The sequence below is a fragment of the Myxococcus dinghuensis genome (genome assembly GCF_024198235.1).
GTDB lineage: Bacteria > Myxococcota > Myxococcia > Myxococcales > Myxococcaceae > Myxococcus > Myxococcus dinghuensis.
Window position 1 is genome coordinate 1 of sequence record NZ_JAKCFB010000002.1, and the last position, 57,671, is coordinate 57,671.

The window sequence follows — 57,671 nt, forward strand, 5'->3', positions numbered from 1 at the left end:
GCCTCGAACAGCTCGTGCAGCCCTCCCTCCACCTGCGGCGCCGGCAACAACCCGTTCCACTCCTCCACCACCCGCCGCCGCTCCTCCTCCCCCAACAGCTCCAACCCCGAGACGTGCGTGTCGGGCTGGGCCACCGCCGACTCCAGCAACCGCTGGTAGTGGCCCGCCAGCCTCTCCACCGTCTCCTCCTCGTACAGCTCCGTGCTGTACTCCAGCCACCCCGTGAGGCCCTCCGCTCCCTCCCTCAGCGACAGCGACAGGTCGACCGGCACCGCGGTGGGCACGTCCTGCAGCACGAGCGCCACCTGGAAGAGCGGCTCCTGCGACAGCTCCCGCGCGGGGTCGAGCGCCCGCACCAGCGCCTGGAAGGGAAAGTCCTGGTGCCTGTGCGCCGCCAGCGTCGTCTCCTTCGCTCGGGCCAGCAGCTCGCGGAACGTGGGGTCTCCCCCCAGCCGCGTGCGCAGCACCAGCGTGTTGACGAAGGAGTCAGCCCGACCCTCCTGCCCCGGCTGGGCACGCACCACCACCGGCGCGCCCACGGTGATGTCGTCCTGACCGCTGTAACGGTGCAGCAGCGCCTGGAAAGCGCCCAGCAGCACCACGGAGAGGGTGGCGTCTTCCTCGCGCGCCAGCGCCCTCAGGCCCTCGGCCAGGGGACCGGGCAGCGAGAAGGTCCAGCGGGCGACCTGGGAGCCGCGCACCGCCGTGCGAGACCTGTCCGTGGGCAGCTCCAGCGGGGTCACCCCCGCCAACGCCTGCCGCCAATAGCCGAGCTGCTGCTCCAGCGCCGACCCCGCCAGCCGCTGGCGCTGCCAGTCGCCGAGACCCTCCAGCACCTGGCGGCGCTCCGCCTCCGTCATCAGCGAGAGCGCGGAGAGGCGCTGGCGGGGGTTGCGCAACACGCTGGTGAACAGCGCGCGAAGCTGCGCGGCGAAGCGCGCCATGGTCTCCGGGGTGAAGAGGTCCGTGTTGTACTTCAGCGCCCCGGCCACCTCCCCCGCCACGTCCACCAGCATGATGTTGATGGCGTACTGCCCCTCCTGCTGCCGCAGGAAGGGCTTGAGCTCCATCTGCACGTCGTCGCGTGCCACGTCCAGGCCGGGCATGCTGTTGAACTGGTCGAAGGAGAACTCCACCTCCACCAGACGTGGCCGGCTCGGGTCCTGCTTGATGCCCAGCCGCTCGCTCAGCACATGGAAGGGGTAGTCCTGGTGCTCGATGGCGCCGAGCACCCGCCGGTACAGCCGCTCCACCAGCTCGGTGAAGGACGGATCGCCGGAGAGGTCCCCGCGCAGCGCGACGAAGTTGACGAAATAGCCGGCCAGCCGCTGCAGGTCCGGGTGCGTGCGTCCCCACAGGGGCGTGCCACAGAGCAGGTCGCTCTGCCCGGTGTAGCGATGCAGGAGCGTGAGGAAGCCGGCCAGCAGCACCGTGAAGAGCGTCTTGCCCTCGGTGAGCGCCAGTGACTTGAGGCCGGCGCTCAGCTCGGGCCCCAGCCGCATCGGGAGGGTGGCGCCCCGGAAGCTCCAGCGCGCCGGACGCGGCTTGTCCGTGGGCAGCTCCAGCGGCCCCGGCAGCTCGCGCATCTGCTCCTGCCAATACGCCCAGAGCCGCTCCTCTCGGGCGGGCGTCATCTGCTCGCGCCGCAGCTGCAGCGCGTCCACGTAGTCGAGCTTCAGCGGCGGCAGCCGCAGCGGCTCGCCCCGCAGCTCGCCGCGGTAGAGGTGCTGCAGCTCCTCCATCATCATGCCCATGGACCAGAGGTCCGTGGCGATGTGGTGGATGACGAGCAGCAACACGTGCTCGGTGGGGGCGCGACTGAAGAGGTCCGCCCGCCACACGGGGCCACGCTCCAGGTCGAACGGCTGCACGTAGCTGGCGCGCAGCGCCTCGTCGAGCTGGTCCTCCGTCAGTCCGGGGACGTCGTGCCGGGTGAGCGCCAGCGGCAGGCGTTCGTGCACGCGCTGCACCGGCTTGTGCTCCTGGGTCTCGTAGGTGGTGCGGAGGATGGCGTGGCGCTCCGCCAGCAGGTCCAGGCAGCGCTGCAGCGCCGCCAGGTCCGCGCGGCCTCGCACGCGCAGCGCCAGCGCCACGTTGTAGGAGGAGCTGGCCGGCGCCATCTGGTGGAGAAACCACAGGCCCCACTGGTTCTCGCCCAACGGGAACACGCCCTCCTTGCGGCGCTCCGGCTGCGCGGGCTTCTGCGCCGGGGCGCTCTGCTGCTTGAGGCGCTGTGCCAGCTCACGCCGCTGCTCCGGCGTGAGCGCTGCGAGACGATCCTTGAGCGACGACATTGAAGACCTATTCCCTACGAACCGTTACGCCATCCACCACGGACAGACCGCCCCACCCCACCCCTGCCGACGCGCGAAGCTCAGGCCGACTGCAGCTCCAGCTCCGCGCTCTCCGTCTCCTCCAGCAGCGCCGCGGCCTCCGCCTCGGACATCTCCGCGAGCTGCGCCGCGAGCGAGTCGAGCTCGGCCGCCTCGGGGGTCGCCTCCGGCTTGGGCAACCTCGGCAGCAGGGCGTCCGTCAGCCCGTTCACGCTGGTGCCCTGCAGCAGCTCCATCAACGTCGGGCTGGCGCCCAGCCCGCTGGAGATGTGGTGCCGCAGCTCCACGGCGATGATGGAGTCCAGCCCGAAGCCCTGCAGCGGCGTGTTCAGGTCCACCTGCTCCGCCGCCAGCTTCAGCGTGCGCGCCACCGTCCGGCGCAGGAAGTCCCGCACCAGCTCGCCGCGCGCCGCCTCGTCGGCCACCTCCAGCAGCTTCGCGCGCACGTCGTCGCGGGCCTCGTTGCCCGGCCCCCCGCCCGCGGCGGCCGCCTTGGCCAGCGCGTCGATGATGGGCTGCAGCATGGGCGGCGTGCTGGTCGTGGCGAAGTTGGTGGTCAGCATCCGCTGCCAGTCCGCCGCCAGCACCAGCACCTGCCTCAGGTCGTGCTCCAGGCTGCGCTCCAGCGCCGCCAGGCCCTGCTCGGGCGGAATGGGGATGATGCCGCGCAGCTCGAAGTCGCGCGCCACCTGCTCGATGCTGGCCATGCCTACCTCGCCCCAGGCGCCCCAGTTGACGGCCAGCGCGTGCTGGCCCTGGTTGCGGCGCAGGTGCGCCAGGCCGTCCAGGAAGGCGTTGGCCGCCGCGTAGTCCACCACGCCCGTGGAGAAGCCCAGGGCGTTGGCCGACGAGCACAGGACGAAGAAATCCAGCGGCTCGTCCGCCAGCACCTGGTGCAGGTTCCAGCCACCGGCCAGCTTCGCGTCCAGCGTGCCGCGCATGCGGGACTCCGTCTGGTCCGCGAAGCGCGTGGGCTGCACCACGCCCGCGGCGTGGATGACGCCGCGCAACGCCGGCCACCCCTCGCGACGGAAGGACGCGTGGAAGGCCCGCATCTGCGCCTCGTCCGACACGTCCAGCGCCACCGGGTGGATGCTGGCGCCCAGCGCCTCCAGTTCGCGGATGGCGGCGATCTGCCGGCCCACCGACGAGTCCGGCGCCACCGCGTGCCAGTCACGGCGCTCGGGCAGCGGCGTGCGGCCCGCCAGCACCAGCCGGCGCGCCCCCCGCTCCACCATCCACCGGGCGAACAGCAGGCCCAGCCCGCCGCGGCCGCCGGTGATGAGGTACGTGCCGTCCGGGCGCATGCGCGCCGGCAGCGAGCCGTCCGCCAACTGCGGCGCCAGCTCCAGCCGGTCGCTCCACAGCCGCCCCTGGCGCAGCGCCATCTGCGTGTCCTCCGGCGGCGCGGCGATCAACCCGAGCACGGCCTCCGCCTCGCTGGCGGCCGCCACCGGGTCCAGGTCCACCAGGCCACCGGACAACGCGGGGAACTCCTGCTGGAACATCGACGCGCCGAAGCCCCACAGCGGGCTCTGCGCCGCCGCCACCCGGTGCGTGTCGCCGATGACGGCGCGCGCCCCGCGGGTGAGGATCCACAACTGCGGCGGCTTGGGCCACGCGGCCTTCTCCAGCGCCTGTCCCAGGTGCAGCAGCGACACCACGCCCGGGCCCTGCGCGTCCATCAGGCTCTCCGCCGTGAGCACGTCCACGGCCGGCGCGTCCAGGCCCCACAGGTGGAGGATCTGCCCCGGCCGCTCGCCCTCGGCCACGGCCGCCAGCAGTTGGCTGAAGTCCTCCACGCGGTGGGGGTTCACCACGAAGCCGCTCGCGTCCCTCGCGAAGGCCGCGCCCGGGCGGACATGGAGGGCCTTGCCGCCGCCCGCCTCGATGCGGGAGGCCAGCGCCTGGGCCACGCCCGTGCCGTCCGACAGCAGCAGCCACGGCCCCTGCACCTCGCGCTTCTCCTTGCGCGTGCCCGGCTGCACCTCCGCCCAGGTGAGCGCCTGGAACATGCCGCGCAGGCCCTTGCCGTCGCCGTCGGCGGCCAGCGACTTGACGCGCAGGCCCTCCAGCGCCACCAGCAGCCGCCCGTCCGCGGAGTAGATGTCCAGGTCGCCCACCATGGCGCGCTTGTCCACCTGCCGCATGCGACCGTGCGCCCACAGCTCGCCCACCAGCGGCCCGTGCACCGCCAGCGAGTCGATGCCCACCGGGAGGAACACGTCCTTCGCGTCACCCTTCGCCTTCGTCCCGGCGATGAGCACCTGGAAGCACGCGTCCAGCAGCGGCGGGGTGACCTCGTAGCCCACCAGCGCCTGCTGGTGCTCGGCGCCCACCTCGATGCGGGCCAGCGCCTCGCCATCCTTCAGCGTCAGTTGGCGGATGCCCTGGAAGGCCGGGCCGTACTCGAACTGCAGCGCGCGCAGCCGCGTGTAGCACTCGGCCGACTCCAGCGTCTGCGCGCCACGGAAGGCGTCCTGGAGCCGCGCCAGCGCCCCCGGCCTCGGCTCACGCGGGGCCGCCGAGCGCATGCTGCCCGACGCGTGCCGCGGCCACGCCGCCTCGGTGACGCCGGTGCGGCTGAACACGGTGAAGCGCAGGCCGTCCGGCTGCACCTCCGTGCGCAGGTCCGTGGGCTCCTCTCGCAGGAAGAGCGCGTTGTGGAAGCGGATGTCGCACAGCTCCACCGGTCCGGACAGGCGGCCCGTGGCCCGGCGCAGCGCCTGCAAGCCCAGCTCGATGTAGCCGGCGCCGGGGAACACCACCGCGCCCTGGATGGCGTGGTCCACCAGGTACGCCGGGTGGTTGCGGTCCACCTGGCCGTGCCAGATGGGCTCGGGCGTCACCTGTTTGCGGCCGAGCAGCACGTGCGTGGCGCGGTCCAGGCGGTCGGCGCGCGCCTCGGCGGACTCGTCCCAGTTGATCTGCCGGTCCCACGGGTACGTGGGCAGCGTCACCGGGCGCGAGGGCACCGGCGCCAGCTCCTCCCAACGCGGCTCCACGCCCGCGGTGAAGAGCGCGCCCACGGAGGTCAGCAGGTTCAGGGAATCGTCACCGCCACGGCGCAGCGTGGGCAGCGAACGCACCGTCACGTTGCGCTGCTGCGAGCACTCATTGATGGAGTTGCCCAGCACCGGGTGCGGGCCGATCTCCAGGAAGACGCGGTAGCCGTCCTCCAGCATCTTGTACGTGGCCGCGGCGAAGTACACCGGGTCGCGCACGTTGAGCCACCAGTAGCCGCCGTCCAGCTCCGGCCCGTCCGCGCGCTGGCCCGTCACCGTGGAGTACAGCGGCAGCGTGGCCTTCGCCGGCCTCAGCGGCCGCAGCGACTCCACCAGCTCATCGCGCAGCGGCTCCATGTAGTGGCTGTGGAAGGGCACGTCCACCTTGAGCGCCTTGCAGAAGGTGCCCTGCTCCAGGAGCGGCGCGGTGATGCGCTCGAGCACGACCGGGTCGCCCGCCAGCGTCACCGCGCTGGGGCTGTTGATGGCGGCGATGGACACGCCCGAGTGGCCTTCGATGGCGGCCAGCGCTTGGTCGTACGTGAGGCCGACGGCGAACATCTTCCCCTGGCCGGCGGTGCGGTGCTGCAGGCGGCTGCGGGTGTGGATGACGAGGCACGCCTCCTCCAGCGTGTACACGCCCGCGGCCCAGAAGGCCGCCGCCTCGCCGGCGCTGTGACCGACGATGGCCGTCGGCCGCACGCCCCACGAGCGCAGCAGCTCCGTCAGCGCCACCTGGATGCCCAGGTTGGCGGGCTGCGAGAGGGTCGTCTCGTTCATCTTCGAGCGCGACTCCTCCACCAGCAGCTCCTCCACCAGCGAGTAGCCCGTCCACGGGCGGAGGATGGCGTCCACGCGCTCCATGGCCTCGCGGAAGACGGGCTCGGTCTCCAGCAGGGCGCGGCCCATGGCCCACCACTGCGGGCCCATGCCCGTGTAGACGAACGCCACGTCCACCTTGGCGCGCGCGCCCGCCTGACCCGCCACCATGCCCGCCCGCTCCGTGTTCTCCACGAAGGCGCGCAGCGAGTCCGCCAGCTCCCGGTGGGAGCGGGCCACGACGGCCAGCCGGTGCGGGTGGTGGCTGCGCTTGTGCGCCAGGGCCCCGGCCAGCTCGTGCAGCCGCGGCGAGCCGTCGGGCTGGGCCGCGGACTGCTCGGCCAGCTCGCGGTACGACGTGGCCAGACGCTTGAGCGACTCGGCGCTGCGCGCCGACAGGGGCACCAGCGCCGGGCGGGCGCTCTCCCCCGTGGCCGGCCGCGCCACCGCCGCGGGAGCCTCCTCCAGCACCGCGTGCGCGTTGGTGCCGCCGAAGCCGAACGAGTTCACCGCCGCGAAGGCCGGGCCGTCGCCCTGGGGCAGCGGCTCCACCTGCTTCGCCACGCGCAGCCGCAACGCCGCGAAGTCGATGTTGGGGTTGGGGGTGATGAGGTGCAGGTGCGGCGGCACCTGCTTGTTCTTGAGCACCAGCGCCGCCTTGATGAGGCCCGCCACGCCGGCGGCCGCCTCCAGGTGGCCGATGTTCGTCTTCACCGAGCCGACCAGGCACTGCTGGCCGTCGGTGCGAGCCTGGCCGAACACCTCGCCCAGCGCCTTGGCCTCGATGGGGTCACCCACCGGCGTGCCCGTGCCGTGCGCCTCCACGTAGCGCACCTGGTCCGCGACGACGCCCGCCATCTGCAGCGCCTCGCGCGCCAGCTGCTTCTGCGCCTCGCCGCTGGGCACGGTGATGCCCGGGGTGCGGCCGTCCTGGTTGGAGGCCGTGGCGCGGATGACGGCGTACACGGCGTCGCCGTCGCGCAGCGCGTCCGACAGCTTCTTGAGCACCACCATGCCGGCGCCCTCGCCGCGCACGTAGCCGTTGGCGCGCGAGTCCCACGTCTTGCAGCGCCCGTCCGGCGAGAGCATGCCCGCGCGTGACTCGGCGATGGTGAACTCGGGCTGGAACATGGCGTTGGCCCCGCCCGCCAGCGCCAGCGTGGACTCACCGCTCCACAAGCTCTGGCACGCCAGGTGGACGCAGACCATGGACGAGGAGCACGCGGTGTCCAGCGCCAGGCTGGGGCCGCGCAGGTCGTACCAGTACGACAGGCGGTTGGCCGCCATCGTCATGGAGGTACCGGTGCCGGTGTGCGCGCCGATGAGGTCGCGGTTGCTACCGCGCAGGTAGGAGATCTTCGCGTCCTCCGTGAAGAGGCCCACGAAGACACCCGTGCGGCTGCCAGCGAGCTGCTCCGGCCGGATGCCCGCGTCCTCGAAGGCCTCCCACGTGGTCTCCATGAGCCACGCCTGCATCGGGTCCAGGTGCGAGGCCTCGCGCGGGGACATGCCGAAGAACATGGCGTCGAAGGAGCCCAGCTTCTGGTCCACGAAGCCGCCCCAGCGGGTCACCATCTTCCCGGGACGGCTCGGGCGCGCGTCGTGGTAGCTGTCCGCGTCCCACCGGTCCGAGGGCACCTCCCGGATGGCGTCCACGCCATCGCAGAGCATCTTCCAGAAGGCTTCCGGGCCATTGGCGCCAGGGAAGCGACACCCAATGCCAATGATCGCGATGGGCTCGGGTGTCTGCGTACTGCTGCCAGGACCATGGCTGGAGCTGCCATGTGTCGAAGAAGGGGCTGCGCTCATTCGGTGCTCGAACTCCGAACGCTGTCGTCGGAGTGAATGGGGATGGCTCGCCCGAGCCACGCGGGGCGCGACCCAATGCGTGATAATTTGTTTACTTCAGAACGCTTCTTGTTTTCAAGGGTTTCAGGGGAGAGCCAAGAAAGTATTGAAAACACCACCCGTAGAGGAGGCCGGAGAGGCCGGGGTGGAGGCGACGGACACCGGGTGCGACATCGCGCCCGAGCACCCGCCACACCGCTTCGAACCGCACCTCACCACCAGGCCCGCGGGCGAGGACTCGGGCTGGACCTCTTCCTCTGCCACGCGCTGGTGGAGTCCTTCGGGGCCGCATCCACGTAGAGAGCCAACCGGACCAGGGCACTACCTTCCGCGTCTCGCGGCCCCATGCCTCAGCCCGTGGCGAGCCTGCCGAACACCGGCCTGTTGCCCCCCTCGTCCCGGCCACGCGGTGGCTTTGGCCTTGGCGCCGTAGCGTGCGGCACTGGACGGCCCTGGCCCTCCTCCGAGCGGGTGGGTACGGGGGCGGCGGCGCAGAGAAGAACCCGCTCCTCCACAAGGCCATGGACCGCATCGGACAGCTCTCACAGCAGCTTGGCGTGGACTCCCACCAGGCGCGGGTCGTGGCCGGCTCACAGCTCGAGCGGGCGCAGGGGAGCGGCTGGGCCTGGGCGGCCGCCCAGCATCTGGGGCAGGCCATCCCCGAGTAGACACCTGTCAGCAGGCGGCGCAGGCGCGGACCCCGCTGCCGGACTCCAGCGGCGGAGGGCTGATGGGCACGCTGAACGGGCTCCTCACCGGCCAGGGGCAGCCCCGAGCGGGGCGGGCTGATGAGCGCGCTGGGCGGCACCGAGGCCCAGGCAGGCGCGGTCGTGCTGCTGGGGCGCTTCGACGTCGACGCGGACAAGGCCACCCTGGCGGCGCCACGCATACGCCTCGATGAGATGTAGCGGCGGGACCCCATCCAGGTAGGTAGTCCAGCAGCCCCACGACTCAGGGCGACTGGAGGCTCGCAGGCTTGCAAGCTGGGGGCGAACGAGCCGGCGCACCGCTCCTCGGATTCACGCCGTCATCTGCGTGCACGGCTGGCGGTACGCGAGGCGCTGGTGCGCGCCAGGACGCGCGACATCAGCCTCATGCGCGCACGGGTGAGGGGCGAGGGATTTCAGGTGGGCAGCGGCAGCGCGGAGTCCTTCCTCAAGCGGCTGGAGGCCATGGAGTTGGGTCGAGTCCCGAAAAGTGTGTAGCCAGTCCGGAGGAGTTCCGGGAGGTCGCTCCTCGGCGACACCAAGCAGCAGTGTCTGGGGTTGAGGTCAGCCGGGACATGTCGAGGTCGCGGCGGTCATCCCAGACGCCGGTGACTCCGAGGGCGACGGCGGTGATGAGTCACAGGGCGCTGGCGCAGTCAGCCAATGCGCCCGACCGAGCCTGGGCGTCAAACATCACGTCCGCGCCCACGGAGGAGGTCTGGCTGCGACTGGCGGTAGTCCTGGACCTCTTCAGCCGGCGTGTCATCGGCTGGGCCATGGACCCCTGCATTGGCAGACACCAGGTGCTCTCGGCCCTCGACATGGCGCTCGAGGGACGCGTGCACCACGCGGACCGCGGCGGCCAATACGCCCGCGGCCTCCGGCGCACCATGAGCCTCCAGGTCAACTGCTGGGACAATGCCGTGGTGGAGAGCTTCGTCTCCACGTTGAAGACGGAGCTGGTGCACGAGAGGGACTTTCCTACGCGTGAGTCCGCGAAGGCCGCCTTGCTCGAGTTCATCACCCAGGCAAGCGCACTGGGAATGCCGCACCTCGCGGTGGGCATCATCACTTGGTTCCACACGCACCTGCCGAGATAAGCTCCGGGATGTTGGCCCCTCATTTGCTTTGGGCTGAGGCAGTCCCCCGTCTCGTCACTGGAAGCCGAGCACCCATGCGTTCCCGCCCCTTCGTCCCTGACCTCCCGGCCACGTCCACCTCGTCTCTCCGTGCCAAGGAGGTGGCCCTGTGAGCCGCATCGCGGGATGGGGGCTGCTGGTGCTCGCGCTGGTCGTTTCGTACCGCCCGGCCGAGGCCGCGCAGGCGAAGAAGACCCAGGCGCAGAAGACCCAGGTGGCGGTGCTGCGCCCGGAGGGCCGCCAGGGAGATGCGCTGCGCAGGGTGCTGACCCAGGAGCTGGGCAAGAAGGGACGCGGGCGAGCGGTGCTGCCCGCGAAGAAGGTGGATGCCCAGGTGAAGCTCATCCGCGGCGGTCCGCAGACGGATGAGCAGCGGCAGGCGCTGGCGAAGAAGCTCGGCGCGGACGTGCTGATCCTCGCCTCGGTGAAGGGGACGAAGCGCTGGGACGTGGAGGTCCGCGCCTACTCCGGCAAGGACGGCACCCTCCTCGCGGAGGAGCGCTGGGACGTCCGCACGAACCGCGCCTTCCCCGACGTGCGGCGCGAGCTCGAGCCCAGGCTGGGCGCGGCCCTGAAGGCGGGCCCGGAGCAGAGCCTCCCGCCCGCCGCCGTGACACCTTCGACACCGACTCCGACGCCTGTCTCCGAGCCGGAGGTCGCGCCCCCGGCCCCCATCGCGGAGGCTCCGCGCCCGGAGGTGGTGAAGCCTCCTCCGCCCACCGTTTCGAAGGAGGAGCCGCCGGTGCAGCCCGAGCCGAAGGCCGCCGGGCCTCGCCACCTGGACGGCCCCATCCTGGAGGCGCTGCTGTCCGGACAGGGGCTGTTCCGCCGCTTCAACTTCTCGGGCAACAACGCCAGCGAGCTGCCCAACTACAGCCTCAACAGCGCCGCGGCGGCGAGCCTCGCGGTGAGCTACTTCCCGCTCTCCCACTTCACGGATGGGATGGTGCACAACCTGGGTCTCGTGGTGCGCGGCTCACGCGCCATCGGGCTGTCCACGCGGCTGCCGGATGGCTCCAAGTACGGCACCACCGCGCAGCTCCTGGAGGGAGGCCTGCGCTTCCGCCTGCCGCTGCGGTGGCTGGAGGTCTCGGTCAGCGGGCTGTACGGCACCCACTCCTTCTCGCTGGAACTCCCGCCGGAGAGCACCTTCAACCTGCCCGACGTGGACTACCGCTTCGCGCACGTGGAGCTGGGTCTGCGCAAGGCGCTCACCGAGCGCTGGGCCATCGCCGCGCGCGTGGGCTACCAGCACGTGCTGAGCGGCGGCGAGCTGTCCTCGGACGACTACATCCCGCAACTGAGCGGCTCCGGACTCGCTGGCGAGCTCGCCGTGGAGTTCGCCCTGACGAACATGCTGGGTCTGCGGATGGGCGGAGAGATGCGGAGCTACTCCTTCACCGCCGACGCCGCGGAGGGAGCCCCGGTCTTCGCCGGCGGCGCCACGGACCGGTACTTCAGCGGTCAGCTCGGCGTGTATCTGAGGCTGTAGCACCGGCGCATCGAGGGGGTCTGTCCCCCACGCCTGTGGCGCCTCCTCCACACTTTCCGCGAGGCCCGCACAAAGTCGGGCCTGATGAAACACGGATGCACGCGTGACACGAGTTTTTCAGTATCCGTGTCATCGGGCCATTCGACCGATGCGCGTGCGAGTCGCGGGTACATTGACAGGAACGCGCCATCCATCCGATGGGTATGTCTCCCAATGATGGAGGCGCTCGTGCCGAGGATGCGGACACAACGGTTGTCACGAGAGCCAGCGGAGCGGGGACGGTGGTGGCGCCCGGTGGTGCTCGGGCTGGTCTTGAGCGGGGCTGCTGGCTGCGAGGGAACGCTCTCCAACCCGGAGGGCCCCGGTGGAGGGCCCGGCCCCGGTACGCCCCCGCCCACCGTCATCGAGAAGCCCGCCCCGTCCGTGCGGATGGCGCGCCTGACGCACGTGCAGTGGAGCCACAGCGTGCAGGAGCTGCTCAGGCTGGACGCACCGCCCACCGCGCTGGCGGGCACCTTCCGCGCGGACCCCGCCCAGAGCGGCTTCCTCTTCGACAACGATGCGCGCGCCCTCTCCGTCGACGAGGCCCTCTGGGGCGCATACCAGCGCGCCGCCGCGGAGCTCGCCGGCCAGGTGACGACGGACGCGACGAAGCTCGCCCGCCTGCTGCCTCCGTCGTCCGCCACCGGCGAGGAGCGCGCCCGCGCCTTCGTGGAGTCCTTCGGCCTGCGGGCGCACCGGCGCCCGCTGACGTCCGACGAGGTGGAGAGCTACCTCGGGCTGTACCGCAAGGGGCCCCAGGCCTACGCGGACCTGGCTGCCTTCGAGGGTGGCATCCGGCTGGTGATCGAAGCCTTCCTCCAGTCGCCCCACTTCCTCTACCGCGTGGAGCGCAGCACCCAGGCCGTGCGGGACCGGGTGCCGCTCGACGACTACGAGGTGGCTTCGCGGCTGAGCTACGGCCTCTGGAGCGCCATGCCGGACGACGCCCTGTTCGCCGCCGCGAGCGCGGGCGCCCTGCACTCCCGCGAGGACGTCGCCACACAGGCACGGCGCATGCTCCAGGACGCGCGCTCGAACAAGGTGGTGGAGTCCTTCCACCGCACCCTCTTCGACGTGCCCCGCTACGCCGCCATCCGGCCCTCCCTCACGCGCTACCCGCAGGTGACCGCGCGCCTCGGGGAGTACGCGGCCCGGGAGACGAGCCTCTTCGTCCAGGACGTCGTCTTCTCCCGCAAGGGCGGCTACAGCGACCTGCTCACCTCGCCGGCCACCTTCGTCAACGACGAGCTGGCGCGTGTCTACGGGCTGAGTGGCACGTTCACCGCCGACTTCGTCCCCGTGACGCTGGACTCGCGCGAGCGCAAGGGCGTGCTCACCCAGGTGGGCTTCCTGGCCTCGCACGCGACGTCGGTGGACCCGGACCCCATCCACCGCGGCGTCTTCGTCTCCGAGCGCATCATCTGCCGGAAGATTGGCGCGCCGCCGGCCAACATCCCGCCGCTCCCCGCCCCCCAGGGTCGCACCAATCGCGAGGTCGTCGCCTCGCACACCGAAGCGCCGGGGACCGCGTGCGCAAGCTGCCACTCGAACCTCATCAATCCGCTCGGCTTCCCCTTCGAGAACTTCGACGCCATCGGCGGCTACCGCACCACGGACAACGGGCATCCGGTGGACGCCAGCGCGTCTCCCAACATCAACGGGGAGACGGTGCCGGTGCGCGACGCGCTCGACCTGGCGGATGCGCTCGCGGCCAATGAGGCGGTGCATGCGTGCTACGCGCGGCACTGGGTGGAGTACCTCCACGGGCGCCCGTTCGCCGACGAGGATGTGCCGCTGGTGGAGCGGCTCGGGAAGCTGTCGAAGGCGGGCAACCTGTCCATCGTCGACCTCGTCGTGGAGGTCGTCACCAGCGAGGGCTTCGTGAATCGCCACCCGGAGGAGCTGCCATGAAGCTGAGTCGCCGGATGGTGTTGAAGGGCCTGGGCGGGACGATGCTGAGCCTGCCGCTCCTCGAGGGGCTGATGCCGAGGACAGCCCGCGCGGCGGACTCGGGGGCGTTGCCGTACGCCATCTTCTTCCGACAGGCCAACGGCGTCGCCTCGGCCCAGACGACGTCGGAGCTCGGCGCGGAGCCAGAGCGCTTCTGGCCGCGAACGCTGGGCGCGCTCACCGCGGAGAGCATCGCCGGACGGGCCGTGGGCGTGCTCGACGCCCACCGCGCGCACCTGCTGCTGGTGCGCAACGTCAACATGAAGGACTACAACTACGGGGATGGCCACGCCCGCGGCGCCATGCAGGGGCTGACCGCGCGGGGCCCCGTGGTGGAGGGCGCGGGCGGCGGCTCCGAGTCCGGAGGCGAGTCCATCGACCACCGCATCGGCCGCGAGCTCAATCCGCAGCAGCGTGACTCGCTCGTCTTCTACGCGGGCCGGCGTGGCGGCTGGCTCGGGGGGCCCTGCCTCTCCTACCGGAGCAGCAACGTGCGCCGGGCCGCGCTGCATGACCCGTGGAATGCGTACCAGACGATGATTGGCGGCCCGGGAGGACTGACTCCCGAGGCTCGCGAGCAGCTCCTCCTCCGGCAGCGCAGCGTGAACGACCTGGTGAAGGCCCAGCTCCAGGCGCTCCAGCAGCGTCCCGAGCTGAGCGCGTCCGACCACGAGCGCCTGGACCTGCACCTGTCCAACGTCCGGGACCTGGAGGTCGCCCTGAGCTGCCGCATGCGCGCGGACCAGGAGCTCCTCCTCCAGCAGCAGGCGCCCGGCTATGACAGCACGGACGGCACCGAGGTGCTCGCCACCGCCAGGCTGCACATGGACATCGCCGTGATGGCGATGGCGTGCGGCACCAACCGCGCGGCCGTCATCCAGGTGGGCAACGGCAACGACGGCGACACGCGCTACCGCAACCCGGACACGGGGGAGTTGATGGAGAACTTCCATTACGTGTCCCACCGTCGCACGTCGCACGACGCCAGCGGCGGCATCATCACCGGCTCGGACCTGCTGCACCATCACGTGGACGTGCAGTTCGCGAGCGCCTTCAAGCACCTCCTGGACCGGCTGGTGGCCTACCAGATGCCGGACGGGAAGCGACTCATCGAGCACGGCGTGGCGGTCTGGTACAACGACCTGGGCAACGGGCCGGCCCACTCGGCGCGCAATGTGCCCTTCGTCCTGGCGGGGAGCTGCAATGGCTTCCTCAAGCAGGGCGTCTACGTCGAGGCGTCGGGCGGCGGCAATCCCAACCACAACCGGATGCTGAACACGATTGGCACCGCCGTGGGGCTGAGGAACGCGGCCGGCGGGAGCCTGGACGACTTCGGCGACCCGGCGCTGACCAAGGGCGTGCTCTCCGAGCTCATCGCCTGAAGGGACGACTGAGAGGTGCTCCAGGGCCCAGCGCTGGAGCAGCGCTATCCGGCAGCGTGTCCACGCGGTCCGTGGAGCTGGGACAGGCTCACCGGGAGAGCCGAGGAGCCCAGGGAGCTTCCAGGCGGGTCAGCCCAACCGCACCCCGGCCCGCTCCGCGCGTCGACGTCCTCTTGCACCCATCGCGACATCTCCTTCTTGGAGTGTTGCGACGACCGATTGAATCCGCCCAGTACGCGAGTGCTGACGACCGGCCACGTCTCGATGAGCGAGGCCTCGCGTGCAATATGTCGCGCAAGGGCAATCATTGGGACAACGCGGGGGTGGAGAGCATCTTCTCGACCCTGAACCTGGAGCGCGTCTACACCACGCACTTCACGACACGCGAGCAGGCCAGACGGGCGCTGTTCGAGTTCATAGAAGGCACTCAGCCCCTGCGAGTTCAAGCAAGTAGCCACGACGAGCAGACTGGCCACCCCCCTGATGTCTACGAAACTGGCTCTCCCGCACTTCGTGTGGTTCCCAGCGGGAGAGCAGGCAGACGCGGCAAGCTGACGGCGGGGCGAAACTGCCTGGGTGTCAGGTGGACCTGGTGGCGCGCGGTAGCGCGGCGGCCAGGTCACGCGCCCGCGCAACACGAAGCTGACTCTGCTTGGGGGAGCGGAATCCTCGGCACAGGTCGCAGCCGCGACTCACTGGACTTCGGTGATGGGCCCCTCGCCCTTGTCGAGCACGAAGGCCGATACGTGCGCGTCGCACCAGGCTTGGAAGGTGTCCCACGTAATCTCGGGCCAGTGCTTCGTGTAGTAGTCCCCGAGCATCCGGTGGAAGAGCGGCTCCCAGTGTGCACGGACGAGCGCCGCTTCCTTATCGCCGGTGAAGCTGTCGTCCATGTCGACAAGGTAGACGGCGGCGGCGCGACCATCCTCGAGGCCGACATGTTTCTCGATCCACTTCGCGAAAGGGGGCTTGGTCACGAGGACGATGGCGTGACGGTTGATGGTCTTCATAGGGCCTTTCTTGATGCGCCTTCTCGACAGGTCGTGCGTGGCACCATTGCACGAAACCAACCGCGGCAGTGATAGGCCTGACGCCAGTCACTGCGTCAAGGCTGCCATTCCTGGCGCCACCCTTGAAGGAAACTTCCTCCCAACCATGTCTACCCTTGCACCAGACCCGAACGCCCGCCAATGTTGCTTGCCATCCATCGCAGAACCCTGAAGAGTGGCAAGCGCCTCGAACCCACCACCCAAGATGCACCACCCGATGAATAGACAAGCAATGATCGCACCCTCGCGGGTCTCTGCCTCACGGCCTGTGGCGGTGCCATGAATGAGCAGACGGACCTGTCGACCCAGGAGGCTGCCGTCCTCTCCTCGACGGACCCGTTGGTGGGGAAGTGGTGCCACACGAGCTGGGCTGGCTGCTTCACCATCAGCAGCGATGGCACCGGAATCATGTGGAACGACGGCGATGGCTGCTGGCTGACGGGGGATGTGAACTTCACGAATCTCACCCCGGGCTCCACTGCCGGGACCTACACTGGGACGCGCAATCTCCACGGGAGAGAAATCTGCGCAAGTTCTCCGTCGTATCCTCCGCCAACTCCGACGCTCATCACGATGACGGGACCCGATTCCTTCGTGGAAGTCTCCGGGAGCTTCACGACGAGTTGGATCCGCTCGCCCTGAGCCTCAACGGGGCCGGATGGGCTCCAGCCTATTTGGGCCTTGGGGCAGGCTTGCCTCGGCTCCCCCTGCCCCACTCGCCGCGCGTCTGACGAATGGTCCGGCGCGCGTGTGACCGGACACTGCTGACACACCCTGTCAGCACACCTCGGGCACAACCTTGGGATGCACAACCCCAAGAGACACACGCTGAGCCCATTCACCCTTGCCATCTCCGATTCCGAGCTCGCCGACCTTCGGGCACGGCTGAAGGCAACCCGCTTCCCCGTGGGGGTCGAAGGTGTCGGCTGGGAAGATGGCACCGATGCGGAGCTGCTCAGACAGTTGGTCACCCACTGGGCGGAGCGGTTCGACTGGCGCACCGCCGAGCAGCGCCTCAACGCCATTCCGCAATTCATCGAGGAGGTCGATGGCGAGCGGATTCATTTCGTTCACGCGCCGGGTCAGGGCGAGACCCGAATCCCCATCGTCCTTGCCAATGGCTGGCCCTCGAACTTCATCGAGTTCCTGCCGCTCATCCCGCTGCTCACCGCCGAGCAAGACGGGGTGTCCTTCGACGTCATCATCCCCTCGATGCAGGGCTTCGGCTTCTCGGGCCGGCCGACGAAGAAGGGCATGAACATGAGTCGAATGGGGCATCTCTGGGCGGAGCTGATGACCCGGCTGGGCTACGAGAAGTTCCTCGTTGCGTGCTCGGACCTGGGCTCCGGGGTCTGCTTCAGCCTGGTCCGCAACCACCCCGGCCGGCTCATGGGTGCGCACTACCTCAACGTCTTCTCGGGGTACCCACGGCCGGAGGCGCCGACACAGGAAGAAGTGGACTACTTCCGGCGCGTCGACCTGTGGGCCCTCACGCAGGGCGCCTACGTGATGATTCACGGAACCAAGCCGCAGACGCTCGCCGTCGGCCTCAACGACTCACCCGCGGGCCTGGCGTCGTGGATCATCGAGAAGTTCCACGGCGTGAGCCGGCTGCGGGACGGCCGCCTCGAGTCGGTCTATTCGCTCGACGACCTCTGCACCCTGCTCTCGGTCTACTGGTTCACCCAGACGATTGGTTCATCCGTTCGGCTGTACAAGGAGGCCTTCGCAGATCAGGAGCTGCTGTCGCCGATGCCCCGCCACGACGTGAAGCATGGCGTGCTGGTGCCCGCCGACGTCGACAATCCCGCGCCGCGCGCCTGGGGCGAGCGGCACTTGCAGAACCTCGTCCACTGGAACGAGGCGCGGCAGGCCGGGCACTTCCCGGCACTCGAGGCTCCGGAGCACTACGCGGCCGATATCCGGGCGTTCTATGACACCATCAGGTGAGCCGCGCGCGCATGGACAAGACCGAACGTCTCTTCGCAGTCATGGACGCACTTCGCCGGCACCGCCGCCCCGTCACCGCGGCGGCGCTGGCCGAGGAACAGGGTGTTTCCGTGCGCACGCTCTATCGTGACGTGCGGACGCTCATCGGTCTTGGCGCGCCCATCGTTGGCGAGGCGGGGGTGGGCTATATGCTGCAGCCGGGCTTCTTCCTACCGCCGCTGATGTTCACGGCCGAGGAACTCGAGGCGCTGGTGCTGGGCTCCCGCTGGGTCGAGGCCCAGCCGGATGCCGGCCTTGCCGGGGCGGCGCGCAACGCGCTGGGCAAGATCGCCACCGCCTCACCCGACGATTTGCGCGACCGGATGAAGGACACCGGGCTCTGGCCCATCCTGATGCGCGGCGGGTCTACGTCCGTCCCGGTGCTCGGCCTCGTGCGCCGGGCCATTCGCGAAGAGAAGGCGCTCCTCATCGTGTATGCCGACGGGAAGGGCCAGCCGAGCCAGCGCGACATCTGGCCGGTGCAGCTCGCGTATCACGAGGGCAAACAAATCGTTGCCGCCTGGTGCTGCTTGCGCCAGGCCTTCCGCAATTTTCGCGTCGACCGCATCACCGCGGCCTCGGCGACCGCGGCCCGCTACGGCCGACCACGGTCCGTGCTGGCGCGGGAATGGCGGGACGAATGGGAACGCCTGTATCCGGACGGAGTGCGGCAACCTCCTTGATTCGCGAGTCCTTGCGCGTCCCCCCGCCTGGACAACGGTGCAACTCCAACCATCATCGAGGTCGACGCGTACGGCGCCCACCAGTTCGACGAGGACCGGGAGCCGCCACCGCTGCGCGCTCTGGCTGGGCAGTGGGGGTTGTAGCGCGAGATGTCACGGAGAGTGAATCCTTGTTGCGGCGAACGCAACAACCGCACCGGCGTGGCCATACGGATTCGAGGGAAGCCAGGGATGGCCCACTTCCTGCCTTTGCGGGGAATGCCGCACACCTCGCACCCGGCCTCGAGGCCGGTGCGAGTTCCCCACAGCAAGAGGAGTCTCCCCACATGTCTCACCCGGCTGAGTCACACCATGGTTCTTCCATCGGCCTGCGCGCGGTAACGCTCGCGACGCTCGCGGTCTTCACCATCCAGATCGGCTGCAGCCGTGCGCCCGAGTCCAACCCGATGGCCAAGGCGCGCGAGGCCCTGGCCTCGAACATCGTCTTCAGCGACGTGGAGCCCGCGCAAGTCGTCGACGGCAGCCTGGAGCGGTTTGGCCGGCTGGGCATCGCGATGACTGACGAAGTGCCCCGTTTCATGAACTTCGTCCTGCGGCAGACGCTCGTCCGCGGCACGGAGGACGCCGTCCTCGAGGTGTTCGACGAGAAGACCGGGGAGCGCACCGTCTACACGGTGAACAACGAGACGGGCGACGCCTGGGTCCACTATGAAGGCGGCAAGCTGCACATGGTCTTCAACGCGGACAAGACCATCATGGTGGGTGACAAGCTGGCCGCCAACGAGGACGAAGCGGCCATGATCCTCATCGAGACCGGGGCGCTGAAGAGCGTCTCCGAGTACTCCCTGTTCACGATGATTGAAGTCATCAGCAAGTACCTCCCCGAGGACAAGACGGGGAAGGGCGGCGCCGCGGCGGTCGTCGTCCTCATCGCGGTGGGCGTCTGGTACGTGGGGTCCACCGTCGGCTGCTCCCAGCAGTACAAGCGGAACGGCTGCAAGCTCACCGGGCTGAGCAACTACTGCCGCTCGTGGTGCGCCTCGTATTGGTGCCACTGCTAGCAGGCCTCCCGGCGTTTCGAGCCAGGAACTGGAACCGTCCATGACTGTATTGGCAAGGCACTGGCTCCTGGCCCTGCTGCTGGGGGCCTGCGCGTGTCGGCAGGCCCCCGGTGTGCAGGAGCGCGTCGTGGCCATCTACTCACGAGCGGATGTCGCCGAGTTGCAGCAGTCCCCATGCTCCGATGGCCGTTGCCCGCATGTGGCCCTCGAGGACTTCTCCTGCCCTTCTGGAGTGAGGGCCGAGGTGCTCGTGCTCAGCGGACACAGCCTGCCGCCGAGCTATCTCAACGCGTCCCCGGAGGACCTCGCGCGGGTGGCTCGGTGCTACCGCCCGGACCTCATCGTCCTGGACACCTGCTATGGCTTCTCCGCGCCGCTGCTCACGGCGCTCGCGGAGGAGGCGCCGGGGGCCTGGGTGCTGGGCTCCACGTACAAGCTCCCCCTCGATGGGTTGCTCTATGACGAGGGCTTCTTCCAGGCCGGGAGTCCCGAGCAGCGCGCTCGCTTCGTCCATACGCGCTCTGGCAAGCCGCTCGAGTCGTGGCGGTTGGATGCGAAGGCCATGGCCACGACCCTCGAGGAAGTGTCGCACTGGGAGCCCGCGGTGCTGGAGGCCCGGTTGGCGCGCAAGCACCCCAACCTCGTGAAGGTGGCGCTCCCGGGGGAGGCCACGGCGCTGGTCCCCGTTCCGCCCGAGAGGTTCCGGAAGCGATGAGCCTGCTCCTGGCCCTGGGCGCGGGTGTCGCGCTGGGCGTCGCCTTCCTGTGGACGTGGGCGCAGCCCTTGGCCTGGGTGGGCATCGCGCTGCTGGCGTGGGCGCTCCACCGCGCCAACGGCTGGCGCCAGGCCGCCGCGGCGCTGCTGCTGGCCGCGCTGGTGCGCCAGGGCGTGGCCCTGCACTGGTGGGTGGGGACGGCGGGGTTCTACACGGCCCCCTGGCTTCCTCCTCCGTTCATCGTGGCGCTCCTGGGCTGGGCGTTCACGGGGGCGATGTCCCAGGTGCCGCTGCTGGTGCTGGCGGCGCTGCCCGTGAAGCGGGTGCCTCCAAGGTACTGGTTGCCGGTGGGATGGGCGCTGGGCGAGGCGGGGCTCGAGGCGTGGAGCGGCTTCTCCATGACGCACGTGCTGCATTCCCAGTGGATGCTGCCGCCCATCCTGAGGGCCGTGGGCTTCGTGGGATGGGTACCCACCTTGGTGCTCTGCCTGCTCGCCGCCGTGTGTGTCGGGGAGGCCGTGGCCCTGCGCTCGCGCCGCCTGTTGCTGCCGGCGGTGGGCGTCATGGTGGCCCTGGCCGCGTTGCCCCGGCTGCCCGTGGCGGACGATGCGCTCCAGGGGACAGGCGTGGTCCAGCTGGCCTCTTCCGTGCGGGTACCGGAGTCGGTGCCCGAGTCCACCGAGCGGCTCATCTGGCCGGAGTCCACGGTACGGGGGCTCCAGCGGGGAACCGAGGGGCGCGTGTCTCGGCCGAAGGTCATCGAGGCCTTCGATGCGCGCCTGCCGGTCCCCTCCATCGCGGGGCTGACGCTCCGAACGCCCGAGGGCTTCTTCAATGCCGCCGCCGCCTTCGATGGGGACGGGCGTCTGCAGGAGACCCGCGGGAAGTCGGTACTCGTCCCCATCGGCGAGCGCTCCATCTTCGGGCTTCAGGGCAGGGGGGAGCCGCTGATCGCGAGCCAGGCGCAACCGCTGCTGTCCCTCGCGGGGCGGAAGGTGATTCCGCTCATCTGCTACGAAGCCTTCAGCCGCGCCACCGCCTTGCGTGGGCTGGAGGCGGGAGGAGAGCTGCTCGCGGTCCTGGCCAGTGATCTCCCCCTGGCTGGAAGTCGCTTCGCCGTGGACCAGGCCATCGGCGGCGTGGTGATGCGAGCGGTGGAGCTGCACATGCCCGCGGTGCGAGCCTCGCTGGGAGGCGTCGCGGCGGTGGTGTCTTCCGATGGCCGCGTGCTGGCGAGGAGCGAACCGGGGGCGAGCAGCATCCTCACGGTGTCCCCGCCGCCGCGGATGGCGGAGGCGACGCGGGAGTAGGCACGGTCAACCTGGGCAGGCACCACTCCGGCGACGCGGACACGCTCACCCCCATTCGACGCGGGAGAAGCCAGATGCGGCCCGGCGCAGGGCCTCGAGACTCGTGGCGTCGAGCTTGTGCTCGCAGCGCACCCGCAAGCCCCGTGTCCCGAACCCCTCCGCCGCGCGAAGGACACGCACGAACACCTCGACAGCCCGCGCGCTCAACAGCGTCACCTCGATGGGCACCTCGGCGCCCGGGCACACCGTGAGCGTCCAGCGGTCCTTCCGTGTGGCATCGAAGCGCGCCAGCTTCGTCGCCAGCATGGAACTGGCGAACAGGCTCACGTCGTCCACATGCGCGTCGCGCAACTCCAGCCACGAAAGGCTCGGCAGTTGGGCCAGCCTGTCGAACACATCCGCTGGTGCCTGCGCGCCGCTCACCCGGGGCCCGACGGGTCCACACACCTCCAGCCTCCTGACGGAGGGTGGCTGCCCCATCAACCGGGCCCAGAACAGATCCACCCGTCGCATCCGCGTCACGCCTCGAAGATGCGGATGCGCGAGCCACTGTGCATGCGCCGCCGACCAGTGCACCGCCGCCCAGTCGATCTCCCGCACCGTACTCCAGGCCGGTCCCGGCTCGGTGGGAATCAGACGCGCCGCCTCCCTCGACATCCGCACCGCCACGGGCAAGCCCCGCTCGAAGCGGGTCGCCCCACGCTCGATGTGGTCACCCAGCGGCAGCTCCCAGCTCCGGACATGCGTCGCGAGCAACTCGCCGATGCGTGCCTCATCTGGAGTGGGAGCGCACTGGAGTACGATGAACTCGCCCAGGGGGTCGCCCGTCTCCAGCAACTGGTCCGCCAACACCAGCCGCACGCCGTCGTCCTCGGGGTTGGCATAGACGCGAGGCAACCACTGCTCCCGGATGCTGGCGCTTCGCGACTCCTGCTCCTCGCGGACACGGAGGGTCTCCCGCAGCGCTGCGAGCAACTCCCGCGCCTCCGCGTCGAGCTCCCGCGGCACCCAGTCACGCCCCAAGCGGATGACGAAAGACAGCCGCGCGGCCGAGGCCCAAGCCTCCGACCTCATCCGCGCATCCAGCGCTTCGAGGGGCCCGACGTCGAAGGGCGGCCCCACATGCCGGAGCGCCGCGCACAGTTTCGACACCCGTTGGGGCTCCTGCGCCAAGGGGAGGCGCGCGATGGCCAGCAATCCGGGGATGAACCGGGGATCGGGCAGGAAGCCAATCAGTGCATCGAGCTGCGCCTCGACCTCGCGAGGATTCCCCTGCGCCCCGAGCCTGCCCGCCAGGTCCCGCGCCGCGCGACGGGCCGCCGCGGACTCCCCCTGCCTCCCCGACTGCTTCGAGTCGAGACGCGCCTCGAACTCCTGGGCGAACAGGACCAGTTCCGGCGCGCGACACTCGCGCCACGCATCCAGCACGGCGCCGAAGGCCTCTTCCTCCTCCTGTCGCGCGAAGGACTCTGCCGCGCGCTCCAGGTGGCTGTGCAGTGCCTCGTTCACGTCGCCAGCGTATACCGCCTGAAAATCCCCAGCCTCCGCACACGCAGCGGATGCGGCGCCTGAACACGGACACCACCTGGAGGCACCGGGCCGCCCATCTCAGAGAGATTGCAAGAACTTGAGCAGTGCCGCGCGCTGCGAGCCGCTCGAGCCGCGGAAGGCCTCCTTGGAGGACTCGGCCTCGCCGCCGTGCCATAGGATGGCCTCGGAGAGGCCGCGCGCACGGCCGTCATGCAGGTACGCCTCCCCGCCGCTGACCCCCGCCGTCAAGCCGATGCCCCAGAGGGGCGGCGTCCGCCACTCCGCGCCCGTGGCCCCCTCCTCCGGGAGGTTGTCCGCCAGCCCCGGTCCCATGTCGTGCAACAGCATGTCAGTGTAGGGATGAATCACCTGGCTCCGCAGCTCGGCGTACGGATGATACGGGCTGGTCGTCAACGTCGCGACGTGACACCGGGCGCAGCCCAGGCTGCCGAAGAGTCCTTCCCCCTGAAGCGCCTGGGCGTCGTTCAGGTTGCGGCGCGCGGGGACCCCCAGCAGGGCGAGGTAGCGCACCATCCGGTCCAGGTCCGCATCCGCCAACTCGGTGCTGGCTCCGGCACAGGACTGCGCCGAGCCACAATCCGGAACAGGGAAGACGGAGGTGGTGACCCCCATGTCGACATTGAGCGCGTTCGCGACCTGATGCCTGAGCCTCGCCTTGCCCGCCTTCCAGCCGAAGCGCCCCGCGCGCGACTGCCCCGTCTGGGGATCCACCACCGTCTGCATGCGCCCGGAGATGCCATCGCCATTGGCATCGTCGTCATCGGCGAGGCTGGCAATCGTCCCCTCGTCGACCGCCTCCAGCAGGCCCAACCCGACCAGGGGCGGCGAGATGCGGGCCGAATAGTGCGTGGGCACGGGCCCCGTGAAGTCGTAGACGGGGCGCCGCAGTTGATAGCCCGTGCCATCTCCGAACGTGCCGTTCGTCACCGTCCAACCCGAGATGCTCACGTTGCCCTCGGGACTGCCCTGAGTGCTCTGCGGCTGCAGGACCCACCCCAGCGCCGGATGCGCCGTCACGGCGGAGCCGACCGCTCCCACCCTGACCGTGTAACGAAGGGGCGGCGCGACGACGACGTGGCCGAAGAGATTGCCGCCGCTGGCACCACCGCCGCTCACCGTGAAGCTCACTGGGGACGTCGTGCTCAACCCTCCCGAGGAGTTACCGATGGTGAATTGGTACTGGACGACCGTCCCCGCGGGGACGTCCTTGACCAGTTGGGTGTTCGCATTGGCGCTGTCGTGCGCCATCCGGAAACTCTGCTGGGCGCCTCCGTTGAGCCGATAGTGAACGTCCGCCCAGGGCGCGTCATTCACATAGAACCGCAAGGTATACACAGACGTCGCCGGGTCGGGAGGAAGCGCGCGACCATTGTGGGTGTGACAGGCGATGCAGCTACGAGCGATATAGGCGGGCCCGAGCTTGTTCTGCTGCGCGGTGAAGGTCGGGTTGCCAGCCTCCGAGTGGGAGCCATCGCCGAAGTCGGTGTGATGCAGGCGCCGCCCCTCGACGAACGGCTGGGCATTCCCGGGCGCCGTGTTCGTCGCCATCTGCTTGAACAAGTGCGCCGGCTCGTTCGAGTAGCTGTAGCCGAGCGTCGTACGTCCCCCCAGCCAGGCCGTCTCCGGCAGGGGAAACGAGTCCAGGTTCGAGCCCCTTCCTTCCCAGGGCACCATGCCGCCCTGCCCTATGATGTAGAGGAACGCCGTCCCGTAATAGTTGGCACGCCCCACGACGGGAGGGAGCAGGAAGGGGCTGATTTCAATCTCCATGCGGTCGCCCACCTGGAGCCGCCGGTTCTCCTTCGCGTTGTAATTGAGGGTCGCCGTGTAGTGCAGTGGGTCCACCTGCGCCATGTCCACGTTGAACCAATATTGGGAGAGCACCGCCTGACCTTGGTAGAAGGCGCGGAAGTCCGGCGTGTCCAGGGGCCAGAGCGAGGTGATGTTGACGGTGATATCACCGCCCCCCTTGGCGACCCTGTCGATGATCTCGATACCGTGCGTGCGGTATTCGAAGTACAGCGGCAGGTAGTGCTCGTAGCTCTGGAACTGCGCTTCACGGGCGTGGCGATCTCTCGACCTGTCTCCAAGCCGGGTGATGAGCGCCGTCGGCGTATCCACCACGACCGCGGGCTCGAGCGGGGTGCTGGCGTCGAAGAGCGGGACCACCGGGCCCAAGGACGCCGGCCTGGAGGCCGGAGCGGGCCGTGCTTCATCGTGATGGGCCTGAGGAGCCTCCCCGCAGGCGCCGCTGAACACCCCCAGGATGGCCAGACTCCAAGCCGCCACTCGGACGATGGAAGGTTCTCTCATGCCCTGGAGCCTACCCAGTCAAAACAGAAATACCCTGAACTCCAACCCAACTTTCACCTGCACGACATCTGTGTGGAATGAAGCGGCCAGACCGCAAGCAAGGGATGGCGCGTCATGTGCCGCGGCGAACTCACGCTCCAGGCCCTTCGATTCCCCAACCACTCCCAACAAGACATTTTCGCAATCGCCCCGCTCGCCGCGTACGGCGACTCGAGGGCCCGCCTGAGTCGAGACCCGCGGTCCTTGTCCCATTCCCAGACCACCGGTATAGAGAGAGCCGTCCCGGGGGCATCCATCGACGTGCCCGCCACCGGGGCACGCACATTCATCCCTCTCCGCATCGATTCCCTTCCATATGGCTTCACTCTCCTGGCACAGCACCGTCGGCATCACCGCCACCCTCGCGCTCTGCGCTTGTGGAGGACCCGACGAGAGTGCTCGGTACCTGCTCGACTTCGGCTACGGCTCGGACACCATCCGGGTGACCCCGGACGACCTCGTCGAGTTCGCCCCGAACGCCTTCGTCTCGCTCGACCGCCAGTTCTTCACGGTGGAGACCCTGACCTTCCGGCTGGCGGACCTGCGGATGGACCTGCCGCCCGAAGTACGCTGCGAGGACTACGATGACGAGGTGCTCTCCCCGGAGCTCTCGTGCAACGACGCCGTGAGGCGCCCGGGCTCGTTCCCCCTCGAGCCCGCCCCCGAGGACCTCCCTGGCGTGCTGCTCCTCCCAGGCCCCGTGGAGCTGGGCACCGACAAGCGCCTGTCCGTGGGGGGAAAGCAGGTGTTCATCCCCCGCATCTACTACCCCGCCATCGATACGCGGTGGGTCCCGGGGACGCCGGAGCAGCCCAGCTTCCACCTTCGCGCCCGCTTCACCTACGAGGGAAAGCCCCTCGTGCTGGAGTTCGCCTTCCAGTCGGACGAGCCCATGCGCTTCGAACACCGGGGCGTGTCGACGGGCTTGCCCAGGCAGTTCTCGGAGCACCCCGCCGCCTTCGGCGGCACCCTGGACATGAATCATTGGCTCACGGGCACCAACATCTCGGGCTGCCTGGCGGCTGGGGACCTGACCCTGGACGGCGACGTGCTTCGGCTGGAGACCGGACGAGGTGCCTGCGCGGAAGCCGCCACGAACATGCGGCTCAGCATCCAGCAGAGTGGCAACCTGTTCACCGGACTGCGCCTGTAGACACGTCCACCGCATCCACGCCCCGTGCCGTCCACGGAATGCCCACCAGGGGCGCTGGGCCCTGGCGAGTGCGTACTGGCTGGAGAGAAGCCACGGTGCGCGGCGGGTACCTGTCTGTCTTGGCGGAGAAGGAGCCTGGGCCGTGAGTCTCTATCTTTGCGTCTACGAAGACGATGAGGACCTGGAGGGCTTCCAGGTCGGACCCTATACGGACTTCGGCGCGTTCCGTGACTACGTCACTCGTGAGCTGGAGGCAGGGAGCGCCGGCTCTCGATTCCCCACGCTCATCCTTCACTCGGACTGCGATGGCGAGTGGTCCGTTGCGGAATGCGAGCGGCTGCGCGACGAGCTGGCCCGAATCGCCATCGAAATGAAGGCGCGCCCCGCGGTCGAATTCTCATCGGAGTGGCAACGCATCGAAGCGCAGTCCGCGGGCCTCGTGCCTCGAAACGCGCTCGAGTCGTTCCTCGATGTGAATGGTGGGTTCCTGGTCGAGAGTCTTCAGCGCCTGACCGAATTCGCACTCGAGCACCGGGCGCCCATCTCATTCCAGTAACGGGGCCGCGCCACGGACCTCGCGCGAGGCGCACGTCAAGGAGCGCCCGAGGCCTGGACGACCAGGGCATCCAGCTCGACGACATCACCGGGGGAACCGTCGGCGCCCGTCACTTCCACGGACACCCGCTCCGTTCCCGCCGGAGCCGTCAGCTCGCGAGCGGTCCGCACCCACTGCCCGGAGAGCATGGGACTGGAAAACGCCTCGGCCCGCAGCTCCCGGCCGCCCGCGTCACGCCAACTGACCCTCATCTCCGCGACCAGGGAGCGTCCCGATGTCCCCCGTGCCCAGAAGGAAGCCCGGTGAACCCCTGGCGACGCGGCGAACCCCGGCCAGTTGTCCAGGTGCACACCCCAGCCATACGGCTCGGTCACCTCCACGCGCAGGACGGCTTCACCCTCCCTCGCGTCGGTGGACGCTCTCGAAACGGTGACTGAGTACCACGCGCTCCAGGCGCCCAGGCCCGTCTCGAAGGCAGCCGACTCGGCATCGAGCAGGTTGGAGGTCGGGGAATGGTCGATGACGGCGGGCTCGCAGGCCGTCAGCGCCGCCAGCCACATCAAGCTCCAGCGCCCCCGTCTCATCGCCCGCGCTCCCCTTCGCAGGACAGCGTCGCACGGGCACGCTGGACCGCCTCCGCGTAGCGTCCGCGTCGGAACTGTTGTTCGTGCCGGGCCCAGTGGGAGCAAGCGCGCTGCGCGTCCCCGAGCTGGTACGTCAGCAACGAGCCCAGCTCGAAGCTGAGGCGCTCCCGCGTCGCCACCGGCTGCTTGCGCATCGCCTCCTCGAGGTACCGCGCCGCTTGCTCGAACTCGCGCCGACCGCGAAGGACCTCCAGCTCTCGCAAGACGTCCTCCGCGCTCGGCGCACGAGCCGGCGTGGCGGGAACGCGGGAGACAGCCACCTTCGGGTCGGGCGTCGCCAGCGGCAGGGGCTGCACCGGCTCGGGAGGCGCTGGCTCGTGAAGGGCGGCTTCGACCACCGGCCACGCCAACGTCTCCCCTACCCTCACGGGAACCACCTCGCCACCGAGCCGACGAAAGGCAATGACGCCTTCGTGCAGGGTCACGGCGCCGCCCGCCCCCCGCTCCTCCACCGTGAAGCGCGTGCCCATGACCTCGATGGCGCCCCCCGACACGAGCACGACGGCGGGAAGCGCACCTGGTTCGCGGTGACTCACCGAGAACTCCGCGCGACCCCGGACCAGCCTCACCCCGGAGGGTTCACGCCGGACGACGAGTGGCCCCTGGTTCCGGAGGGTGATGCCTCGGGCCGAGTCCAACAGGTCCGCCTCGCCCCCTTGAATCACCACCTCCGTGGCGTCTTCCCGCGCGACGAGGTCCGCACTCGCCCGCGCGACCTCGAGCCCTCCGAGCGCACGCGCCGAGGGCGCCCGCATGGAGAACACCACGAGGACCAGCGCCATCACCGACGCGGCGAGCCCCCAGGACACAGGGCGTCTGTGCCACGCGGGCTTCGGCTCACGCGAGTCCCGCAGCCGCGACCACACGCGGGCCCGGGCCGCGGGTGGCAGCCCCTGCTCGCGGCGGAGCGGGTCTTCACGCCGGAGCTCTGCGCGGAAGTCACGGGGAGCCATCGTCCACCTCCCATCCCCAGGCCGTCAGACGGGCCTGGGCGCGGGTCATCAGCTTCGACACATAGCCCTCCGACAGCGAGAGCATCTGGGCAATCTCGCGCTGGCTCAGGTCGTCCAGGAGCTTCAGTGCCATCACCACCCGCTCCTGCCCTGGCAACCGGTCCAACGTCGCCGTGGCGCTGCGCACCGCCTGTCGCCGCGCCAGGGCCGCCTCCGGCGTGGCCTCCGTCTCCGTGGGGTGCGCCGGAAACAAGAGGTTGGCGATGCGCTGTCGGAACGTCCTCTCGCGCCGCAGGGCCGAGAACGCCACGTTCTGCGTGACGCGAAAGAGCCACCCCCTCACATCCTCCTCGCGCAGCCAGGCCTGGTGCTCCCAGGCCTTGAGGAAGACGTCATGGGTGACGTCTTCGGCCCACCCCGAACGACCGGCCGCGTACCGCATGGCCCACACGTAGACGTCCTCCGCGTGCGACGCGTAGAGCGTGTCGAATGACACAGGCCGGGCAGGCAGGGCAGGCGGGGCCTTTGAGTGGAGAGCACGCGACATCCAACACCTGCGGACCTACGAATGAAGCGGGAGGAACTTTCCTCGGAGGCTACGGCCCCCAGGAAAGGGAGGCGCCGGTTTCCAGCCTCGCGCCTCCCCGAGACCACAGTGTCTGGCCCTCGCTCACATGCGTCACGGGCCGGAGCAGCCCCAGGGCCACGCGCGCCTCCGCCGCGAGCCGCTCGGAGAACCGCCACCGGAGCTTCATCCGGGCCCAACCCGCGGGAGAGACCTGGGTACCGCTCCGGCCCGACACCCAGGAGTCCGCGAGCCGGAAGGTGTGGAGGACGAGGCCCGCCCCCGCCCCCGGTTCGAGTTGCAGGCGCTCCGCCACGGAGAACCGATGACTGAGGAAGGCGCCACCTTGCGCCTCGAACACGGTCAGCGCCGCCTCGCGGGACATCCCGAGACCCACCTCCGCCTCCACGCCGAAGGCACCCAGTCCCCGCCTGACGGCGAGCAGGAGGTGCGGATCGACTCCGGGGCCGCGCCAGAGCGTCCCCAACCCCAGGCCCAGCTCCAGCGCGGGGCGCACGGAGGGGACGGCCAGCTCCACGGGAGGCGGGACCACGACCTCGGGCAGTGGCGGTGGCGGCTCCGGCTCCGGCTCCGGCGCCACCGCCCGCGTCATCTCGGAGAGCTTCTGCGCGACCTCCAGATGAAGCTCCGCCGTCGAACTCCGTCCCACACGCACACCCTGCTCGACGCGCTGCCGCGGCCCGACGGCCTCGAGCCACAGCCCTTCGGGCGTACGGCTCACGCGCAGCCGAAGCTGGGCCGGACTCTGCGGGGAGACGACCGCGAAGCCCTCCTGAATCAACCGCAGGGCCACCTGTCGCTCCAGCGCCACGCCATCCCACCGCCGATAGTCCTGCTCGGGGAGCGCGCGAAGGTCGAACGAGACGGACACCACCGGGGCCTGGGTCAGGACGACGAGGGAGAGCGCGCAGAGCAGAGCGGTCATGCGGTGCTGGCGAGAGTACCGTCGCCCGGGGCCCGTCGTGCAGGAAAGTATTGTCGGCCACGCGCGTAGCCAGGGGCATGACGCTTCCACGCTCCGTGGGCATCCTGCTTCTTTGCGCTGGCGCGGTCGCCTGTGATGGCTCCGCCCAATACGACCATCACCCCGGCGGAAACGAACCGGAGCCGCCGCCGTCCACGTCGGAGTCCGTCCGCCCCGCACCGGCGCGGTTCTCCTGCGACGCGAACGCCGTCCCCGCGGACCTCCCGTTGCCCCGGCTGTCCCGGAAGCAACTGATGAACACGCTCCGCTTCGCCGTGGCCCGCGCGCTGCCGGGCGAGGCCGACGCCCTCTGGGCGCAGCTCACGCCCAGCCTGGACCGATACCCCGTGGACCGGCGCACGCCCGCGCCCGGCGACTTGAAGGGTGGCTTCAGCCGACTGGACCAATCCATCCAGCAGACCCAGGTCGACGTCATGTATGACCTGGGCAAGGCCGTGGCCCAGGAGCTCACCAGCACCGACGCGCGCCGCAACGCGCTCCTGGGAAGCTGCGCGAGCGACAGCCAGACCGCCAATGACCGGGCCTGCCTGGAGACCTTCATCCGGGGATGGGGCTCCCGCGTCCTGCGCTACCCCCTGCCAACGGCGGAGGTCACCGCCTTCGCCGACATCGCCGGGGCCACGCCCGTGGACAGGGCTGCGGTGGCGGACGTCATCACCACCCTCCTGAACTCGCCCTGGTTCCTCTATCGGATCGAGCACGGCACCACCGCCGGACAACCGGTGAGCCCCCTCTCCGCGTTCGAACTGGCCGCGAAGCTGTCCTACCAGTTCTGGCAGGCACCGCCGGACGACGAACTCTGGGCCGCGGCGACGGATGGCTCGCTCCTGACGGAGAGCGGCTTCAACGCCCAGCTCGACCGGATGATGCGGAGCCCCCAACTGCGCAGCTCCCTGGATGAGTTCGTCAGCGAGTGGCTGCGGCTCGAGGAGCTGCCGTCGCTGGTCGCGCTGCGGAACGACGCGGTCTACCAGGCCTTCGTCGGGGCGGAGATGCCCACGGACGCCACGCGCACCGCGATGTTCGAGGACGTCCAACGCTCCGCCTGGAACACCGTCGTGTCCGGTGGCTCGGTGAGCGACTTCCTCCACGACCGGAGGTCCTACACGGCGGACCCCTTCCTGGCCGCCATCTACGGTGTCCCCGTCTGGAACGGCACCGGTCCGGCGCCGGTCATCCCGTCCCAGAATCGCGGCGGCCTGCTGACCCGCGCGGCGTTGCTGGCCACGGGGACCGCGTCGACCCGGCCCATCCACAAGGGCTACCTGGTGCGCAACGCCCTGCTCTGCCAGCAAGTCGGGGCCCCGCCGCCCAACGCCAGCGACAGGCCTCCCTCGCCGACGGAGCACATGACGACGCGACAGGTGGTGACCCAGCTCACCTCCGGCGGGAGCTGCGGGGGCTGCCACAACAACACCATCAATCCGCCGGGCTTCGTGCTGGAAGGGTTCGATGCGCTCGGGCGGGAGCGCAGCGTCGAGCGGCTGTATGACCCGAAGGGCCAGGAGACCGCCGCGCCCTCCGTGGACACCTCCGCGGACGTGTGGCTCTACGACTCCGAGCAGCGCGTCATCTCCAACGCCGCGGAGCTCTCGCGGATGGTCGATGACAGCCAGCTCTTCGAGTCCTGCGTCGCGCAACACTACTTCCGCTTCGCGCACGCTCGCGTGGAGTCCACCACTCGCGACGGCTGCCTGCTCTCGGAGATGGAGGCGGTCGCGCGCAGCGGCGCCCCCCTGGCCGACCTGCTGAAGACCGTCGCCCGTCATCCCACGTTCAATCAGAGGACCTTCCCGTGAGCAACACACCTGTCTTCCGCTGTGACCGCCGTATGTTCCTGCGCGGCACGGGCGGGGCCGTGCTGGCGTTGCCGCTGCTTCCATCGCTCTTGAGCCCCCGCGAAGCGAAGGCCCAGGCCGCCCAGCGCCCGAAGTGCTTCGTGCATTTCCGGACGCCCCACGGCGCCATCTTCGGCGCGAGCATGTGGCCAGGGGACTCGGCGTTGACGCAGAGCCTCTTCTACGCCGACCACGACGTCCGGCGGGGAGACCTGACCGCGACGCCCAACGCGAGCGGGGATTCGGTCATCAGCCGGGTGCTGACGGCGAGGTCGTCCATGCTCACGCCCACGCTCGTCGCGAAGATGAACATCCTGCGGGGACTCGACTTCCCCCTGTACATGGGTCACAACTTCGGCGCCGCGCTGGGCTACTACGACTTCGACAAGCAGCGGCCCGGCTCCCCCCGCGCGACCATCGACCAGGTGATGGCCTACTCGTCGGCCTTCTACCCGAGCGTCGCCTCCGTCCGGAAGCGGAGCGTCGCCATCGCCGCCTCGGGCACCACGAGCGGCAGTTGGGGGTACACCACCCCCGGAGTCCGCTCCTCCGGCGTCGCCTCGAGCGCCATCAGCGGCACGGAGAGTTCGCTCGCCCTCTTCGACACCTTGCTGGCCGGCACCAGCAGCCCCGGCACCAGCCGGGCGCCCGTGGTGGACAAGGTCCTCGAGAGCTACCGGCGGCTGCGCAACGGCAACGGTCGGCTCTCGGCCGAGGACCGGATGCGGCTGGACCAGCACATCGACGCGGTCGCGGAGCTGCAGCGTCGGCTGCAGACCACCAACGCCGGCTGCCAGGTGCCGTCCCGTCCCACCACCGACAACCTGTCGCTGCGCAACTCCGGCTCCTTCGCGGGAGACCCCGCGAAGAACGTCGAGTACTTCCGGCTCATCAACGAGGTGCTCGCCGTGGCGATGAACTGCGGCGTCTGCCGCGTCGCCACCCTCAGCATCGACGAGAACAACCAGAACCTGACCTTCACCCCCCGCGCCCCGCAGGGCGAGGACTGGCACAACAACGTCGTCCATCCCTCGACCGTGGCCGGGGCGAACCAGGACCTGGTGGTCCAGTTCAACCAGGTCTTCTTCTCGCAGGTGTTCCTCGACCTCGTCTCGCGCTTCGAGCGGTTCTCGAACGGCGCGGGGGGCACCCTGCTGGATGATTCACTGCTCGCGTGGGGGCAGGAGAACGGCAACACGCCCCACTTCTCCTTCTCCGTCCCGGTCGTGACCGCCGGGAGCGCGGGGGGCGCCCTCCAGACGGGCAGCTACTGCGACTACCGGAACATCACGCGCAAGGTGAGCGGCGACTCGAGCACGGGCAGCGAGGGGAGCTTCCTGTGGGCGGGCCTCCTCTACAACCAGTGGCTCGGCACCGCGCTCCAGGCGATGGGCATCCCGCAGTCGGAATGGAGCGAAGCCGACCACCCCGGCTACGGCTGGAAGGCGTCCTACCAGTCGACCTACGAGTACTTCTTCACGAACAAGGGGTTCAGCTCGGCGCAGGCCTACCCGGCGGCGATGTGGCAGAAGACCGGAGAGCTGCTGCCGTTCCTCTCGTCCTGACAGCCTCGTGAGGTGTGGGATGACCGCCGCGGCCTCGACCTGGACCTGTGGATGTCACACCGGCTGTCCGGACGGACAGGGGGCGAGCTTCGCAATAACCTCTTGATTCGACGCACGTGTAGACCCCGAACGTTACGTCTCCCCTCGTTCGCGGAAAATCTTCATCGCGGTTGTCGATCCAGCGGCGCACGGGTCGTCGTCGCCTCGGACACAGCCACCGAGGCGCACGGAGACACGCGATGAAAGTCATGCTGATGGTGAAGGCGACCGAGAAGACCGAAGCGGGCCAGAAGCCGACCGACGAGGCGCTGGTCGCGATGCACGACTTCAATGAGGAGTTGCGGAGGGCCGGCGTGCTGCTCGACCTGGCTGGCCTCACGCCGATGAGCCACGGCGCACGCGTGCGGTACACCCGGAGCAGGTGCAAGGTGCTCGATGGGCCCTTCGCCGAAGCCAAGGAAGTGATCGCCGGCTACAGCCTGCTCGAAGTCAAGACGCTCGCAGAAGCCATCGAGTGGGCCAGGCGCGCGCCGTTCGGCCTCCTCGTGCCGGACGGAGAGGAGATGGAGGTCGAGCTGCGACCGCTGTTCGACCCGGAGGAGTTCGACGTGCCGGGCGAGGCAGCGGAGCGAGCGAAGCGGCTCGGCGAGAACCCCGGCAAGGTGTAGCCGCGACGGGTGAGCGCCCCACATCGCGGCCCCACCCTGCCCCCCGCTACGGAATGAAGCCTGGGCTTCCGCCCCATCCTGGCGCTCGTCTCGATGCGCCAGGGGAGAGGGGACGAAGTCCTGCCCATGCGCGCTACAGGAACTCGTCCCCACCTCCGGGCTCCGGCTCCTGTGCGGACAGGAGGACATCTCCAGGTCGCTGCTCCACCCGGAGGCCCAGGCCCATGGCCGTCAACTCCTCGAGCGCCGTGAGGGCCTCCATCACGGGCTGGACGTCGGCGACCCGGGCAGGCACGGCGATGCGCTCGAGACGCGAGCCCACCTGCTCCAGCAGCGCATGCGGGGGGAGCGCCTCGAGGTATCGACCATACAGGTAGGCGAGCGCGCTCAACTGGGTGACGTCGGAGGGCGAGACGGTCGCGACCATCGCATCGAAGCAAACCCTCACCTCCTCCACCGAGGTCTCCTGACGCCACAAGCCGAGCAGGGAGCGAAGGAACGCCACCAACGGTTGGGACCGGGACGCGTGAAGCTGGGCCGAGGCGACCTCCAGCGCCCGCTCGGCGCGTGCGGGGTCGGGCTCGACGAAGAACAGCGGCAGCACCTCCTCGAGGCCCGGCGTGTAGAGGGGCTCGGCGAGTCCCTCCGGCGCCCCCGCGAAAGCACGCAGCGTCTCCGGCTCGAGCGGCTCCCCCGCGAGCCAGCGGCACCAGAGCGCCTCGAGCGAGCCCGCCGCGAGCGACGCACGACGCAGCAGATGGGGGCGTGCCTGCTCCACCCCTCCGAACAACACGACGGTCATCAGCTCCTCCGCGGAAGGCCCCTCGGGGAACTCGAGCGCATCCGCCCCCGTCCACCGCGCGTACCGCTTGCGCTTCAAGTCGCGCTGGACCTCTCCCGCCACCTCACTCCACGCGGACCAGGGCACACCGAGCGCCGCGTAGTCCTTCCGAAGGCCCTCGTCCGCGGGGGCCGAGACCTCGTTGGGGCGCTTCTTGAAGTCGGCCCGAACGCGTTTGAGTTCCTTCGCGAACGCGGGCAGCTCCTCCGCTGGACAGCCGCCCGTCAGGAGCCGGAGTCGGGCGACGGGGACACCGGGCAACTTGAGCAGCCACGACTTGAACGCCGACCAGGCGGGTGCGGAGAGGTGTCGGATTTCCACGGTCTGTCCTCATTCAGGCGCCGGCCCGCTTCCGCGAGGAGTCGTCGGGCCAGGCGTCCTGCTCCATCATGACAGCTTCGGCTCGAACCATGGAGTCCCGCCGCCGAGCAAGCCGCGCACCGGCCCCGGTGCCCTCCACGGCTCGGTCGCCGACGTATGAGCGGGGACGGGCCCCGTCGTCACTGGTGCGGCTCGCCAGAGGGGCGGCGCCGACCGAGGCGACCCAGTGATTCCGCGCGCAACTGACCGCACGCCGCGTCGATGTCCGCCCCGAACTGCTGCCGTCGCGTCGACGAGACGCCCAGGCGATGCAGCCCCGCCACGAAGTCGTCGACCTTCGAGGACACCGGGGCCCGGAACGACGGGTCCGCGCCGAAGGCCGCGTTGTAGCGGATGACGCTGACGTGGAAGAGCTCGGGCCTGGAGCGACGCTGCACGAGCCGCGCGAGCTCGACGAGGTGTTCCTCGGAGTCGTTGACGCCATCGATCAGCAGGTACGCCAGGTAGGTCTTCCGTCGCGCGCGCAGGACGTGCCGGTCGAGGATCGCGAGGTTCTCCTCGAGGGGGAACCGACGCTCGAGCGGAATGAGCTGTGCGCGCTGCTCGGGGAACGGAGAATGAACCGAGAGCGTCAGCGTCACCTGCGGGTGCTCCTCGGTGAGCGCCGCGAGCGCCGGCGCGAGCCCCACCGTCGAGACGGTGATTCGACGCGGTGACAGCCCGCCGTAGCCCGGCGCCGTGAGCACGCTCAGCGCCGTGAGCACGTTCGGGTTCGCGAGCGCCTCGCCCATCCCCATGAACGCGACGCTCTTCGGCGCGCCGCCAGGCTCCGAACTCCAGCGCTGGTGCACGACCTGGGCGCAAATCTCGTCGGCGCTCAGGTTGCGCTCGAGCCCCAGGGCCCCCGTGGCACAGAACGAACAAGCGAGACCGCAGCCCGCCTGCGTGGACACGCAGACCGAGGACCAGCCAGCGCGGTAGCGAGAGAGAACGGTCTCGACCCGCGCACCCGAGCGCGTCCGGAAGAGCACCTTCTCGACCTGCGCGCCCGTGCGCACGGACTCGACCTCCAGGGGCAGGACGGTCTGCCCGAAGCGGGAGACGAGCTGCTGCCGGAGGTCACCCGGCAGGTCTCGGACCTCGTGGAAGCTCTGCGCGCCGCGCTGGAATGCCGTCACCAATTGCTGGTAGCGATAGGCAGGCGCACCCAGCCCGCGCAGGAACGAGTGGACCTCTGCGAGGATGCCCGGAGGGGGGTGCGGCAGTTCGTGGACGGTTCTGCGATGCATGGCCATGACTCCTGGTGAGACGGGGTTGCGGGGGGAAGGAAGCGCTCACGAGCCGGTGGCCGTGATCCACGACGTCGTCGCGCAGGGGAGCGAGGGCGGGGACCACCGATGCCGACTCCGTGCAATCGCGGCACGGACATGAATCACTCCGAATCCCAAGGGCGCACGGCGACCGTGCGCGGCGCGTTCGAGAGGACGACGTACGTCCTCGAATCGGATGGGGATTGGGTGATTTAGGCCATGGTGGCGCTGGCAGGACCAGCGCATGACCTGTGTAGCACGCGCACCACGCGTTTGCAGCCCGTTTGTGGCCCCACGGCCGAGTCCGGCGAGACCTTCCGCGGGTCCCGCCGTCTCGGGGCCCCGCGCTCACAACGCCAGGAAGTTCGCCGTCAGGAAGGCGGAGTACCAGTTCATCGGCGTGACGCCGTTGGCCGTGTAGTCCGCCGTGTGGTTGTTGGTGGTGAGCTGCCAGTAGGTCAGGTCCCACGGCGACCAGCCGAGCCACACGTCGCGGTTGTTGTTCATGAACGTGAGCGCGTTCGTGATCTGGCCCTGCGCGAAGGACTCCTGGTTCCGGATCCCCATCTCGGACAGGAACAGCTTCTTGCCGTGGGTCCTCGCCCAGTTGGTGACCGCCGTGAGCTGGGCCCCGTAGGACGACTCGTCGTTGCTGCCGTAGCCTTCCGGGTAATACGAATGCATGTCGAAGGCGTGGTTGTTGGCGCTGTCCGTGATGGCCAGGGCCGCGACCGAGTCGAGCGGCCCTCCGCCCGGTGCCCAGGTGTGCCAGTGCCCGACGTCCGACGCACGCGTGTTGGGAACCAGGATCAACTGGGTCGACCCCGTCGCGCGCACGGCGTTCATGACCGTCTGGATCCCGGAGAACCACGTGGTCGAGGTCATCGGGAGATCATGCGGCTCGTTCATGAGGTTCAGGACCACCTTGGGGTTGGTCTTCACCAGGTTCGCGAGCTTCGTCCAGACGTCGGCGAGATGGTCCACGGTCAGCGTACCGTCCCCGATGATGCGTTGGACGTAGTTCGAGGTCTGGTTCCCGGCGCCGTCGAACGCTCCCGTCGCATAACGGTTGTAGTTGTGCAGGTCGAGCACGAGGGTGAACCCCTGGGCCGTCGCCATGTTGATGTAGTTCAGCATGCCGTTCGAATAGGCCGTATCCAGCGGGCCATAGAGCGTGTGCTGGATGCGCTCCCAGGAGATCGGCAGACGAATCAGGTTGAAGCCCTTGGCCTTGTAGTACGCGAGCTCCGCGGTGATCTGGGTCGACGACGGCACCTCGTAGTAGGTCTGACCGGTCCAACCATCCCAGTCGTCGCCGTACTCCATCCCGGCGCGGTTGATGCCGCGATAGGCCACGCCCGTGGGATAGGTCTTCCCCGTACCGCTCGGCGGCTGGGGGGTGTCCTTCTCCAACGCAATCCCGTCCACTCCGTAGACCACCGCGGAGGCGCTCTGGAGCGTGAGCTTGTTGAACGTCGTCAGCGCGCCCTTGAGCGCGCTCATCGGAATCCTGACGCGCGTCCAGTGCCCCGGCGCCAGGGACGCGAAACCCGGATTCGCATAGGCGCCGATGGCGACCCCCGCATTCCCGTCGACCCCCTCCTGGCTCAAGATGACCTTGAGGGACTGGATGGTCGTGAGGTTCGAGGTGCCCGGGTTGATGGCGAAGCTCACCGCCACGGAGCTGGCGACCGGGACGCTGGAGCCGAACGAGCCCAGGGCCATGGCGCTGTTGGCCGGCGCCGTCACCTTCAGGGACGTCGTCCCATAGGCCCTGCTCACCGTGTCGGGTGCCAGCGTGGTTCCGCCCCAGCTATAGGCAGTGCTCCAACCGGACGCGACCGCATCGTCATACAGGACCGTCATGGAGGACGTATCCAGCGCGGGCAGCCGGGGAATCTCGATGGCGATACCGTCGATGCCGTAGCTGACCGCGACGTCCGCCATGAGCGTGAGCTTGTTGAACGTGGCCAGTGAACCCTTGAGCGCGCTCATCGGGATGGTGACGCGAGTCCATTCGCCCGCCCCCAGGGAGTCGAAGCTCGGACTGGCGTAGGTGCCGATCGCGACGCCCGCATTCCCATCCACCTCCTCCTGGCTCACGATGAGCTTGAGGCCCTTGATCGCCGTCAGGTTCGCCGCGCCCGGACGGATGGCGAAGCTCACGGCCCTGTAGGTGTTCGTCGAGAACGTCTGGCCTTCGGCCCCCAGCGCCAGGGCGCTGTCCGCGGCGGAGGTGACCTGCAGCGACGAAGCACCATAGGCCTTCGTGCTCGTCGTCGACCCTTGGGAGATGCCGCCCCAGCTATAGCCGACATCCCAGCCCGACGCGGCGCCATCGTCATACAGCACGGTCTGATAGGAGGTGTCCAACGCCGGCAGGAGCCACTGCTCGACGACGCTCGGCTCGCTTGCATCCGTGAGCACATCGCTCGAAGGAGGCGCACAGGCCGCGCCCAAGGCGAGGAGACTTCCCAGCAGAACGTAAAGACACTTCCGCGAAACCGGTGGTCGTCCCATTCAGGCCCCCTGGAGTTGGAAAATGATTGAGCGCCCCGGCCCTCAGCGTCAACAACTCCTCACGCCGACCGGGTGTCGCGCTCGTCACGACCGCTGTCGGAGTTGCTCGTGGCGCCAGTCCCGGGGCGTCATGCCATACGCCTTCTTGAAGGCACGACCGAAGTGCGTGAGGTCCACGAACCCCCAACCGAAGGCGATGTCCGCGATGCTCCGCGCGTCCATGTCCGGGTCCTCGAGCGCCTTGCGGCAGCGGGCCAGGCGACGCGAGAGGACCCAGCGCATGAAGCTCTCGCCCCCTTCCGCGAACAGCCCATGCAGGTAGCGCGTGGACATGCGGAAATGGGCGGCGGCCGTCGCCGGGCTCAGCGAGGGCTCCGAGAGGTGACGCTCGACATGGACACGGAGGGCATGCCGCCGGGCCTCGCGCACGCTCGCGGCGTTCGTCTGGATATGGCGGCCCTGGGTATTGAAGGCCAACGCGAGGAGGTCGAGCAGATTGTCCGCGACAGAGCCGGCGACCGGTTCGGCGACCTGGTTCTCCGCGAAGGCGCGCAGGTAGGCACCGACCAAGGCACCGACGCCCTCCCGGGTGTGGAGCACGCTGCCCACCATCTCATCTGGACGTGAGAGCCGTGGCCGCAGCGTGGAATAGGGCGCCACGATGACGATGCGGCGGTAGTCCGCGTCGAACGAAATCTCTCCCGGCCGGGTCCCATCGAACAGCTCCACGTCGCCCGGATGGGAATTCCGCTCCTCCCGCCCCTGGCGCAGTCGGCAGACCCCCTCCACCTGCATGCAGAGGAAGTAGCACTCCCGGGGGGCGCGGGCGATCTCCGTCTCCCCCCGGTGGACGTGCTGGGCCGAGGAATGCAGATAGGTCACCCCCAACGGCCCGACTTCACGGTGGTCGAGCCGCCCGAAGAAGGGACTGGATGCCTTCCGCTCCGTCCGCAGCCCCAGGAACACCTTGCTCGCCAATTCCTGCCAGTACTCGTGCCGCTCCTGCTCGGAGACCGCGTCCGTGGAGAAGACTGTGCGCATGCGCCCGCCCCGGGTGAAGTGGCACACATCATCCACCCAATCCGACAACCCCTCCAGCGCCCTCGGCCGAATTCCCATGCACTGACAGCCGAGCCCCGCCCGGCCTCCCTCTCTACCTTCATCAGGCCGATGCCGATTCCGCTCGGTCCCTCTCAAGGAGAATGTTCGTGAAAGCGTTCCTCGCAGCGTTCGTGCTTTCGATGTCCGTCGCAACGCCTGCCCTGGCGCAGCAGGATGGTCCGTTCGCCAGCACCGCCGCCCTGGCCAGCTATTGGTCGACGCAGAGCACCGGCAGCGCCCTGACCCAGATCTACGTCAATGGCAAGCTGGTCTATCAGCGCAGCGGCTTCGGTCCGGCGTTCGTCAAGCAGTACTTCCAGTGCTACGACGGCTCCGGCATCAAGGCCGTGTGCAACAACATCTTCGACGGCTACCTGGACGTGGGCGGCGCGGTGGGCACGTTCAGCGGCGGGTTCACCGTCTACCTGGACGGCGCGCTGTATCGCTCCGGCAGCCCCTACTCCAGCGCCCACCTCAAGACCTGCTATGGCGACATGAGCTATTACGGCGCGGTGAAGTACTACATCGTCGCGAGCATCAACGGCGGCTTCAGCCCGCCCTATCCTGGCAACAGCTGCTTCTGACCCACCGTCACGAGCCGCGCCCATGGCACCGAAGGGGCGCGGCTCCTGCCCCCAATCCAGGGCCGTTGGAGTAGGGTTCAGGGGTGAGCGGTCGGGCCGGCGAACCGCGAGGAAGCCATGAGCGATTCTCCCCTGAAGCCCGGTGCTCCCGTCCCTGTCATCCCCGAGGAATCCACCGCCCCACCGGAGCGCCGCCGCCGGGGACGGGCGCTGCTGGCCGCCACCGCCGCGAGCGCGTCCTTCACGCTGGTGGCGTGCGAGCCCTACATGACGACCAACCCCGCGCCGTGCGTCTACGACGGTGGCCTGGTCGACGATGATTGCAACCCGGACAACGGCACGAACGAGACCCCGAAGGAGGACGCGGGCACGGACGCCGGCCGCCCCTTGCTTCCTTGAAGGAGCATCCGCCATGACCACCGAACTCTTCGAGCTGGACCTGACGGACGGCGCCGCACTGACCCTGCACGAGCGGGCGTCGGGCCACGTCGCCGAGCGCTACCCATGGGGCTCGCTGGAGCCGTCGCGCTACCCGGCGGCGCTGGTGGAGCGGGCCCGGTACTCGTGGACGCTCCGGGCGCTCAACGAGTTCGGCAGCGCGACGGTGATGGGGCAGTTGGTGCAGGTCATGGGGCAGGCGCGTGTACCCCTGGACCTGTGGAGCCTGGCGGCGCGCTTCCCGGCGGAGGAGATCCACCACGTGGAGCTCTGCGCGCGGATGGCAATGCGACTGGGGGGCGGCACGCGGCTGTCCTACGAGCCCGGGGCCTTCACCGTGGCGTTCGACCCGTCGCTCACCTTCCTCCAGCGCGCCAGCGAGCTCGTCGTGCGGGTGTGCTGCGTGGGGGAGACGCTGTCCTTCGCGCTGTTGTCGGGATGTCTTCGCGCGACGTCCCACCCGCTGACGCGCGCGGTGCTCACGACGCTCGTCCAGGAGGAGGCCCTGCACGGGCGGCTGGGCTTCCTGTATCTGGATTGGATCGCCCCGGACCTGGACGCCGTGGAGAAGGAGCGGCTGGGGCGCGTCGCGCGCGAGGCCCTGGATGCCCAGACGCCCTTCTGGGAGAAGCTTCGCAGCACCACGAAGGACGGTGTCACCAGCGAGGGCTTCCTGCTCGAGCACGTGACGGAGCTGGGGTGGATGGAGTCCCGTGACTACGTCACGGTGAGCCAGGAGACGGCGGAGACGCAGGTGCGCGCGCCCCTCCTGCGCCACGGCATCCGCGTCCCCTGACGTTGCCCGTCCCGGGCCTCATGCCATAGCGTCCTACGATGGACGCCCCTGGGGTGCCTGACGCGTCGCCCCGAGGATTGCGCCCCAAGCCCGCACGGGAGAGGCCTCATGGGACATGACTTTCGAATTGGTGGTGCCGGTCGAAGGCCGCAGAGCACCAACGTGACGCAGCAGGGCTCGACCTCGAGCGCCCCCGTGCAGGAGCAGCGTCAGGTACAGCCGGAGCCCCAGGTGCAGCGGGACACCCAGGTGCCCTCGAACCACGCCTCCGAGTTCTCGACCACCGCCGCACCGCCCCTTCCGACGGCCTCGGGGCCGCATGTGCCGATTCCCACCCGGCACGGCACGCTGGGCTACTCCCGGGCGGGGACGGCTCGGACCTCCGTCGACGCGCCGACGAACGTGTCGGAGGTCTCCTCCAACCGGCCCGCCTTGACGCTCGCGGACCTGCGTCCCGGTGACGTGCTCCTCAAGGTGGGCGTGCAGAGCGGCACCCAGAAGGTCATCAAGTTCGGACAATCGCTCCAGGGGATGAGCGGTTCGCAGGGGACCAGTGAGACCGTGCACGCCGCCATCTACAAGGGCGACGGGAACCTCCTGGAAGCGACGGGGACGGGCCTGTCCGAGGCCGCCGTCGAGACAGGTTGCACCTGGCACATCTACCGGTTCAACAACGAGACGGTCGCGAAGAACGCGGTGCACATGGCCGAACACCACACGGCCATGCGCCAGAACGGCGTGGTCGAAGGCTACGGCGACTATGCGACGGCAGGGGCCGCACTCTCCGTCCTCCGGGGGCAGGGAAAGTCCGACACCGCCAAGTTCTGGAACGGCGACCAGAAGTCCTACAGCGAGCAGGAGAAGAAGGACTTCTTCTGCTCGCAGTTCGTCATCCGGAGCTACGGGGAGGCGGCGAAGCTCGAACCGGAGGGGCAGCCCGTCATCCCCATGGATGGACATACCCACAGCAGCCCCCGGATGCTGGAGCACATGCTCGAGAAGGACTCCGCGCAGTGGAGATGCGTGGGGAGCCTCCGGCTCGACTGAGCGCGCCACCCGCGAACGGACGACCCGGTGGGCCTGGGAGTGGCCGTGCGCTCAGCGCGCCAGCCCAGGCTCACTTGCGTGTTCGGGCCCCGGACGAGCCCCGAGTCTCTCCGCGCGCAGACGACGCAGGCGACGGTTGCTGAACGTCACGCCGTCGACTCCGCCGGAGGCCGCCCGCGTGAAGGTGACCGTGCCGAGCGAGCCGATGAAGCGGTCTCCACCGAGGGCGTCCAGCACGACCTCGTCCCGGCGTGGCCAGCGTATCGCCAGCCTGCCGTCCGCGACGCGCACGGTGTAGGTCATGTCGACCTCGTCGCTGCGATACTGCCCGGCGAACGAGGCCAATCCAGAGACCGTGGGCAGGGGCTCGGCCACACGGATGAACTTCCGCGTCGTCGGCCAGAAGTCCTGGATGCTCAGCTCGCGCGGGGCACGGGCCGTGGGCGCCGAGAAGCGCCACACGTGTGTCGACTCTCCCGGCCGGAACGCGCCCTGGCCCATGGGGACGAACGCCGTGGGCACGCCGACCTGGCGCAGCGCCCCATCCTTGACCTCCAGCCGCACCACCTCGTCCGTCCAGGGACTCCAGTAGTCGCCAGCCAGGGCGGCCAGCTCCGCCTCCGGCAGCGCGACGGCGGGCGGTATCACGTCCTTCAGGAGGTCACCCAGATACACCTCGGCCACCTTCCGTGTGAGGTCCGAGACCGGAATCGTCGCGCCATTGCACAGCGCGACGATGGCCAGCCGCTGGTCCGGGAAGAGGATGACGTCCGTGCGGTAGCCGCCGCCCATGCCGTCGTGGCCCACCATGCGCAGGCCGCGATAGTCCGCCAGGTGCAGGCCACCGCCATAGCCGATGGGCGTGCCATCGTTCAGCCTGCCGGACGTCTGCAGTGACGTGCTCAACGCCCGTCCGCCGACACGCGCGTCGAGCAGGTTCTGCTCCCACTTCAACAGGTCACCCACGGTGGTGAACAGGTTGGTCGAACCGTAATGGTCGGTGTTGAGGATGCTGACTCGCCAGCCTCCGCCGTCGCGGGGGCTGTACCCCGATGCGCGCCGCGGCACGAGCTCGGTGTGGTCGTCGTGGAAATGGGTATCCGCCATGCCGAGCGGCTTGAAGAGCCGCTCGTCGGTGAACCCCCTCAGCGACTTTCCGGACACGCGCCGGACAATCACCGCCAGCAGCGTGTACGGGGCATTCCCATACACGACCTCCGTGCCCGGCGCGAAGTTCACACCCCGCTGCCGGGTCAACGCCCAGAGGATGTCCGCTTCGGTGTACACGTCATCACCGCGCCAGCCGGCCAGGTTCAGCAACTGGCCCTCTTCGCGCAGACCGCTGGTGTGGTGGAGCAGGTGCGCGAGGGTGATGGTCTTTCCGTAGGCGGGGAGCTCCGGCAGGTATTTTCGGATGTCGTCGCTCAGTGACAACCTTCCCTCCTGAGCCAGCAGCCCGATCGCGGATGCGGTGAACTGCTTGGAGATGGAAGCGACCTGGAAGTTCGACTGCGGCGTGATGGGGACGTCGTGCTCCAGGTTCGACATGCCGTAGCCGCGCACGTAGTCCAGCACATCGTCACGCGAGATTCCCACGGCACAGCCGGGCGTGGTCTTTCCGCTCCACGGCGCGAAGATGGCGTCGACTTGCTGGTGGCGCTCGCGGCGCAGGGCGTCGTCCACCTGCGCTCGGCTGGCCTCTGGCGGCGAGGCCAGGACGGCGACCGTGTCGCCACCTCGGGAGAGCGAGGCCCTGTCGGAGTCGGCGCCTTCGCCCGCGGCGGCGACGGCGGGAGCAAAGGCCAGACGAAGGACCAGGAACGACGGCACGACCAACTTGCGCGGCATGGGCGCGGCCTCGTGGCAAAGGGGTGCGCGAGGCACGATGCCCGCACAGGCCCCGCGCGGTAGGAACGTTCAGCCAGAGGAGACGGGCGTGCGGCGAACAGGCACCTCCGTGCGGTGAACGGGCCACACGCCCGGTGGGCACTCGAAGCCGGCAGCCCGAGTCATGCGCGAGGAGCCCTCGGAACAGCGACCTGTCCCCACCACGGGGCCGGTCTCGTCGTCCCGTTTGCCGCGCACCACCCTGCCCGGCTGCGCTGCCTGTACCTCGAGGCCCTCTCGTCATGAGAGGCCTCTGCCCGAGGGGTGGCGGAGGGACGTTCGCGAGCCACTCGCGAACCTCCGTGGACGCCAGAGCCAACCTGGGCGAGACCTTGGTCTCGGAGCGGAGGGACGGCAAGGTCGGGGCCAGGAAGCTCGGCGAAGGCCAGCCCCCAGCAGCCCGCCGTCAGGACGTGATAGGTACGGTGGCCGTGCCCCGGCCCAAGCTGCACAGCGACGAAGCCGTCCTCGACGCCGCCATGGGTGTGCTGCTGCGGAGCGGACCGGCGAGCTTCACCTTGAACGACGTGGCCGTCGCGCTGGGGATGTCCCGCGCCGCGCTCATCCAGCGCTTCAAGAACAAGGACACCCTCTACCTCCGACTGATGGAGCGCTCCGGTGAGCAGCGGCGTGACTACCTCGCGACCTTCCCCGTGGAGGTCGGCCCGCGAGGCGTGTGGCGCTTCATCACGGACATCGTCGCGGGGATGGGCACGGGCGAAGGGCTCGAGAGCTACCTGCTCCTCGCCTGGGAGGACCTGCGGGACGTCTCGTTGAGGCGCATGGCGCTCGAGCGCAACCTCATGGTCCGGGAGGCCATCGCCGCGCGGCTGCCTCGCGACCTGGCCTCCCGTGAGGAGGTGGCCGCCGTTCTCCAGGACGTCATCGCCGGCGCGACGATGCAGTGGCTGGTGGAGCGGAAACCCTCACTCACCCGCTACGTGCTGGAGCGCGTGCGCAGGGTGCTCCGCCTGCTGTTCCCCCAGGAAGCCTTCGACCTCCCGAAGGCCTGAGCCCGGGCCTCCAGCCATCCGGAGACAGCTCGCCTCCTTCAGGGCTTGTTTATAACCAACGCGTCGGTTATCAATTCTGAAAGAGGAGCCTGCATGACCGAGCGAATGATCGAAACCCGTGGCATCCGCCTGTGTACCGAGTCCTTCGGCGCGCCGAGCGACCCGCCCATCCTCCTGGTCATGGGGGCCGTCTCGTCGATGAAGTGGTGGCCGGACCCGCTGGTGGAGCGGCTCGTGGGCGCGGGGCGGTTCGTCATCCGCTACGACCACCGGGACACGGGCCGTTCGACGACGCAGCCCCCCGGCCCTCCTCGTTACACCGTGGATGACATGGCCGACGACGTCATCGCCGTGCTGGATGGCTACGGGCTGCCACGCGCCCATCTGGTGGGCATGTCCCTGGGCGGCATGTTGTCGCAGATCGTCGCGCTGAAGGCCCCGGAGCGGGTGTGCTCGCTCACGCTCATCGCCGCGCAGTTCCTCGGGGACCTGGGCTTCGAGCCTCCACCGCTCTCTCCGGCGCTGCTCGCGCACTTCGCGACGATGGCCACGCTGGACTGGCGCCACGAACCGGCCGTGCTCGACTTCATGGTGGAGGCCGGGCGGCTCAACTCCAGCGAGCGCAGGCCCTACGACACGGACCTGGCCCGCCGAGTGGCGGCGGGGGAGTTCCGACGCTCGCACTGCATCCAGAGCATGATGAACCACGCGTCCCTCACGGGAGGCGAGCGCTGGTACCACCGCACCCATGAGCTCCGGCCGCCCCTCCTCGTCATCCACGGCGCGCTGGACCCCGTCGTCCCCCATGTCCACGGCGCCGCCTTGGGTCGGACCGTGCCGGGCGCGCGACTGGTGACGCTCGAGGACGCGGGACACGAGCTGCACGAGGCGGACTGGCCTGTCATCGCCGAGGCCATCCTCGCCCATACGCGCGCCCCCGCGTGATGGCGGAGCGGCACGTCCTTCATCGGCCCGCCGTCGATGCTCACGTAGGCGTCACCCGAAGTGGAGACACGGGCCTCGCCTGAATGGGCACATCACCCGCGCTCCATTCATCAACGACACCCCACCCCTCGCGGAGGAATCCGGAGGCCCGCTTGACCGGGCCCGGCGATACGAGTCGCAGCGCCACGAGCGATTCAGGCCTGAGCTGGGCCATCACCGAGACGAGTCCGAACGTCGTCGCATTACGGCCACGCCGCGAATCCCGAACGCGCAACGGGATGGTGACGGCAGGCCCTCAGGCGCAGCGCACCCATGGCGAGAAGCCACCTCACCCTGTCTTGCGCGACAGGAAATGGAGGTTCCCGCCCGGGTCCGTGTGCGTCGCTTCCAGCGCGAGCCCCTGCGCGACCAACAGGTCGCGATACCCGTCGACGCTGTACGAATGATAGCGGAAGGGCACGCCATCCATCGGCGCGCCGTCGATGGAGCCGTGCGTGTCGCCCGAGGTGAAGAGGAAGGCAGCGCCAGGCTTCAAGGCCCCCGCGATGTTGGCGATCGCCTGCGCCTGCTCATCGTGGCGAAGATGGAAGAGGACGCCCCAGGCGATCGCCGCGTCGAACGTCCGCGACGGAAGCTCACACGACTGGATGGGCGCGCGGAGGACCGGCACGTGGGGGAGGTTCGCTTGAAATCGCGCGAGCAGCTCGCGAGAGCTGTCCACACCCAGCACCTGGCAGCCGTGCTCCACCAACACCCGCGTCAGCGGCAGCCCCGTGCCACAACCGGCATCCAACACCCGGGCGCCAGCCGGAAGCGAGGCCGCGAGCGCCGTCACTTCCGGGACGCCCATCCGGCCCGTGCGGTGGGAGGCATACCAGTCCGCGATCAAATCGTACTCGTGCACGCGTCAGCCTCCTCCGGGGAGTCGTCCCCGCACCGCACGCGGGCCCAGGCCCGCCCTGTCCCGTGCCTACCCAAAGTCAGGCCGCTGCGCCATGCGTTCGTCGACGACTCCGAGCCTGTCGAATGTTACGACGAACGCCAGCCCTCGAAGTGCAGCGTGGACAGGAGCGTCGAATGAGTCTTCTGGTGATTTGTGAGTTCAAGACACGGACCGGCGGCGAGGCGGAGTTCCTGCGGGCGGCGCGGGCATTGGCCTCCGTCGCCGCGACCGAGCCCGGGACGTTGCGCTACCAGTGGTTCACCACGCAGAAGCCCGGTCACTATTCGATCATCGAGGAGTACGCGGACGCCGACGCGGCCGAGACCCACAACAACCACGTGGGCTCGCTGCTCCGTGAACTCTTCGCGGTGTCGGACCTGGTGTCGATTTCGTTCTTCGGGGAGCTCAACGCGTACTTGCGCGAGTGGGCGACCGGCCGCGAGGGTGTCGCGGTCCACGTCGCGTTGTGACGTCGCCCGGGGTCAGGCCTGCTCCGCCGAGGCCTTGATGAAGTCGACGAACGCCCGGAGCGGCGCTGGCACGAAGCGCCGCCCGGGGTAGTAGAGGAACGGTCCGGAGAAGGACAGCCACCAGGGCTCGAGGACGGGTTCGAGGACGCCACGGTCCAGGTGCGGGCGCAGCCAGTCCTCGAAGAGGTAGATGATTCCGCTCCCGGCGATCGCCGCGTCGACGGCGAGGTCCGTCGCGCCTCCGACCCGGACGATCAACGGCCCCGTCGGCTCGACCTTGACGACCTCGCCCTCCTTCTCGAACTCCCACTCCGTCATCGTCCCGCTCGGGAAACGGCCGCGCAGACAGGCGTGGTCGAGCAGGTCGCGGGGGTGCCCCGGCCGCCCCTGCCGCGCGAGGTAGGTCGGGGACGCGGCGGCGGCGTAGCGCTGGACCCGGGGCCCGATGGGCACCGCGATCATGTCCTGCTCCAGCCGGTCGTCGTAGCGGATGCCGGCGTCGCACCCGGCCGCGAGCACGTCGACGAAGCTCTCGTCCGTCATCACCTCCAGCCGGACCTCGGGATAGGCGGCGAGGAAGGGCGGGACGATGCGGGGCAGGACCAGCCTCGCCGCACTGACGGGGACGTTGAGCCGCAACACCCCCGCCGGACGGTCGCGAAAGCCGTTCACCACGTCGAGGGCCGCCTCCACCTCCGTCAAGGCGGGGCCGAGCCGCGCGAGCAACCCCTCGCCCGCTTCCGTGAGGACGACACTGCGCGTCGTCCGGTTGAGCAGGCGGACCCCGAGCTGGGCCTCCAGCCGGCGCACCGCCTCGCTGAGGCTGGACGCGCTGCTCCCGCTTTCGCGCGCGCCATCGCGGAAGCCCCCGGCGCGAGCCACGGCCAGGAAGGCATTCAAGTCGCCAAGGTCGACCTTCATTGTTCGCCGCTCCGAACAGCCCGTGCGGACTGTACCTGGTTTCCGCCAGCCGGCGGCGGCGTACCTTTGCCTCGTCCTCGTTCGAAGGAGCGCGCATGTCCAGCATCGATCAGGTCGGAACGTTCAGCCTGGGTGACCGCCGCGTGAAGCGGCTCGGCTATGGCGCCATGCAACTGGCGGGGCCCGGCGTGTTCGGCCCGCCGAAGGACCGGGGCGCGGCCCTGGCCGTGCTGCGCGAGGCCGTCGCGCGCGGGGTCGACCACATCGACACCAGCGACTTCTATGGCCCCCACGTCACCAATCAGTTGATCCGCGAGGCGCTGCACCCCTATCGCGCCGGCCTCACCCTCGTCACCAAGGTCGGCGCGCGGCGAGGCGCGGATGGCTCCTGGATTCCGGCCTTCTCGCGCGAGGAGCTGACCCAGGCGGTCCACGACAACCTCCACAATCTGGGGCTGGAGGTGCTCGACGTGGTCAACCTTCGCTGCATGTTCAGCGTGCATCACCCCGCGGAGGGCTCGCTGGAGGCGCCGCTCCGCGTGCTCGTCGACCTCCAACGGCAGGGGCTCGTCCGCCACATCGGGTTGAGCAACGTCACGCGCGCGCAGGTCGCGGAGGGGCGCCGCATCTGCGCCATCGCCTGCGTGCAGAACCAATACAACCTGGCGCACCGAGGTGACGATGCGCTCATCGACGAGCTCGCCCGTGAGGGCATCGCGTACGTGCCGTTCTTCCCGCTCGGCGGCTTCACCCCGCTGCAGTCGTCGACCTTGTCGGAGGTCGCCGCGCGCCTGGGTGCCACGCCCATGCAGGTGGCGCTCGCATGGCTCCTGCGGCGCTCGCCCAACATCCTGCTGATTCCCGGCACCTCCTCCGTCGCGCACCTGCGGGAGAACCTCGCCGCCGCCGAGCTCCGGCTTCCGGACGACGTGCTCCAGGCACTGGACACCGTGGCGGGTATCGCTTCCGCCTGACTCGGGCGCCCCTACGACGGGAGGCGGCCAACGGCTGGCTGCCTCGGAGCGCGGGACTCCGCCCGCGGGCGCTCAGCGCCCGCGCACGGTGCAGGAGCTCTTGATGTAGTCCACGTCCTCGTAATAGGCGCACGAGAAGGACACATCGAGCTTGTCCGTCGCGGTGCAATCCTGGCGCCCGGTCTGACGGGTGAGGTCCGTTTCCAGGTCCACGCAGTCGCAGCTCTTGCAGCTCTCCTTCTTGCTCAGGCACAGATGGCTCGTCGTGGCGCTGACGAGGGTCGCGCAGTACTGCGTGGCGCGCTTGCAGCTCGTGTCACCACACTCGATCGTCTCCGGGAACGACTGGGGCTCCTCGTTCCCGTCGTCCTTGCCCGAACCACCACCGCAGCCCACCACCAGCATGGAGAGAAGCACCAGGTACCGCGTCGTCGCCTTCATGTCGTCCTCCCGAGGAGTCGCGGGGGCATGAACGCCCCCTCCTCGCAGGAGAGACAGGCCGGGCGGCACCGTTGCAGGGAATCGACCGCCCCCTCCTGATTGTGGGTGACGCAGGGGCATACCGGGGCGCGAGCGGCCCCTCCAGCGTCGGACACCGACGCTCCGGCCCTCCCCTCGACATGACTGCTTCTTTCCCCCGCGGGAAGGGCACTTGCACCTGCCCGCCCCCGACTCCAGCGTCGAGGAGAGACAGCGAGACACGGAGGGGGGGCCGAACCCATGGCGGACCAACTGACGCAGCAAGAGAAATCCCAGGAGCCCATCATCCCGGTCCAGCCTGGAATCCAGGAGGGGCGCCGCATCGAGGACCACGCGCTCATCGGGAACCTGCGCTCCGCGGCGCTGGTCGCCAGGGACGGGACGATCGACTGGTTGTGCCTGCCGGACTTCGACTCCGACGCCTGCTTCGCGAGCCTGCTCGGGAACGCGGAGAACGGCGAGTGGGCGCTCACGCCGAGCGACCCCATCCAGGAGGTCACCCGCCGCTACCGCAAGGACACGTTGATCCTCGAGACGGACTTCACCTGTGACTCCGGCTCCGTGCGGGTGATTGATTTCATGCCCGTCCGCCAGGAGTTCCCCACGCTCGTCAGGACCGTCGTGGGCCTGAAGGGGACGGTGGCCATGCAGTCGAAGCTGACGCCCCGCTTCGCCTTCGGCCGCTCCATTCCCCGGGTGGAGAGCGTGGAGGGCTCGCTCCGGGCCTTCGCCGGTCCCGACGCCTTGTTCCTCCGACGGACCGACCGGGACGCCCCGTCGCCCCTGGTCTCGAACTTCCACGTGACCGAGGGCCAGCGCTTCTCCTGGGTGATGAGCTGGAACTACTCCTGGCTGAACCAGGTCCCGCCGCGCCTGGATGCGGACGAGGCCGAGCGGAACACCGAGCGCTTCTGGACCGACTGGGTCTCTGGAATCGTCCCGCCCCCGAAGTACCGCGACGCGGTGGTCCGGTCGCTCATCACCATCAAGGCCTGCACCTTCGAGAGCACGGGGGGCATCGTGGCCGCGCCCACCACCTCCCTCCCGGAGACGCCGGGAGGCCTGCGCAACTGGGACTACCGCTTCACGTGGTTGCGCGACGCGGTGCTCGCGCACCATGCCCTGTCCATCGCGGGCCTGGAAAGCGAGGCGGGCTCGTTCTGGAAGTGGGTGCTGCGCGCCATCGCCGGGGACCCCGCCCAGTTGCAGATCATGTACGGAATCCGTGGCGAGCGACGCCTCACGGAAGCCAACCTCGAGTGGCTCGATGGCTACGGTGGCGCGAAGCCGGTGCGCATCGGCAACGGCGCCTATGACCAGTTCCAGCTCGACGTGCTCGGCGAGGTGTCCGCGGTCCTCTACGCGGGCGCGAAGTACTACAACAAGGTCGACCCCGTCGCGCAGCGCGCGCTGCTCAACGTCGCCGAGCAGGCGATGAAGGTCTGGAGGAACCCCGACAAGGGCATCTGGGAGATGCGCGGGCCGGACCGCCACTTCACGGCCTCCAAGGTGGCCGCGTGGGCGGCGATCGACCGGGCCATCAAGGCGTCGGACGAGACCAGGATGGTCGCCCCCATGGAGCGGCTGCTCGAGGCCCGGGAGGACATCTTCGAGGAGGTCTGCGCGAAGGGGTTCGACCCCGAACTGAACAGCTTCGTGCAGTACTACGGCGGCAAGGAACTGGACGCGAGCCTGCTCTACATCCCCCTGCTCGACTTCCTCCCCGCGACCGACCCGCGGGTGGTCGGCACGGTGGAGCAGATCGAACGCCAGTTGATCCAGGACGGGCTGGTGCTCCGCTTCAAGCCGGACGCCACCGGTTCAGTGGATGGGCTCGTCGGGGAGGAAGGCACCTTCCTCGCCTGCTCCTTCTGGCTCGTCGACACGTACCAGATGATGGGGCGCTTCGAGGACGCCCGGCGGCTCTTCGAGATGCTGCTCTCGTTGAGCAATGACCTGGGACTCCTCGCCGAGGAATACATGCCGAGCCTGCGCACGCAGCTCGGCAACTTCCCGCAGGCGTTCAGCCACTTCTCGCTCGTCAACGCGGCGTACGCGGTCACCACGGCACGCGCCTGACGTGTCGGGGCACCGGGCAAGGCGCCCCCGCGTTGCCGGGGGCCGTCGCCGTCCGTTAGCCTCGCGCGATGATTCAGGGGTTCGATACGAGTTGGCTGCTGGTGGGCGTCCTCGTCGTCGCGTCGTTCGTGGCCCAGGCCTTCTTGCTCAAGGACAGCACGCTGCTCTGGTTCATCATCGACGAGCGCCGCCTGCGCGCCAGGGGCGAGCCGGCGGAGGCCACGGTCCTGGAGCTCGAGCCCAGCAGCTGGCGCATCAACAAGCGCCGCGTCATCGTCCTGCGCCTCCAGGTGCGTCAACGGGGGCACCCCGCCTATGAAGCCCGGACGCGAACCACCCTCGCCGGCTGGCAGATGTCGGGTGTCATGGAGAAGGGCATGACGCTGGAGGTGCGCGTCGACCCGAAGGACCCGCGCCGCGTGGCCGTGGTGCGGCCCCTCTCGTTCCCCAGGCCCCTGAACGCCCTGCTGCCTCGCGCCGACAACGTGCAGGCCATGCGGGACCTCCAACGCCTCCGGGACGAAGGGCTCATCAGCGCGGACGAGTTCGAGCAGAAGCGCTCCGCCATCCTGGAGCGGCTGTAGCCGCCCCGGGCCTACCCGACAGGTCTCCCCACCGAGCCCCCCCGGGCGTGGGCGCCAGTACCCGCTTCGGCGGGGCGGATCCGGACCGGGAATCGCGCGAAGCGCGCTTCGGGCCAACCACGACGAAGAACGCGCCTGCGTTCGCGCTGGACGCAGACACCGAGCCCCCGAGCGCGTGCCCCCTCAGACGTTCCCTGGGACGAGCCCGCCTCCACGGGTGGCCTTGCGATTGCAAATACAACCGCCCGATGACCCTTGTCGCCACACGACACGCTTCGGTGACAACGGCATCCGCGTAGACGTCAGCGGCATCCCTCCCGCGTTCTCTCCAGAATGGAATCGCTGTGACCAGCTCCTCGACGCCTCACCTCCCGCCCCCGCCCCCCACCACCGAAGTCATCAGCGTCCCCATCGACAATCCGCTCGACGTCGATGGCGACAACGGGGAGTTCCGCCTCGTCCAGACCGGCTCCGTCATGGCCCTGGTCGGCGTCAACGACGACAGCAATCTCCAGGGCTACTTCAGCGCGTCGACCCTCAACTACCTCAGCCGCCCCCAAGGGAATCCGAAACGACTGGGCCGCTGGACTCCCTTCACCATCGAGACGGACTCCACGCAATCCTCCCTCGCCTTCCAGACCGAGAAGCGCATCGGCGTGGTCGCGGTCCAAGGCGTCGTCTACATCTTCTGGATCGACACCACGAACCACGTCCTGTGCGCGACGCGCGTCTCCCCCGACTCGACACGCTCCACGACGGACTGGTGTCAAATCGAGCTGCCGGCCACTGCGACGGGAGGCACCCCGACCCCCATCAGGATCAGCGCCAAGGGCGTGTCGGCCTGCGCCGGCAAGGGTGACACGGAGATCCTCCTCAACTACCTCGCCTGGGACTCCACGCAGAACAAGCTGCTGGTCTGGAACGTCGTCCTGGACACGGGTGATTACGATCCGCTCACCAACAACTGGGTCGCCAAGGTTCCGTCCTGGTCCGTGACGCCCCCCGCCACCAATCCCGCCCAGACGTCCTCGTCGATTTCGAACCTCGACATCCGCACCATCCTCGTCACCCAGCCGGGAGCAACCTCCACCGACGCTCCCGTCAATTGCGTCATCGCCGCGTTGTGGGATGAATCCCACGCCACCTCGACCACCTTCTCCTGGACGCTGGACGCCGCGTGCCACGCCAACCGCAGCTCCGCGCCGGCCCCCATGCTCCTCGCCTGGCCCAGTGCGCTCAAGAGCCGCAAGGCCCGGGGAACGACGCTGGCCGTGGACCCCGCTGGACGACTCGTCGCCTTGTTCGCCGACAGCAACAACAGCGACGCGATCTCCATCGCCGTGATTCAAGACATCCTCCCCCTGCGCCAGATCGACACCTCGGCCGCGCCCACCTGGACGGAGTACGGCAAGGTCTTCCCGAACACGACCGAGGACACGGAAGGGCCCCTGGCGATGAACTTCTCGTTCGGCGCCATCCCCGTGACGTCGGCCCAGAACGCCACCACCCTCCCCATCATCCTCGGGATGGCGTGGGTCCGCAGCTCGTCCTCGCCCGGCTCGCCCATCCAGATGTCCTCCCTGAAGTACGGCGACTTCACCCTGCAGACCGCCCTGCACCCGCCGAAGCAGGAGTACACGGGCAGGCGTCTGCTCACGTCGATCTGCGATCCATTCCCCATGCCCATCCCGGCGCCGGAGGTCTGGGGGAACTCCAGCCCCGACGGCATGGCCGACTGGAACATGTTCGACTACGAGATGAACACGACCCAGGAAGACGTGGTCTTGAACCAGATCGACTTCTCCGCGACCCTGGGAATCCAGTACTCCACACGCACCATGGGCGGGTTCAACGGCGTCAAGGATGGCGTCAGCGCCGGCGTGTCCGTGAAGGTCGGAGGCTCGGGACACTTCGCCTGGCAGGACGGCAAGTTCACGGCCCAGAGCATCAAGGTGCAGACGAAGGCCTACCGCCATCCCTACTTCCCGCTCGCGGACGCGTCTCCCTACCTGGTCCGCCCCTACGGGTGCTACTTCGGACGGTCCCTGTTCTGGCTGCGCTCCCAATACGGGACGGCCGCGAACCTCGCCTTCAACCAGAACACGTCGTTCAGCCCGGCGCCGCTCACCATGGCCCACTGGCCCGTCGTCTCGAAGGACTCGGATGAAACCGCGGCAGGCGACTTCTTCAGCTACGCGTGCACGCCCGGCGTGGTCGACTCCTACACCGAGGCGGCGATCAACGCCCGGATGTTCAGCCTGTACAACGAGTGCGTGAACAGGCTGGTGGCCGCAGGCAAGAGCCAGGCGGACATCCAGAAGATCTTCACGGCGCCGGATGGCACCGACCTCAGCCAGTTCTACACGGGCAACAACTACGTCGCGGCCGTCGTCGAGAAGTACGGCACGGAAACCAACCTCAATGGCCAGAAGTACCTCAAGTTCGCCATGAGCGGCGGCTCGGTCTGCGACGGCGAGTACCGGGTGTCGAACAGCGAGACCGCGGGCTTCGGCGTCCACCTGGACATCAACGCGTATGCGGGCTTCGTCTCCAACGCGGAGGTCGGGAGCCGGATCGGCTTCTCTGGCTCGCAGGAGACGTACAAAGGCGGCTCGTTCGACTTCTCCTTCTCGTTCAAGCGCGATTCGACGAGCGCCATCTCGAGCGGCGTCGGCGTCTACACCTACCTGAACACGCTGGCGCCGACGCAGTCCATGTCGGCCCGGCTGTACATGCTCAAGGAGGCGTATCTGTGGGCGCTCGAGCTGAAGTACTTCCCGGCCATCGCCCGTGATTGGTACATCCAGTCCCTGGCCAACGCCAAGGCGCAGGGGGAGTTCTCCTCCCCGCTGGACGAGCCCAACCTGAACATGCTCTCCGGCACCACGTCGGCGGACAACCTCCTGCTCTACGAGCAGTCGCTGCCCACGCGCTTCCTGTTCGTCGTCACGGGCTGGGACCAGGGGCCGGAGGTCTACACACCCACCAACGTGCCCAAGAACCTGCCCGGTGGATACGACATCGCCACCTTCAACTCCGGCGTCCAGGATGGCGCCACCTTCAACCTGCCGGGGCCGTGCGACGTGGCCTATGGCGCGAACGGCCACTTCCGCTTCATCCCGGGCGTGACGGGCTCCATCACCTTCAACGCGGCGACCTTCGGAGACCCGCAATCCGGTGGCGCGAACCTGGGCTACTACCGGCAGGTCGGCTATCCCAACCGCTCGGCGTACAACGTCCAGCAGGACTTCGACCGGGTCTGCGGCGAGGGGGCGTCGTGGAACCTGGGAGATGAGCCGACGACGGTGGCGTTCGGAATCGACACGCTCTGGAACGTGGTCGGAGGACTGACTGGGAACGTCACCGCGTCGGATGCCAGGTTCGGGGATCCGGCACGCGGGAAAGGCAAGGAGCTTCGCGTCCTGAACAAGTAGCCTGCCGCGACGAACGCGGCGGCCAACAGGCCAGCGGGTGCGAGCGCGCGCTTCCTGCGCTCGCACCCGAACGTCCGGCCAGGCTTCAGCCGCGCCCACTCCGGACGTCGCGGCGCAGCAGCGCCTCGCGCAGTCGGGTCCTCGCCCGGTGCAGGCGTGTCTTCAGGGTGGTCAGCTCCAGCCCCAGGGCCCGACTGGCCTCCTCGCCGGAGAGTCCCTCGAGGTCGCGCAGGATGAGCACCTCTCGGTAGATGGGGTCCAGGCCCGCGATGGCCGCATGGACGACCTGGACCAGCTCCCATCGCTCGAGGACCTGCTGAGGGTCGAGCGCGTCGGCCGCGGGGACTTCGTCCTCCCCGAGCCGCTCCCCCAGGGGTTGGCGCTCGCGGGCGAAGGGACGGAGCATGCGCAGGCACGCATTGCGCACCACGCTCATCAACCACGCGAGGACCCCGGCGTCCCGCTGCACCTCGGGGCGCCTCGCGAGCTTCACGAAGGCCTCCTGCACGGCGTCGTCCGCGTCGTCGCCGTCCCGGCACACGCGCAGGCCGAACCGGTACACCCGGTCGTGGTACGTGCGCACCAGCACGGCCAGGGCCTCGTCATCC

At 69.2% G+C, this 57,671-nt stretch carries 44 protein-coding genes and 1 pseudogene (1 of these 45 running past the window's edge); 27 read left to right on the forward strand and 18 right to left on the reverse strand.

From position 1 onward, the window contains the following. Both LZ198_RS02645 and LZ198_RS43145 read right to left on the reverse strand, forming a co-directional pair. A partial coding sequence (locus LZ198_RS02645; RefSeq protein WP_253970262.1) for a condensation domain-containing protein occupies positions 1-2,294 on the reverse strand: 2,294 nt, incomplete at its 3' end. A gap of 80 nt (positions 2,295-2,374) precedes the next feature. Next, complete coding sequence (locus LZ198_RS43145; RefSeq protein ID WP_267145453.1) at positions 2,375-7,966, reverse strand: type I polyketide synthase; 5,592 nt, start codon at positions 7,964-7,966, stop codon at positions 2,375-2,377. Positions 7,967-8,439: 473 nt separating this feature from the next. On the opposite strand from LZ198_RS43145, the gene LZ198_RS02665 reads away from it, so the two are divergent. The 6 genes and pseudogenes from LZ198_RS02665 to LZ198_RS43820 all read left to right on the forward strand — a co-directional run. Next, positions 8,440-8,673 carry a hypothetical protein gene (locus tag LZ198_RS02665; RefSeq protein ID WP_253970263.1) on the forward strand — a complete coding sequence of 78 codons (234 nt, stop codon included), beginning with the start codon at positions 8,440-8,442 and terminating at the stop codon, positions 8,671-8,673. A 671-nt stretch (positions 8,674-9,344) separates the two neighbouring features. Further along, entirely contained in the window at positions 9,345-9,812 is a 468-nt protein-coding gene (locus LZ198_RS02670; protein ID WP_407667374.1) for a DDE-type integrase/transposase/recombinase, read from the forward strand. Positions 9,813-9,960: 148 nt separating this feature from the next. Continuing rightward, positions 9,961-11,343, forward strand: coding sequence for a hypothetical protein (locus LZ198_RS02675; RefSeq protein WP_253970264.1), 1,383 nt, complete (start codon positions 9,961-9,963; stop codon positions 11,341-11,343). Between the two features lie 252 nt (positions 11,344-11,595). Then, a complete protein-coding gene (locus tag LZ198_RS02680) occupies positions 11,596-13,296 on the forward strand; it encodes a DUF1592 domain-containing protein (protein WP_253970265.1) in 1,701 nt (566 codons plus the stop codon). Continuing rightward, positions 13,293-14,717 carry a DUF1552 domain-containing protein gene (locus LZ198_RS02685; protein WP_253970266.1) on the forward strand — a complete coding sequence of 475 codons (1,425 nt, stop codon included), beginning with the start codon at positions 13,293-13,295 and terminating at the stop codon, positions 14,715-14,717. Before LZ198_RS02680 ends, LZ198_RS02685 begins: the two co-directional genes overlap by 4 nt. Before the next feature lie 227 nt (positions 14,718-14,944). Continuing rightward, positions 14,945-15,139: pseudogene (locus LZ198_RS43820) on the forward strand (IS3 family transposase); the annotation flags it as partial. A gap of 270 nt (positions 15,140-15,409) precedes the next feature. Here the strand turns inward: LZ198_RS43820 and LZ198_RS02695 are convergent. Continuing rightward, positions 15,410-15,727 carry a hypothetical protein gene (locus LZ198_RS02695; RefSeq protein WP_253970714.1) on the reverse strand — a complete coding sequence of 106 codons (318 nt, stop codon included), beginning with the start codon at positions 15,725-15,727 and terminating at the stop codon, positions 15,410-15,412. 843 nt (positions 15,728-16,570) lie between these two features. Here LZ198_RS02695 and LZ198_RS02700 point away from each other — a divergent pair. The 5 genes from LZ198_RS02700 to LZ198_RS02720 all read left to right on the forward strand — a co-directional run bounded on the left by LZ198_RS02700 (position 16,571) and on the right by LZ198_RS02720 (position 21,524). Then, on the forward strand, positions 16,571-17,716 hold the full coding sequence (locus LZ198_RS02700; RefSeq protein ID WP_253970267.1) for an epoxide hydrolase family protein: 1,146 nt from the start codon (positions 16,571-16,573) through the stop codon (positions 17,714-17,716). Between the two features lie 11 nt (positions 17,717-17,727). Further along, complete coding sequence (locus LZ198_RS02705; protein ID WP_253970268.1) at positions 17,728-18,438, forward strand: helix-turn-helix transcriptional regulator; 711 nt, start codon at positions 17,728-17,730, stop codon at positions 18,436-18,438. Between the two features lie 326 nt (positions 18,439-18,764). After that, positions 18,765-19,499, forward strand: coding sequence for a hypothetical protein (locus LZ198_RS02710; protein ID WP_253970269.1), 735 nt, complete (start codon positions 18,765-18,767; stop codon positions 19,497-19,499). Between the two features lie 40 nt (positions 19,500-19,539). Beyond that, entirely contained in the window at positions 19,540-20,214 is a 675-nt protein-coding gene (locus LZ198_RS02715) for a hypothetical protein (protein WP_253970270.1), read from the forward strand. Then, entirely contained in the window at positions 20,211-21,524 is a 1,314-nt protein-coding gene (locus LZ198_RS02720) for a nitrilase-related carbon-nitrogen hydrolase (protein ID WP_253970271.1), read from the forward strand. The genes LZ198_RS02715 and LZ198_RS02720 overlap by 4 nt, the downstream gene beginning before the upstream one ends. A gap of 45 nt (positions 21,525-21,569) precedes the next feature. On the opposite strand, the gene LZ198_RS02725 is transcribed toward LZ198_RS02720, so the two are convergent. Then, complete coding sequence (locus LZ198_RS02725; protein ID WP_253970272.1) at positions 21,570-23,033, reverse strand: TIGR02996 domain-containing protein; 1,464 nt, start codon at positions 23,031-23,033, stop codon at positions 21,570-21,572. A 99-nt stretch (positions 23,034-23,132) separates the two neighbouring features. Continuing rightward, positions 23,133-25,388 (reverse strand): di-heme oxidoredictase family protein, encoded by a 2,256-nt coding sequence (locus LZ198_RS02730; protein WP_253970273.1) that lies wholly within the window; start codon positions 25,386-25,388, stop codon positions 23,133-23,135. Positions 25,389-25,743: 355 nt separating this feature from the next. On the opposite strand from LZ198_RS02730, the gene LZ198_RS02735 reads away from it, so the two are divergent. Beyond that, on the forward strand, positions 25,744-26,580 hold the full coding sequence (locus LZ198_RS02735) for a hypothetical protein (RefSeq protein WP_253970274.1): 837 nt from the start codon (positions 25,744-25,746) through the stop codon (positions 26,578-26,580). Positions 26,581-26,722: 142 nt separating this feature from the next. Next, on the forward strand, positions 26,723-27,136 hold the full coding sequence (locus LZ198_RS02740; RefSeq protein ID WP_253970275.1) for an Imm70 family immunity protein: 414 nt from the start codon (positions 26,723-26,725) through the stop codon (positions 27,134-27,136). A gap of 35 nt (positions 27,137-27,171) precedes the next feature. On the opposite strand, the gene LZ198_RS02745 is transcribed toward LZ198_RS02740, so the two are convergent. The 4 genes from LZ198_RS02745 to LZ198_RS02760 all read right to left on the reverse strand — a co-directional run bounded on the left by LZ198_RS02745 (position 27,172) and on the right by LZ198_RS02760 (position 30,244). Then, the gene (locus LZ198_RS02745) at positions 27,172-27,720 is read right to left on the reverse strand and encodes a carbohydrate binding domain-containing protein (protein WP_253970276.1); all 549 of its coding nucleotides are present in this window, start codon (positions 27,718-27,720) and stop codon (positions 27,172-27,174) included. After that, a complete protein-coding gene (locus LZ198_RS02750; protein ID WP_253970277.1) occupies positions 27,717-28,733 on the reverse strand; it encodes a FecR domain-containing protein in 1,017 nt (338 codons plus the stop codon). The genes LZ198_RS02745 and LZ198_RS02750 overlap by 4 nt, the downstream gene beginning before the upstream one ends. After that, positions 28,720-29,229 (reverse strand): RNA polymerase sigma factor, encoded by a 510-nt coding sequence (locus LZ198_RS02755; RefSeq protein WP_253970278.1) that lies wholly within the window; start codon positions 29,227-29,229, stop codon positions 28,720-28,722. Before LZ198_RS02755 ends, LZ198_RS02750 begins: the two co-directional genes overlap by 14 nt. 100 nt (positions 29,230-29,329) lie before the next feature. After that, positions 29,330-30,244 carry a hypothetical protein gene (locus tag LZ198_RS02760; protein ID WP_253970279.1) on the reverse strand — a complete coding sequence of 305 codons (915 nt, stop codon included), beginning with the start codon at positions 30,242-30,244 and terminating at the stop codon, positions 29,330-29,332. A 77-nt stretch (positions 30,245-30,321) separates the two neighbouring features. On the opposite strand from LZ198_RS02760, the gene LZ198_RS02765 reads away from it, so the two are divergent. The 3 genes from LZ198_RS02765 (at position 30,322) to LZ198_RS02775 (ending at position 34,375) form a co-directional block, all read left to right on the forward strand. Further along, entirely contained in the window at positions 30,322-32,103 is a 1,782-nt protein-coding gene (locus LZ198_RS02765) for a DUF1592 domain-containing protein (RefSeq protein ID WP_253970280.1), read from the forward strand. Then, positions 32,100-33,707 (forward strand): DUF1552 domain-containing protein, encoded by a 1,608-nt coding sequence (locus tag LZ198_RS02770; protein ID WP_253970281.1) that lies wholly within the window; start codon positions 32,100-32,102, stop codon positions 33,705-33,707. The genes LZ198_RS02765 and LZ198_RS02770 overlap by 4 nt, the downstream gene beginning before the upstream one ends. Before the next feature lie 239 nt (positions 33,708-33,946). Beyond that, positions 33,947-34,375, forward strand: coding sequence for a YciI family protein (locus LZ198_RS02775; RefSeq protein WP_253970282.1), 429 nt, complete (start codon positions 33,947-33,949; stop codon positions 34,373-34,375). 133 nt (positions 34,376-34,508) lie between these two features. Here the strand turns inward: LZ198_RS02775 and LZ198_RS02780 are convergent, their stop codons facing one another. The 4 genes from LZ198_RS02780 to LZ198_RS02795 form a co-directional block, all read right to left on the reverse strand. Next, positions 34,509-35,537, reverse strand: coding sequence for a hypothetical protein (locus tag LZ198_RS02780; protein WP_253970283.1), 1,029 nt, complete (start codon positions 35,535-35,537; stop codon positions 34,509-34,511). Positions 35,538-35,716: 179 nt separating this feature from the next. Continuing rightward, positions 35,717-36,826, reverse strand: a complete 1,110-nt coding sequence (gene rlmN, locus LZ198_RS02785) for a 23S rRNA (adenine(2503)-C(2))-methyltransferase RlmN (protein WP_253970284.1) — start codon at positions 36,824-36,826, stop codon at positions 35,717-35,719. A 369-nt stretch (positions 36,827-37,195) separates the two neighbouring features. Then, positions 37,196-39,274: a glycoside hydrolase family 5 protein gene (locus LZ198_RS43365; protein WP_253970285.1), complete on the reverse strand. Its 2,079-nt coding sequence runs from the start codon at positions 39,272-39,274 to the stop codon at positions 37,196-37,198. A 177-nt stretch (positions 39,275-39,451) separates the two neighbouring features. Then, positions 39,452-40,408: a helix-turn-helix domain-containing protein gene (locus LZ198_RS02795; RefSeq protein WP_253970286.1), complete on the reverse strand. Its 957-nt coding sequence runs from the start codon at positions 40,406-40,408 to the stop codon at positions 39,452-39,454. Positions 40,409-40,575: 167 nt separating this feature from the next. On the opposite strand from LZ198_RS02795, the gene LZ198_RS02800 reads away from it, so the two are divergent. The 4 genes from LZ198_RS02800 (at position 40,576) to LZ198_RS02815 (ending at position 43,333) form a co-directional block, all read left to right on the forward strand. After that, positions 40,576-41,052 carry a hypothetical protein gene (locus LZ198_RS02800; RefSeq protein ID WP_253970287.1) on the forward strand — a complete coding sequence of 159 codons (477 nt, stop codon included), beginning with the start codon at positions 40,576-40,578 and terminating at the stop codon, positions 41,050-41,052. 117 nt (positions 41,053-41,169) lie between these two features. Further along, positions 41,170-41,451, forward strand: coding sequence for a hypothetical protein (locus LZ198_RS02805; RefSeq protein ID WP_253970288.1), 282 nt, complete (start codon positions 41,170-41,172; stop codon positions 41,449-41,451). 13 nt (positions 41,452-41,464) lie between these two features. Continuing rightward, on the forward strand, positions 41,465-42,286 hold the full coding sequence (locus tag LZ198_RS02810; RefSeq protein ID WP_253970289.1) for a diiron oxygenase: 822 nt from the start codon (positions 41,465-41,467) through the stop codon (positions 42,284-42,286). A 162-nt stretch (positions 42,287-42,448) separates the two neighbouring features. Next, positions 42,449-43,333, forward strand: coding sequence for a C40 family peptidase (locus LZ198_RS02815; protein WP_253970290.1), 885 nt, complete (start codon positions 42,449-42,451; stop codon positions 43,331-43,333). Between the two features lie 51 nt (positions 43,334-43,384). On the opposite strand, the gene LZ198_RS02820 is transcribed toward LZ198_RS02815, so the two are convergent. Continuing rightward, on the reverse strand, positions 43,385-45,181 hold the full coding sequence (locus tag LZ198_RS02820; protein ID WP_253970291.1) for a serine hydrolase domain-containing protein: 1,797 nt from the start codon (positions 45,179-45,181) through the stop codon (positions 43,385-43,387). Between the two features lie 470 nt (positions 45,182-45,651). Between LZ198_RS02820 and LZ198_RS02825 the strand changes: the two genes are divergently transcribed. Together LZ198_RS02825 and LZ198_RS02830 are read left to right on the forward strand one after the other, a co-directional pair. Beyond that, positions 45,652-46,233, forward strand: coding sequence for a TetR/AcrR family transcriptional regulator (locus tag LZ198_RS02825; protein ID WP_253970292.1), 582 nt, complete (start codon positions 45,652-45,654; stop codon positions 46,231-46,233). 93 nt (positions 46,234-46,326) lie between these two features. Then, positions 46,327-47,178 (forward strand): alpha/beta fold hydrolase, encoded by an 852-nt coding sequence (locus tag LZ198_RS02830; protein WP_253970293.1) that lies wholly within the window; start codon positions 46,327-46,329, stop codon positions 47,176-47,178. A gap of 328 nt (positions 47,179-47,506) precedes the next feature. Here the strand turns inward: LZ198_RS02830 and LZ198_RS02835 are convergent, their stop codons facing one another. Continuing rightward, positions 47,507-48,082, reverse strand: a complete 576-nt coding sequence (locus tag LZ198_RS02835) for a class I SAM-dependent methyltransferase (RefSeq protein WP_253970294.1) — start codon at positions 48,080-48,082, stop codon at positions 47,507-47,509. 173 nt (positions 48,083-48,255) lie between these two features. On the opposite strand from LZ198_RS02835, the gene LZ198_RS02840 reads away from it, so the two are divergent. Then, positions 48,256-48,591 (forward strand): putative quinol monooxygenase, encoded by a 336-nt coding sequence (locus LZ198_RS02840; protein WP_253970295.1) that lies wholly within the window; start codon positions 48,256-48,258, stop codon positions 48,589-48,591. A gap of 12 nt (positions 48,592-48,603) precedes the next feature. Here LZ198_RS02840 and LZ198_RS02845 read toward each other — a convergent pair whose 3' ends face one another. Further along, entirely contained in the window at positions 48,604-49,512 is a 909-nt protein-coding gene (locus LZ198_RS02845; protein WP_253970296.1) for a LysR family transcriptional regulator, read from the reverse strand. 95 nt (positions 49,513-49,607) lie between these two features. Between LZ198_RS02845 and LZ198_RS02850 the strand changes: the two genes are divergently transcribed. Further along, positions 49,608-50,486 (forward strand): aldo/keto reductase family oxidoreductase, encoded by an 879-nt coding sequence (locus LZ198_RS02850; protein WP_253970297.1) that lies wholly within the window; start codon positions 49,608-49,610, stop codon positions 50,484-50,486. A 72-nt stretch (positions 50,487-50,558) separates the two neighbouring features. Here LZ198_RS02850 and LZ198_RS02855 read toward each other — a convergent pair whose 3' ends face one another. Further along, the gene (locus tag LZ198_RS02855) at positions 50,559-50,927 is read right to left on the reverse strand and encodes a hypothetical protein (protein ID WP_253970298.1); all 369 of its coding nucleotides are present in this window, start codon (positions 50,925-50,927) and stop codon (positions 50,559-50,561) included. Between the two features lie 279 nt (positions 50,928-51,206). On the opposite strand from LZ198_RS02855, the gene LZ198_RS02860 reads away from it, so the two are divergent. From LZ198_RS02860 to LZ198_RS02870, 3 genes are all read left to right on the forward strand, one after another. Continuing rightward, positions 51,207-53,045, forward strand: a complete 1,839-nt coding sequence (locus LZ198_RS02860; RefSeq protein WP_253970299.1) for a glycoside hydrolase family 15 protein — start codon at positions 51,207-51,209, stop codon at positions 53,043-53,045. 68 nt (positions 53,046-53,113) lie between these two features. Beyond that, the gene (locus LZ198_RS02865) at positions 53,114-53,629 is read left to right on the forward strand and encodes an SHOCT domain-containing protein (RefSeq protein WP_253970300.1); all 516 of its coding nucleotides are present in this window, start codon (positions 53,114-53,116) and stop codon (positions 53,627-53,629) included. 344 nt (positions 53,630-53,973) lie between these two features. Further along, positions 53,974-57,063, forward strand: coding sequence for a hypothetical protein (locus tag LZ198_RS02870; RefSeq protein WP_253970301.1), 3,090 nt, complete (start codon positions 53,974-53,976; stop codon positions 57,061-57,063). Positions 57,064-57,148: 85 nt separating this feature from the next. On the opposite strand, the gene LZ198_RS02875 is transcribed toward LZ198_RS02870, so the two are convergent. Beyond that, positions 57,149-57,671: the 3' portion of an RNA polymerase sigma factor gene (locus tag LZ198_RS02875; protein ID WP_253970302.1), read on the reverse strand. The gene runs 44 nt beyond the window's last position; only the last 523 of its 567 coding nucleotides appear in the window; its start codon lies beyond the right edge, outside the window — the gene reads right to left on this strand; it ends in the stop codon at positions 57,149-57,151.

What these genes read in the sequence shown, in the direction of transcription:
- LZ198_RS02845 (WP_253970296.1), bottom strand. Translation starts at nt 49,512, where the DNA reads ATGAAGGTCGACCTTGGCGACTTGAATGCCTTCCTGGCCGTGGCTCGC.
- LZ198_RS02860 (WP_253970299.1), top strand. Translation starts at nt 51,207, where the DNA reads ATGGCGGACCAACTGACGCAGCAAGAGAAATCCCAGGAGCCCATCATC.
- LZ198_RS02720 (WP_253970271.1), top strand. Translation starts at nt 20,211, where the DNA reads ATGAGCCTGCTCCTGGCCCTGGGCGCGGGTGTCGCGCTGGGCGTCGCC.
- LZ198_RS02715 (WP_253970270.1), top strand. Translation starts at nt 19,540, where the DNA reads ATGACTGTATTGGCAAGGCACTGGCTCCTGGCCCTGCTGCTGGGGGCC.
- LZ198_RS02850 (WP_253970297.1), top strand. Translation starts at nt 49,608, where the DNA reads ATGTCCAGCATCGATCAGGTCGGAACGTTCAGCCTGGGTGACCGCCGC.
- LZ198_RS02750 (WP_253970277.1), bottom strand. Translation starts at nt 28,733, where the DNA reads ATGGCTCCCCGTGACTTCCGCGCAGAGCTCCGGCGTGAAGACCCGCTC.
- LZ198_RS02775 (WP_253970282.1), top strand. Translation starts at nt 33,947, where the DNA reads ATGAAAGTCATGCTGATGGTGAAGGCGACCGAGAAGACCGAAGCGGGC.
- LZ198_RS02840 (WP_253970295.1), top strand. Translation starts at nt 48,256, where the DNA reads ATGAGTCTTCTGGTGATTTGTGAGTTCAAGACACGGACCGGCGGCGAG.
- LZ198_RS02805 (WP_253970288.1), top strand. Translation starts at nt 41,170, where the DNA reads ATGAGCGATTCTCCCCTGAAGCCCGGTGCTCCCGTCCCTGTCATCCCC.
- LZ198_RS02765 (WP_253970280.1), top strand. Translation starts at nt 30,322, where the DNA reads ATGACGCTTCCACGCTCCGTGGGCATCCTGCTTCTTTGCGCTGGCGCG.
- LZ198_RS02745 (WP_253970276.1), bottom strand. Translation starts at nt 27,720, where the DNA reads ATGAGACGGGGGCGCTGGAGCTTGATGTGGCTGGCGGCGCTGACGGCC.
- LZ198_RS02855 (WP_253970298.1), bottom strand. Translation starts at nt 50,927, where the DNA reads ATGAAGGCGACGACGCGGTACCTGGTGCTTCTCTCCATGCTGGTGGTG.
- LZ198_RS43145 (WP_267145453.1), bottom strand. Translation starts at nt 7,966, where the DNA reads ATGAGCGCAGCCCCTTCTTCGACACATGGCAGCTCCAGCCATGGTCCT.
- rlmN (WP_253970284.1), bottom strand. Translation starts at nt 36,826, where the DNA reads ATGCATCGCAGAACCGTCCACGAACTGCCGCACCCCCCTCCGGGCATC.
- LZ198_RS02795 (WP_253970286.1), bottom strand. Translation starts at nt 40,408, where the DNA reads ATGCGCACAGTCTTCTCCACGGACGCGGTCTCCGAGCAGGAGCGGCAC.
- LZ198_RS02700 (WP_253970267.1), top strand. Translation starts at nt 16,571, where the DNA reads ATGCACAACCCCAAGAGACACACGCTGAGCCCATTCACCCTTGCCATC.
- LZ198_RS02830 (WP_253970293.1), top strand. Translation starts at nt 46,327, where the DNA reads ATGACCGAGCGAATGATCGAAACCCGTGGCATCCGCCTGTGTACCGAG.
- LZ198_RS02865 (WP_253970300.1), top strand. Translation starts at nt 53,114, where the DNA reads ATGATTCAGGGGTTCGATACGAGTTGGCTGCTGGTGGGCGTCCTCGTC.
- LZ198_RS02810 (WP_253970289.1), top strand. Translation starts at nt 41,465, where the DNA reads ATGACCACCGAACTCTTCGAGCTGGACCTGACGGACGGCGCCGCACTG.
- LZ198_RS02730 (WP_253970273.1), bottom strand. Translation starts at nt 25,388, where the DNA reads ATGAGAGAACCTTCCATCGTCCGAGTGGCGGCTTGGAGTCTGGCCATC.
- LZ198_RS02760 (WP_253970279.1), bottom strand. Translation starts at nt 30,244, where the DNA reads ATGACCGCTCTGCTCTGCGCGCTCTCCCTCGTCGTCCTGACCCAGGCC.
- LZ198_RS02705 (WP_253970268.1), top strand. Translation starts at nt 17,728, where the DNA reads ATGGACAAGACCGAACGTCTCTTCGCAGTCATGGACGCACTTCGCCGG.
- LZ198_RS02685 (WP_253970266.1), top strand. Translation starts at nt 13,293, where the DNA reads ATGAAGCTGAGTCGCCGGATGGTGTTGAAGGGCCTGGGCGGGACGATG.
- LZ198_RS02695 (WP_253970714.1), bottom strand. Translation starts at nt 15,727, where the DNA reads ATGAAGACCATCAACCGTCACGCCATCGTCCTCGTGACCAAGCCCCCT.
- LZ198_RS02820 (WP_253970291.1), bottom strand. Translation starts at nt 45,181, where the DNA reads ATGCCGCGCAAGTTGGTCGTGCCGTCGTTCCTGGTCCTTCGTCTGGCC.
- LZ198_RS02735 (WP_253970274.1), top strand. Translation starts at nt 25,744, where the DNA reads ATGGCTTCACTCTCCTGGCACAGCACCGTCGGCATCACCGCCACCCTC.
- LZ198_RS02710 (WP_253970269.1), top strand. Translation starts at nt 18,765, where the DNA reads ATGTCTCACCCGGCTGAGTCACACCATGGTTCTTCCATCGGCCTGCGC.
- LZ198_RS02670 (WP_407667374.1), top strand. Translation starts at nt 9,345, where the DNA reads ATGAGTCACAGGGCGCTGGCGCAGTCAGCCAATGCGCCCGACCGAGCC.